Source organism: Pseudoalteromonas sp. 2CM28B, assembly GCF_023161935.1.
The window spans coordinates 67003-124673 of record NZ_JALNTH010000017.1 but is presented as its reverse complement, the minus strand read 5'-3'; the positions used below and the strand labels follow the sequence as shown (position 1 = coordinate 124673).

At 40.8% G+C, this 57671-nt stretch carries 52 protein-coding genes, 1 tRNA gene and 1 pseudogene; 37 read left to right on the top strand and 17 right to left on the bottom strand.

Going from position 1 to position 57671, the window contains the following annotated elements; genetic code table 11:
• Positions 1-154 precede the first annotated feature (154 nt).
• The 13 genes from aroQ to MTN96_RS20615 all read left to right on the top strand — a co-directional run bounded on the left by aroQ (position 155) and on the right by MTN96_RS20615 (position 13316).
• Positions 155-607 carry a type II 3-dehydroquinate dehydratase gene (gene aroQ, locus MTN96_RS20675; RefSeq protein ID WP_036980376.1) on the top strand — a complete coding sequence of 151 codons (453 nt, stop codon included), beginning with the start codon at positions 155-157 and terminating at the stop codon, positions 605-607.
• A 33-nt stretch (positions 608-640) separates the two neighbouring features.
• Positions 641-1108, top strand: a complete 468-nt coding sequence (gene accB, locus MTN96_RS20670) for an acetyl-CoA carboxylase biotin carboxyl carrier protein (protein WP_248532644.1) — start codon at positions 641-643, stop codon at positions 1106-1108.
• 26 nt (positions 1109-1134) lie between these two features.
• On the top strand, positions 1135-2475 hold the full coding sequence (gene accC, locus MTN96_RS20665) for an acetyl-CoA carboxylase biotin carboxylase subunit (RefSeq protein ID WP_069439778.1): 1341 nt from the start codon (positions 1135-1137) through the stop codon (positions 2473-2475).
• Positions 2476-2601: 126 nt separating this feature from the next.
• Positions 2602-3069, top strand: coding sequence for a tRNA (adenosine(37)-N6)-threonylcarbamoyltransferase complex ATPase subunit type 1 TsaE (gene tsaE, locus MTN96_RS20660; RefSeq protein WP_248474201.1), 468 nt, complete (start codon positions 2602-2604; stop codon positions 3067-3069).
• A gap of 28 nt (positions 3070-3097) precedes the next feature.
• Complete coding sequence (locus MTN96_RS20655; protein WP_248532643.1) at positions 3098-4441, top strand: N-acetylmuramoyl-L-alanine amidase; 1344 nt, start codon at positions 3098-3100, stop codon at positions 4439-4441.
• A gap of 29 nt (positions 4442-4470) precedes the next feature.
• Entirely contained in the window at positions 4471-6297 is a 1827-nt protein-coding gene (mutL, locus tag MTN96_RS20650) for a DNA mismatch repair endonuclease MutL (protein WP_248532642.1), read from the top strand.
• A 10-nt stretch (positions 6298-6307) separates the two neighbouring features.
• On the top strand, positions 6308-7225 hold the full coding sequence (gene miaA, locus MTN96_RS20645; RefSeq protein ID WP_248532654.1) for a tRNA (adenosine(37)-N6)-dimethylallyltransferase MiaA: 918 nt from the start codon (positions 6308-6310) through the stop codon (positions 7223-7225).
• Between the two features lie 81 nt (positions 7226-7306).
• Positions 7307-7570, top strand: coding sequence for an RNA chaperone Hfq (gene hfq / locus MTN96_RS20640; RefSeq protein WP_008113494.1), 264 nt, complete (start codon positions 7307-7309; stop codon positions 7568-7570).
• A gap of 16 nt (positions 7571-7586) precedes the next feature.
• Positions 7587-8876 carry a ribosome rescue GTPase HflX gene (gene hflX, locus MTN96_RS20635; RefSeq protein ID WP_036980358.1) on the top strand — a complete coding sequence of 430 codons (1290 nt, stop codon included), beginning with the start codon at positions 7587-7589 and terminating at the stop codon, positions 8874-8876.
• Positions 8877-8976: 100 nt separating this feature from the next.
• Positions 8977-10146, top strand: coding sequence for an FtsH protease activity modulator HflK (hflK, locus tag MTN96_RS20630; protein WP_010391686.1), 1170 nt, complete (start codon positions 8977-8979; stop codon positions 10144-10146).
• Between the two features lie 5 nt (positions 10147-10151).
• The gene (gene hflC / locus MTN96_RS20625) at positions 10152-11030 is read left to right on the top strand and encodes a protease modulator HflC (protein WP_008113491.1); all 879 of its coding nucleotides are present in this window, start codon (positions 10152-10154) and stop codon (positions 11028-11030) included.
• Positions 11031-11239: 209 nt separating this feature from the next.
• A complete protein-coding gene (locus tag MTN96_RS20620; RefSeq protein ID WP_010391689.1) occupies positions 11240-12553 on the top strand; it encodes an adenylosuccinate synthase in 1314 nt (437 codons plus the stop codon).
• A 124-nt stretch (positions 12554-12677) separates the two neighbouring features.
• Positions 12678-13316: a tetratricopeptide repeat protein gene (locus tag MTN96_RS20615; protein WP_013466021.1), complete on the top strand. Its 639-nt coding sequence runs from the start codon at positions 12678-12680 to the stop codon at positions 13314-13316.
• Between the two features lie 132 nt (positions 13317-13448).
• Here the strand turns inward: MTN96_RS20615 and MTN96_RS20610 are convergent, their stop codons facing one another.
• Positions 13449-15308 carry a sodium:proton antiporter gene (locus MTN96_RS20610; protein WP_138626681.1) on the bottom strand — a complete coding sequence of 620 codons (1860 nt, stop codon included), beginning with the start codon at positions 15306-15308 and terminating at the stop codon, positions 13449-13451.
• 861 nt (positions 15309-16169) lie between these two features.
• Here MTN96_RS20610 and proB point away from each other — a divergent pair.
• On the top strand, positions 16170-17276 hold the full coding sequence (proB, locus tag MTN96_RS20605; RefSeq protein WP_036980350.1) for a glutamate 5-kinase: 1107 nt from the start codon (positions 16170-16172) through the stop codon (positions 17274-17276).
• Positions 17273-18520: a glutamate-5-semialdehyde dehydrogenase gene (locus MTN96_RS20600; RefSeq protein ID WP_036980348.1), complete on the top strand. Its 1248-nt coding sequence runs from the start codon at positions 17273-17275 to the stop codon at positions 18518-18520. The genes proB and MTN96_RS20600 overlap by 4 nt, the downstream gene beginning before the upstream one ends.
• Positions 18521-18699: 179 nt before the next feature.
• Here MTN96_RS20600 and MTN96_RS20595 read toward each other — a convergent pair.
• A tRNA-Ala gene (locus tag MTN96_RS20595) sits at positions 18700-18775 on the bottom strand.
• A gap of 165 nt (positions 18776-18940) precedes the next feature.
• On the opposite strand from MTN96_RS20595, the gene MTN96_RS20590 reads away from it, so the two are divergent.
• Entirely contained in the window at positions 18941-19327 is a 387-nt protein-coding gene (locus tag MTN96_RS20590) for a hypothetical protein (protein WP_193049333.1), read from the top strand.
• 1 nt (position 19328) lies between these two features.
• Positions 19329-19829 (top strand): prolyl-tRNA synthetase associated domain-containing protein, encoded by a 501-nt coding sequence (locus tag MTN96_RS20585; RefSeq protein ID WP_138626684.1) that lies wholly within the window; start codon positions 19329-19331, stop codon positions 19827-19829.
• On the opposite strand, the gene MTN96_RS20580 is transcribed toward MTN96_RS20585, so the two are convergent.
• On the bottom strand, positions 19796-20944 hold the full coding sequence (locus MTN96_RS20580) for an MFS transporter (RefSeq protein ID WP_138626685.1): 1149 nt from the start codon (positions 20942-20944) through the stop codon (positions 19796-19798). The two genes, MTN96_RS20585 and MTN96_RS20580, sit on opposite strands and share 34 nt — an antisense overlap.
• Before the next feature lie 194 nt (positions 20945-21138).
• Between MTN96_RS20580 and MTN96_RS20575 the strand changes: the two genes are divergently transcribed.
• The 4 genes from MTN96_RS20575 to MTN96_RS20560 all read left to right on the top strand — a co-directional run bounded on the left by MTN96_RS20575 (position 21139) and on the right by MTN96_RS20560 (position 24278).
• Positions 21139-21678: a DUF2058 domain-containing protein gene (locus MTN96_RS20575; RefSeq protein ID WP_010391699.1), complete on the top strand. Its 540-nt coding sequence runs from the start codon at positions 21139-21141 to the stop codon at positions 21676-21678.
• 171 nt (positions 21679-21849) lie between these two features.
• Positions 21850-22173: a c-type cytochrome gene (locus MTN96_RS20570; RefSeq protein ID WP_010391700.1), complete on the top strand. Its 324-nt coding sequence runs from the start codon at positions 21850-21852 to the stop codon at positions 22171-22173.
• 134 nt (positions 22174-22307) lie between these two features.
• On the top strand, positions 22308-23075 hold the full coding sequence (locus tag MTN96_RS20565; protein ID WP_069439782.1) for a class II aldolase/adducin family protein: 768 nt from the start codon (positions 22308-22310) through the stop codon (positions 23073-23075).
• A 27-nt stretch (positions 23076-23102) separates the two neighbouring features.
• Positions 23103-24278 carry a mandelate racemase/muconate lactonizing enzyme family protein gene (locus MTN96_RS20560; RefSeq protein ID WP_010391702.1) on the top strand — a complete coding sequence of 392 codons (1176 nt, stop codon included), beginning with the start codon at positions 23103-23105 and terminating at the stop codon, positions 24276-24278.
• Between the two features lie 51 nt (positions 24279-24329).
• Here the strand turns inward: MTN96_RS20560 and MTN96_RS20555 are convergent, their stop codons facing one another.
• The 9 genes from MTN96_RS20555 to MTN96_RS20515 all read right to left on the bottom strand — a co-directional run bounded on the left by MTN96_RS20555 (position 24330) and on the right by MTN96_RS20515 (position 31581).
• Entirely contained in the window at positions 24330-24710 is a 381-nt protein-coding gene (locus MTN96_RS20555) for a hypothetical protein (protein ID WP_069439783.1), read from the bottom strand.
• 3 nt (positions 24711-24713) lie between these two features.
• Entirely contained in the window at positions 24714-26276 is a 1563-nt protein-coding gene (locus MTN96_RS20550) for a S41 family peptidase (RefSeq protein ID WP_248532641.1), read from the bottom strand.
• 48 nt (positions 26277-26324) lie between these two features.
• Positions 26325-27164: an amidohydrolase gene (locus tag MTN96_RS20545; protein ID WP_248532640.1), complete on the bottom strand. Its 840-nt coding sequence runs from the start codon at positions 27162-27164 to the stop codon at positions 26325-26327.
• Positions 27161-27889 (bottom strand): SDR family NAD(P)-dependent oxidoreductase, encoded by a 729-nt coding sequence (locus tag MTN96_RS20540; RefSeq protein WP_248532639.1) that lies wholly within the window; start codon positions 27887-27889, stop codon positions 27161-27163. Before MTN96_RS20540 ends, MTN96_RS20545 begins: the two co-directional genes overlap by 4 nt.
• 21 nt (positions 27890-27910) lie before the next feature.
• The gene (locus MTN96_RS20535; RefSeq protein ID WP_008466307.1) at positions 27911-28399 is read right to left on the bottom strand and encodes a peptidylprolyl isomerase; all 489 of its coding nucleotides are present in this window, start codon (positions 28397-28399) and stop codon (positions 27911-27913) included.
• A gap of 65 nt (positions 28400-28464) precedes the next feature.
• On the bottom strand, positions 28465-29913 hold the full coding sequence (locus MTN96_RS20530) for a transglycosylase SLT domain-containing protein (protein ID WP_024601946.1): 1449 nt from the start codon (positions 29911-29913) through the stop codon (positions 28465-28467).
• 56 nt (positions 29914-29969) lie between these two features.
• Positions 29970-30989, bottom strand: a complete 1020-nt coding sequence (locus tag MTN96_RS20525; RefSeq protein WP_248532638.1) for an MBL fold metallo-hydrolase — start codon at positions 30987-30989, stop codon at positions 29970-29972.
• A 56-nt stretch (positions 30990-31045) separates the two neighbouring features.
• The gene (locus MTN96_RS20520; protein ID WP_013466007.1) at positions 31046-31351 is read right to left on the bottom strand and encodes a cell division protein ZapA; all 306 of its coding nucleotides are present in this window, start codon (positions 31349-31351) and stop codon (positions 31046-31048) included.
• Complete coding sequence (locus tag MTN96_RS20515) at positions 31351-31581, bottom strand: hypothetical protein (protein WP_008113449.1); 231 nt, start codon at positions 31579-31581, stop codon at positions 31351-31353. The genes MTN96_RS20520 and MTN96_RS20515 overlap by 1 nt, the downstream gene beginning before the upstream one ends.
• A gap of 238 nt (positions 31582-31819) precedes the next feature.
• Between MTN96_RS20515 and MTN96_RS20510 the strand changes: the two genes are divergently transcribed.
• Positions 31820-32659, top strand: coding sequence for a 23S rRNA (adenine(2030)-N(6))-methyltransferase RlmJ (locus tag MTN96_RS20510; RefSeq protein ID WP_036980316.1), 840 nt, complete (start codon positions 31820-31822; stop codon positions 32657-32659).
• A 69-nt stretch (positions 32660-32728) separates the two neighbouring features.
• Here the strand turns inward: MTN96_RS20510 and MTN96_RS20505 are convergent, their stop codons facing one another.
• Together MTN96_RS20505 and MTN96_RS20500 are read right to left on the bottom strand one after the other, a co-directional pair.
• Positions 32729-33535, bottom strand: a complete 807-nt coding sequence (locus tag MTN96_RS20505) for an META domain-containing protein (protein WP_248532637.1) — start codon at positions 33533-33535, stop codon at positions 32729-32731.
• 135 nt (positions 33536-33670) lie between these two features.
• A complete protein-coding gene (locus MTN96_RS20500) occupies positions 33671-34237 on the bottom strand; it encodes an alkylphosphonate utilization protein (protein WP_138626693.1) in 567 nt (188 codons plus the stop codon).
• Between the two features lie 397 nt (positions 34238-34634).
• Here MTN96_RS20500 and MTN96_RS20495 point away from each other — a divergent pair.
• From MTN96_RS20495 to MTN96_RS20460, 8 genes and pseudogenes are all read left to right on the top strand, one after another.
• A pseudogene (locus MTN96_RS20495) lies at positions 34635-35387 on the top strand (IS66 family transposase); the annotation flags it as partial.
• A gap of 138 nt (positions 35388-35525) precedes the next feature.
• Positions 35526-36800, top strand: coding sequence for an EAL and HDOD domain-containing protein (locus tag MTN96_RS20490; protein ID WP_036980305.1), 1275 nt, complete (start codon positions 35526-35528; stop codon positions 36798-36800).
• Between the two features lie 53 nt (positions 36801-36853).
• Positions 36854-37462 carry a paraquat-inducible protein A gene (locus tag MTN96_RS20485; RefSeq protein WP_036980303.1) on the top strand — a complete coding sequence of 203 codons (609 nt, stop codon included), beginning with the start codon at positions 36854-36856 and terminating at the stop codon, positions 37460-37462.
• A gap of 63 nt (positions 37463-37525) precedes the next feature.
• A complete protein-coding gene (locus MTN96_RS20480; protein ID WP_069439789.1) occupies positions 37526-37900 on the top strand; it encodes a hypothetical protein in 375 nt (124 codons plus the stop codon).
• Between the two features lie 103 nt (positions 37901-38003).
• Positions 38004-39329: a TolC family protein gene (locus tag MTN96_RS20475; protein ID WP_036980301.1), complete on the top strand. Its 1326-nt coding sequence runs from the start codon at positions 38004-38006 to the stop codon at positions 39327-39329.
• The gene (locus MTN96_RS20470; RefSeq protein ID WP_069439790.1) at positions 39319-40818 is read left to right on the top strand and encodes an efflux RND transporter periplasmic adaptor subunit; all 1500 of its coding nucleotides are present in this window, start codon (positions 39319-39321) and stop codon (positions 40816-40818) included. The genes MTN96_RS20475 and MTN96_RS20470 overlap by 11 nt, the downstream gene beginning before the upstream one ends.
• An 8-nt stretch (positions 40819-40826) precedes the next feature.
• Positions 40827-43943, top strand: coding sequence for an efflux RND transporter permease subunit (locus MTN96_RS20465; protein ID WP_248532636.1), 3117 nt, complete (start codon positions 40827-40829; stop codon positions 43941-43943).
• A 143-nt stretch (positions 43944-44086) separates the two neighbouring features.
• Positions 44087-44542 (top strand): hypothetical protein, encoded by a 456-nt coding sequence (locus MTN96_RS20460; RefSeq protein ID WP_036980291.1) that lies wholly within the window; start codon positions 44087-44089, stop codon positions 44540-44542.
• Positions 44543-44657: 115 nt separating this feature from the next.
• Here MTN96_RS20460 and MTN96_RS20455 read toward each other — a convergent pair whose 3' ends face one another.
• Positions 44658-45164: a glycine cleavage system protein R gene (locus MTN96_RS20455; RefSeq protein ID WP_069439792.1), complete on the bottom strand. Its 507-nt coding sequence runs from the start codon at positions 45162-45164 to the stop codon at positions 44658-44660.
• 327 nt (positions 45165-45491) lie between these two features.
• On the opposite strand from MTN96_RS20455, the gene MTN96_RS20450 reads away from it, so the two are divergent.
• The 7 genes from MTN96_RS20450 (at position 45492) to MTN96_RS20420 (ending at position 54075) form a co-directional block, all read left to right on the top strand.
• Positions 45492-47726 carry an ABC transporter permease subunit gene (locus MTN96_RS20450; RefSeq protein WP_248532635.1) on the top strand — a complete coding sequence of 745 codons (2235 nt, stop codon included), beginning with the start codon at positions 45492-45494 and terminating at the stop codon, positions 47724-47726.
• A gap of 15 nt (positions 47727-47741) precedes the next feature.
• Positions 47742-49391: a phosphate ABC transporter permease PstA gene (gene pstA, locus MTN96_RS20445; protein WP_248532634.1), complete on the top strand. Its 1650-nt coding sequence runs from the start codon at positions 47742-47744 to the stop codon at positions 49389-49391.
• Positions 49392-49410: 19 nt separating this feature from the next.
• Positions 49411-50238 (top strand): phosphate ABC transporter ATP-binding protein PstB, encoded by an 828-nt coding sequence (gene pstB / locus MTN96_RS20440; RefSeq protein ID WP_248532633.1) that lies wholly within the window; start codon positions 49411-49413, stop codon positions 50236-50238.
• A 44-nt stretch (positions 50239-50282) separates the two neighbouring features.
• Entirely contained in the window at positions 50283-50984 is a 702-nt protein-coding gene (gene phoU, locus MTN96_RS20435; protein WP_036980285.1) for a phosphate signaling complex protein PhoU, read from the top strand.
• A gap of 108 nt (positions 50985-51092) precedes the next feature.
• Complete coding sequence (locus tag MTN96_RS20430) at positions 51093-51767, top strand: TIGR00153 family protein (RefSeq protein ID WP_036980283.1); 675 nt, start codon at positions 51093-51095, stop codon at positions 51765-51767.
• 39 nt (positions 51768-51806) lie between these two features.
• Entirely contained in the window at positions 51807-53075 is a 1269-nt protein-coding gene (locus tag MTN96_RS20425; protein WP_036980279.1) for an inorganic phosphate transporter, read from the top strand.
• Positions 53076-53157: 82 nt separating this feature from the next.
• Entirely contained in the window at positions 53158-54075 is a 918-nt protein-coding gene (locus MTN96_RS20420; RefSeq protein ID WP_036980277.1) for a hydrogen peroxide-inducible genes activator, read from the top strand.
• Positions 54076-54121: 46 nt separating this feature from the next.
• Here the strand turns inward: MTN96_RS20420 and MTN96_RS20415 are convergent, their stop codons facing one another.
• Positions 54122-54319: a hypothetical protein gene (locus tag MTN96_RS20415; protein WP_036980276.1), complete on the bottom strand. Its 198-nt coding sequence runs from the start codon at positions 54317-54319 to the stop codon at positions 54122-54124.
• Between the two features lie 187 nt (positions 54320-54506).
• Entirely contained in the window at positions 54507-57038 is a 2532-nt protein-coding gene (locus MTN96_RS20410; RefSeq protein ID WP_036980275.1) for an EAL domain-containing protein, read from the bottom strand.
• Positions 57039-57671: the final 633 nt, after the last annotated feature.

The following is a 57671-nucleotide window of genomic DNA, read 5'->3' as shown; positions in this document are numbered from 1 at the left end:
TTAGACCAGTATTTTGCTGCTATTTACTTCGAAATCACTATAATAGTTGGTTAACGTGAGAAATTGTTGCTATCTTACTTTTTTCAGCTTACTTTTTAGTGAAAACTTAGCTAGTAACCGCTTAACTCATTACTTATAGGATATATCGCGTATTATGGCTGCAAAATTAAAGATTTTAGTTATAAATGGCCCAAATTTAAACATGCTAGGAAAGCGTGAGCCCGATAAGTACGGTTCACACTCTTTAGAGCATATTATGAGCGATTTAAATAATGCTGCTAATAGTTTAGATGTGACGCTAACGCATTTTCAAAGTAATAGTGAGCAAGCGCTCATTGAACGCATTCATGATGCTTGGCAAGCGGTTGATTACATCATTATTAACCCTGCAGCATTTACGCACACAAGCGTCGCATTACGTGATGCATTGCTAAGCGTTGATATTCCGTTTTTTGAAGTGCACTTAAGTAATGTGCATGCACGTGAAACGTTTCGCCATCATTCTTATTTTTCTGATGTGGCGCAAGGCGTTATTTGTGGATTAGGTGCAATGGGCTATCACGCTGCTTTACATGCAGCGGTGAGCCGATTGCAAAACTCAAACTAAATTTAAACTAACAAACTAATAGGCGGGTCGTTTATGGATATTCGCAAGATCAAAAAACTAATTGAATTAGTAGAAGAATCAGGTATTGCAGAACTAGAAATCACTGAAGGTGAAGAATCAGTACGTATTAACCGTAACAACATGAGTGCCGGTCCTGCGTACGCGCAATTTGCTCCACAGCAATATGCTCCAACACCCGCTCCTGCGGCTGCAGCAGCACCAGCAGCACCTGTAGCAGAGTCTGAAGCACCAGCGGCAGGTCCTACAGGACACCAAGTTAAATCTCCTATGGTAGGTTCTTTTTACGCAGCAGCTTCTCCAGAAGCGCCAGCATATGTTGAAGTCGGTTCACAGGTTAAAGTTGGCGACACATTGTGTATCGTTGAAGCAATGAAAATGATGAACCAAATTGAGTCAGATAAAGCCGGTACAGTAAAAGCTATTTTAGTAGAAAACGGCGAGCCAGTAGAATTTGATCAACCTTTATTCATCATTGAATAATAGCGCAACGTAAAAGGCCAACTCTCATGTTAGATAAAGTAGTCATTGCAAACCGAGGTGAAATTGCACTTCGTATATTGCGCGCCTGCAAAGAGCTTGGGATCAAAACGGTTGCTGTGCATTCAACGGCGGATCGCGATCTTAAGCACGTATTACTAGCAGATGAAACCATCTGTATTGGTAAACCAGCAGCAACTGAAAGTTACTTAGACATTCCACGCATTATAGCCGCAGCTGAAATAACTGATGCGGTCGCTATTCACCCAGGTTATGGTTTTCTTGCTGAAAATGCAGACTTTGCAGACCAAGTTGAGCAAAGTGGCTTTGTTTTTATCGGTCCTCGTGGCGATACTATTCGTCTAATGGGCGATAAAGTATCGGCAATCGAAGCGATGCGTAAAGCGGGTGTTCCTTGTGTACCTGGCTCTGATGGTCCGGTATCGGATGATAAAGAACGCAACATGCAAATTGCTAAGCGTATTGGTTACCCAGTAATTATTAAAGCAGCTGGCGGCGGCGGTGGCCGCGGTATGCGTGTTGTTCGCAACGAAGCTGAGTTAATCAATTCAATTTCGCTTACGCAACAAGAAGCAAAGCAGTTCTTTGGCAACAGCATGGTTTACATGGAGAAATTCCTTGAAAACCCACGTCACATTGAAGTACAAGTATTGGCCGACGGTCAAGGCAATGCGGTTCACTTAGGTGAGCGTGATTGTTCAATGCAGCGTCGTCACCAAAAAGTAGTGGAAGAGGCGCCAGCACCAGGGATTACTGCAGAAGTACGTAAGTTCATTGGTGAGCGTTGTACACGCGCATGTATCGAAATTGGTTATCGTGGTGCGGGGACGTTTGAGTTCTTATACGAGAACGGTGAATTTTACTTCATTGAAATGAACACCCGTATTCAGGTTGAGCACCCAGTAACTGAAATGGTCACCGGTGTGGATTTAATCAAAGAGCAATTAAAAATTGCCGCTGGTCAGCCTTTATCATTCACTCAAGACGACGTTGTTATTCGTGGCCACGCTATTGAGTGTCGTATTAATGCTGAAGACCCAGAAACCTTTATTCCATCGCCAGGTAAAATCACTCGCTTTCATCCAGCAGGTGGTTTAGGTATTCGTTGGGACAGCCATATTTATGCTGATTATACGGTACCGCCACATTACGATTCTATGATTGGTAAGCTGATCACTTACGGTGAAAACCGTGATGTTGCTATTGCTCGCGCTCGTAATGCATTGAATGAGTTAGTAATCGACGGTATTAAAACGAATACGCCATTGCATAAACGCATTCTTGCAGATGAAAACTTCAAAAACGGTGGTACAAATATCCACTACCTTGAGAAGAAATTAGGGCTGTAAAGTCCATGCTAATTAAAAACCGGCTCAGGCCGGTTTTTTTATCTTTAAAAAAGAGGCAGTATCACCTTAAATAAATAATCTGGTATGATTAACAAATATGCGCTTTTCGTAAATTTTGAGGTAATCATGTCGTGTAGTTTTGATTTTCATTTAGTCGATGAAAATGCCACTGTTGCTATGGGTAATAAATTAGCTGCCATAATAGAACAGGGCGCAGTTATTTATTTGCATGGTGATTTAGGGGCCGGTAAAACGACATTTACTCGCGGTATAGTGCAAGGTTTTGGTCATACAGGTAAGGTTAAAAGTCCCACTTATACACTTGTTGAACCTTACGAGCTTGTGCGTGGCAATGTCTATCATTTTGATTTATACCGATTAGGTGACCCAGAAGAGCTTGAATTTATGGGAATTCGTGATTATTTTTCAGAAACGGCAACTTGTATTGTTGAGTGGCCAGAAAAAGGCGGAGAATTTATTCCTGTTCCCGATCTAAATGCTACGCTAAGTTATGTAGGTGATGAGCGTAAAATTGTTATTAACAGTGCCAGTGAGCGTGGTATAGCAATTGTCGAAAAACTAAATAATAGATAATAAAATAGTTAAGGCAGTGATTATCAAAATGAGTCGTGGTTTAGTTAAACTTTTTATTTACCTCATGGTTTTTACAGTGAGCTTGCCATTGTGGGCGCAAAACACTATTAATAGTGTGCGTGTCTGGCCATCCCCTGATAGCACTCGGGTGGTGTTTGATCTCGACGATAAACCTGACTTCAGCTACTTTATGCTAAAAAACCCAAGCCGTTTAGTGGTTGATTTAGAAAACACTGATGAGTTAAAAATATTGCCAGGTGTGCCACCAAAACACCAAATTGTTAGTAAGTTACGTTACTCAAAACCTAAAAATAAACACAGCGTGCGTTTAGTATTTGAATTAAATGGGCCAGTTAAACCAGTTATATTTGCACTAGCCCCCACAGGCCCTTATAAAAATAGATTGGTGGTCGACTTATACGATAAAAGCCAATCAAAAGGTGCAATTACCCCTGCGCAAACGGCGGCTAAAAAACGCCAATTAAGCCAAGAGCGCGATATTGTAATTGCTATTGATGCAGGGCATGGCGGTGAAGACCCAGGCTCCATTGGCCCATCAGGCACTTACGAAAAAGACATTACACTGCAAATTGCTAAGCGTTTAGAGCGGATGATTGATGCTGAGCGAGGCATGATTTCGCGTATGGTTCGCAGTGGCGATTACTTTGTAAAACTCAATACACGTACCAACCGCGCACGTCAGAAAAAAGCAGACTTTCTTGTTTCTATTCATGCAGATGCGTTTACTAGCCCTGGGCCAAATGGTGCTTCTGTATGGGTGTTGTCGCTGCGACGTGCCAATTCAGAAATTGGTAAATGGATTGAGGATAAAGAAAAACACTCTGAGTTACTTGGCGGTGCTGCTGATGTAATTAAAGATGCTGCAAATGAAAAGTACTTAGCGCAAGCCTTGCTTGATATGTCGATGGATCACTCCATGAAAACCGGCTTAAACGTGGCTGAGGAAGTAGTTAAAGAGTTACGAAAGGTGGCTAAACTTCATAAAAAAGAGCCGCAACATGCCAGCCTTGCAGTATTAAAGTCGCCAGATATTCCGTCTATTTTGGTTGAAACTGGGTTTATCTCTAATCCACGTGAAGAGCGACTGCTTAAAAGTGCCAATCATCAAGAGCGCTTAGCTAAAGCCATGTTTACCTCAATTAAAAATTACTATTTACGTAACCCGCCTGACGACTCACTGTTTGCGTCATTAAAGTCTCAATACCCAACAAAACATAAAGTACGTCCTGGTGAGTCACTGAGCATGTTGGCTGGTCGATATGGCGTAAGTATCAGTAAAATAAAACAAGTTAATAAGCTCAGTTCAAATACGTTATTTATTGGTCAGGAACTTGATATTCCTCAGAGTTAATTTTAAAAGCGCACACATTTAAGGTTGTTATGAGTATTGAAGTATTACCTGCGCGCTTAGCAAACCAAATTGCGGCGGGTGAAGTTGTTGAGCGTCCCGCATCGGTGGTTAAAGAGTTAGTAGAAAACAGCCTTGATGCAGGCGCGACACGTATTCAAATAGATATTGAACGCGGGGGCCACAAGTTAATTCGTATTCGCGACAATGGAGCGGGTATCGCAAAGGATGAGCTCACATTAGCGCTCTCTCGCCATGCAACCAGTAAACTCAAGTCCTTAGACGACCTAGAAAATATTTGTTCTCTTGGTTTTAGGGGCGAAGCCTTAGCATCTATTAGTTCGGTATCTCGCTTAACCTTAAGCTCTAAACCCGAAAATCAAGAAGCTGCGTGGCAAGCCTTTGCACAAGGCCGAGATATGGCCGTAGAGGTAAAGCCGGTTGCTCACCCTAGCGGTACCACAATTGAAGTTAAAGATTTATTTTTTAACACCCCAGCAAGACGTAAGTTTTTACGCACTGAAAAAACCGAATTTAGTCATATTGATGAGCTTATTAAGCGTATTGCGCTGAGCCGTTTTGATGTATCAATTACATTAACCCATAATGAAAAAGTGGTGCGCCAGTATCGCGCTAAAACTGATCCCGCTCAAGCGATTACGCGAGTCGCACAAGTGGCGGGTAAAGCGTTTGCTGAGCAAGGATTGCATATTCAGTCGGGTGAGGCTGGGTTGCAACTACACGGTTGGGTATTGCCAGTTGGATCGGCTAATACTACTCAGTATACCTATGTAAATAATCGTATGATGCGCGACAAACTTATTCTGCATGCTATTCGCCAAGCATTTGAAGAGGTCAGTGGCGAGCAAGAACTTCCCGGATTTGTGATTTACATTGATATAGACCCACGCCAAGTGGATGTTAATGTGCACCCGGCAAAGCATGAGGTGCGCTTTCATCAAGGGCGCTTAGTACACGACTTTATTTTGCAAGCGATAAAACAAGTTGTTGTGCCCCTGCAAGCTGAGTTTGTTAATTCGCCAGCCGCTCACGCTCATCATTCACCAGTTACATCGTTTAACCAAGAACACACTTCCAGTAGTGAACTTTTTGATTATCCTAAGTCGTCATTACAACCAAGTCATTCGCCATCTACAAGTAGTGCCTCTTATGGTGGCAGTCGTCAAGGTGGGGGTAGACAGGTGCGTACTGAAAGCCAAAATTACCATGATGTGAATGCGTTTTATCAGGGCGTGAATGAGCAACAAGCGCAGCACTTTGATACTGCGGCAGCATTTGTACAATCTAATGAGACGCAAGTATCAGATACAGCACTGCGCACTGTCGATATAATAAGCCTTGAAAAGGGCGTTTGCGTGTTCAATAATGAAAATCAACTTTATTGTTCACACTTTAAATACGCATTAGCGGATGATTGGCTTGCACAAATTAAAGAGCAAGGCAGCCTTGAGGGCAAAGCATTGTTATTACCCGTACGGGTCAATGTGTCAAAACAAGATACCGAACTGCTGGCTACGCAACAATCATGGTTTACTTTGCTTGGCTTTGAACTTTTAATTGAAAAACAATTTGTTATGGTTAAGAGGTTGCCTGTTTGCTTGTACTTACTTGACGTGAGTGCCGCAGTTGATGCCTTACTTGATGGGTGTAAAGCTCAGTTAGAAAGTATTGAACAGTGGCTAGCGTGGCAGGTAAATGTAATACCTGCACGCTTCTATGCCAGTAAAGCCTTTGCAGTACAGCAAACTCGCTTACAAAATAATGCGCAAACAATTGAACGTTTACGTGAAAAAGCAGTTAAAATAGATCTAAAGTCTTATCTAGCGCAATTTAATTAGGGTATTCGTGTTGAGTAATTTACCGGTCATATTTTTAATGGGCCCCACCGCTGCTGGTAAAACAGCATTGGCAATTTCACTGTGTGAGTATTTAAATACTGAAATTATCAGCGTTGATTCGGCACTGGTTTATAAAGGTATGGATATTGGTACCGCTAAACCGGATGCCGACGAACTAGCACGTGCACCCCATCACTTAATTGATTTACTCGACCCAAGCGAAACCTATTCAGTAGCTGATTTTAGACGCGATGCGATAGAAAAAATTGATAAATTTCATCAACAAGGTAAAGTGCCTGTACTGGTTGGAGGTACAATGATGTACTTTAAAGCCCTTATTGATGGGTTGTCGCCATTACCTGAGGCCGATGCAAACGTTAGAGCCGAATTAGAAACACAAGCTAAAGAGCATGGCTGGCCTTATTTATACAAAGAGTTGGTTAAAGTTGATCCGCAAGCCGCACAAAAGATGAGTGAAAATGATTCGCAGCGAATTAATCGTGCTTTGGAAGTTTACCGTATAACAGGTAAAACGATGACTGAATTGCAAAAGCAAAAGCAGCCAGCATTACCCTATACTTTTCATCAATTTGCAATTGCACCCGATGATCGCAGTGAATTACATCATCGAATTGAAGAAAGGTTTAAAATAATGATTGAACAGGGGTTTGAAAAAGAAGTTTCGACCCTATATCTACGTGAGGATTTACATCCCAATATGCCTTCTATTCGTTGTGTAGGTTATAGACAGATGTGGGATTACCTTGCGGGTGAAATTGATCATGATGAAATGATTTTTCGCGGCATTGCAGCCACACGCCAATTGGCTAAACGTCAATTAACGTGGTTAAGAAGCTGGCCTGATGTTACATGGTTAACAACCGGTGATGAAGAAAACTTGCATCATGTAGTAAGTTCGCTAAGCTAGTAGTAGCTGGACAAAATTTAGCTTTGTTAAATCAGTTCAGCCACTTAATTATAATAACACCTAGAACGAAGGAATAATAACATGGCAAAAGGCCAATCGTTACAAGACCCATTTTTAAATGCATTACGCCGCGAGCGCATTCCAGTATCAATCTTTTTGGTAAATGGCATAAAATTACAAGGTAAAATTCAGTCATTTGACCAATTTGTAATTTTACTGGAAAACACTGTTAATCAAATGGTGTATAAACATGCAATTTCAACAGTTGTACCTGCACGCGCAGTCAACTTTCAAGGTGTACAGGGAAATGAAGACACCGAAGAAACTGAACCAGGAAACTTTTAAATTAGGAGCGTAATGCTTGTTTGACCGCTATGAATCTGGCGAACAGGCAATTTTAGTCCATATCGACTTACCTAAAGATGGGGATCGCGAAGATCTTCATGAATTAGAAATGTTGGTATCTTCTGCTGGTGTTAGTAGTTTGGCGGTTGTGCAAGGCAGCCGTCAAGCACCACATCCCAAACTATTTGTCGGTACCGGCAAAGCGGAAGAAATAGCTGAAATTGTCAAAATCCACAATGCCGATGTTGTCATTTTTAACCATCAGTTGAGCCCGTCTCAAGAACGAAATTTAGAGCGTGTTTGTCAATGTCGGGTACTTGATAGAACCACACTTATCCTTGATATTTTTGCTCAGCGCGCACGTACTCACGAAGGTAAACTTCAAGTTGAGTTAGCGCAGCTTCGTCATATGTCGACTCGTTTAATCCGAGGTTGGACCCACCTTGAACGCCAAAAAGGCGGTATTGGTTTACGTGGTCCTGGTGAAACGCAGTTAGAAACCGATCGACGTTTATTACGTGCGCGTATTAAAAATATACGCGCCCGTTTGGCTAAAGTTGGCGTACAACGTGAGCAAGGTAGACGAGCACGTACTCGTAATGAGATCCCAACGGTTTCTTTAGTGGGTTATACTAATGCGGGTAAATCAACCTTATTTAACCGTATTACAAATTCTGATGTGTATGCTGCTGATCAGTTGTTTGCAACACTAGACCCAACCTTACGCAAGTTAGATATTGGCGATGTTGGTTCGGTTATTTTAGCGGATACTGTAGGGTTTATTCGCCACTTACCGCATGACTTAGTGGCTGCATTTAAAGCAACGCTGACAGAAACGCGAGAGGCTGATTTACAATTACACGTGATTGATGTAGCCGACCCTCGTCGAAAAGAAAATATTGAACAAGTACAAGAAGTACTCAAAGAAATTGAAGCTGATGATGTACCGCAATTACTTGTATACAACAAAATTGATGCGCTGGATGATGTAACCCCACGTATTGATCGCGATGACGAAGGCCAACCTATAAGGGTATGGTTATCAGCAAAAACAGGTGAAGGTTGCGAGCTGCTAAGTGAGGCTATTAGTGACCTACTAGCTAAAAAGATGTTGAGTGAAACTTTACTACTGGCTCCTCAGTATGGACGTTTAAGAGCATCTTTATTTAACTTAAGTGCAGTACATAACGAACGTTTTGATGAGCAAGGTAATTGGTTGCTAGATGTGCGATTACCTATGATTGAGTGGAATCGTTTGATTAAAGATTTTGGCCCAGAGATTGAAAGTTTTATTAGCTGCGACTAAAAACTGAAAGATTAATGTCGGTTTTAGTATAAGAAATGCATAAGATTTGTTAGATTTAACACAATTTCCGAATTTATTTAGATAACAATGGAGTATAGCTATGGCCTGGAATGAACCGGGTAATAATGGCAATGACAAAGATCCGTGGAATAACAAAGGCGGACGTGATCAAGGCCCACCTGATTTAGACGAGGTGTTCCGTAAATTCAGTAACAAGTTTAACGGCTTATTTGGCGGTAAAAAATCCGGCAATGGTAGCGGCGGTGGACTTGGCGGAGCCGGTATTTCATTTGTACTTATTATCGCTGCCATTGTGTGGGCGTTAAGTGGTATTTATACGGTGAAAGAAGCTGAACGCGGTGTCGTTCTTCAATTTGGTAAGTTTGACCGAATTGCAGATCCAGGCTTGCGTTGGAAAATGACCTTTGTTGAGACGGTTATTCCAGTCGATATCGAAGCTGTTCGTTCGTTATCAGCATCAGGCTTTATGCTAACTGAAGATGAAAACGTAGTAAGCGTTGAGTTTGAAGTACAGTATCGAGTAATCGACCCATACTTATACAAGTTTAGTGTCACTAACGCTGACAGCAGTCTTGAAGAAGCATTAGATAGTGCGCTGCGTTATGTTGTTGGCCATTCAAAAATGGACCAAGTACTGACTAACGGCCGTGAAGTTGTGCGTCAAAATACCTGGGATGAGCTAAATCAAATCATCGAACCTTATAACTTAGGTTTAATCGTAACTGACGTTAACTTCAAGGATTCACGTCCGCCAATGGAAGTTAAAGATGCGTTTGATGATGCAATTGCAGCCCAAGAGGATGAACAACGCTTTATTCGTGAAGCCGAAGCGTATGCCCGTGAAATTGAACCGCGTGCACGTGGTCAAGTAACGCGTATGACGCAAGAGGCTGAAGGTTACCAAGAGCGTATTACTTTAGAAGCGCAAGGTGAAGTGGCTCGTTTTGAGAAATTACTTCCAGAATACCAAGCAGCTAAAGAAGTAACACGTGAGCGTTTATACATAGACACGATGCAAGAAGTGCTAGGTAATAGCTCTAAAGTGTTGGTTGATGTTAAAGGCGGCAACAACATGATGTACTTACCACTTGATAAAATCATGGAAAAACAGGGTTCATCAACACGTATTGCTTTACCTAGCTCAAGCGATATTAACGATTTACGTAACAAGGTAAATACGTCACGCAACAGCACTGTTAATAGTGGTAACGATCGCTTTAACAATGATCGCTTTAACGACGGGAGATAAGAGCAATGAAAAACTTTAGTTTAGTAATCCTATTAGCCGCCATTGTGATGTCTTTCTCGTCAGTATTTGTGGTTTCTGAAGGCCAAAAGGCGATTGTACTTTTATTTAGTAAAGTACAAAAAGACAGCGATGATCAAGCGGTAGTTTATGGTCCAGGTCTACATTTAAAAGTGCCATTTTTTAGCCAAGTGCGCCGCATTGATGCGCGTATTCAAACGCTAGATGGCACACCGGATCGCTTTGTAACTAGCGAGAAAAAAGACTTAATTGTTGATTCGTTTGTAAAATGGCGTGTTAACGACTTTAGCTCTTTTTACCTGCGTGCACGTGGTGATAAGCAATACGCTGAAACACTGCTTAAGCAAAAAGTAAATAATGGCCTACGTACTAACTTTGGTACGCGTACTATTCGTGAAATTGTATCGGGTGAACGCAGCGAGCTGATGGAAGAAGCGTTAGTACAAGCCTCTGAAAGTGCTAGTGAGCTGGGTATTGAAGTACTTGATGTACGTGTTAAGCAAATTAACTTACCTCAGGAGGTGAGTAGCTCTATTTACCAACGTATGCGTGCTGAGCGTACTGCCGTTGCTAAAGAGCACCGTTCTGAAGGTCAGGAAAAAGCAGAGACGATTCGTGCAGGTGTTGACCGCCGAGTAACAGTAATGCTTGCCGATGCAGAACGTAATGCGCGTTCTGTTCGTGGTCAAGGCGATGCTGATGCTGCTGCGATTTACGCTAGTGCTTATAATAAAGACCCTGAGTTCTTTAGCTTTGTTCGCTCTTTAGAAGCTTACAAGCAAACTTTCAAAGGAAAGCAAGACGTGATGGTGTTATCACCGGATAGCGACTTCTTCCAATACATGAAAGGCGCGAAAGCTCAGTAATCACAGCTTTAGTTAAATTTAAAAAGCCCTGCAATTGCAGGGCTTTTTGTTATCTGAATTTTAATTTTATAAATTACTGTTATTTATGTGATTATTAGCTAAACACTGATGTTTACTAAGGGCTCGAGGAAAAAATAAGCTAAACGGGGTGAACTTTGCTTTAGTTTTCTGGTAAAATCTCGTCCTAATTTTCTCTAAGTGAATTTGCAATGGGTAAAAACGTTGTTGTACTAGGCACCCAATGGGGTGACGAAGGTAAGGGTAAGGTAGTTGACCTCCTTACAGATAAAGCATCTTTAGTAGTTCGTTATCAAGGTGGTCATAACGCTGGCCATACCTTAGTGATCGACGGTGAAAAGACAGTTCTACACCTTATTCCATCGGGTGTATTACGTGACAATGTTAAATGTGTGATTGGTAATGGTGTTGTTTTATCACCAGAAGCGCTAATGAAAGAAATTGGCATGCTTGAAGAGCGTGGCGTACCTGTACGTGAACGTCTTTTAATCAGTGAAGCATGTCCGCTAATATTGCCTTTCCATGTTGCATTAGATGTAGCTCGCGAAACTGCGCGTGGCGATAAACCAATCGGTACAACGGGTCGTGGTATCGGTCCAGCGTACGAAGATAAAGTAGCACGTCGTGGTTTACGTGTTGGTGATTTATTCAATCCTGAATTATTTGCTACTAAGTTAAAAGAAGTATTGGAATACCATAACTTCACATTAGTGAACTACTACAAAGTAGACGCTGTTGACTTCCAAAAAACGTTTGATGATGCAATGGCTGTTGCTGATATTTTAAAAGCAATGGTAGTTGATGTAACTGAGCTTTTAGATCAAACGCGTAACGCCGGTGACAACATCTTATTTGAAGGTGCTCAAGGTACACTACTTGATATCGATCATGGTACTTACCCTTATGTAACATCTTCAAACACCACCGCTGGTGGCGTTGCTACAGGTGCGGGTTTTGGCCCATTACACCTTGATTATGTGCTAGGTATCATTAAAGCGTACACAACACGTGTAGGTTCAGGTCCTTTCCCTACAGAGCTTTACGACGGCCTTGATAAGCAAGACCCAGTCGGTAAGCATTTAGGTGACAAAGGCCATGAGTTTGGTGCTACTACAGGTCGTTTACGTCGTACAGGTTGGTTAGATGCAGTGGCTATGCGCCGTGCAGTCCAAATCAACAGCATTTCAGGATTTTGTTTAACTAAACTTGACGTTTTAGATGGTTTAGAAACACTTAAAATCTGTACTGGTTATAAGCTTGAAGATGGTACTGTGACTAACGTGACACCATTAGCAGCTGAAGGTTACGATAAAGTAACGCCAGTATACGAAGAAATGCCTGGCTGGTCTGAAAATACCGTGGGTGTAACATCGCTTGAAGGCTTACCTAAAGCGGCAATTGATTACATCAAACGTATTGAAGAAATCACTGGCGTACCTGTTGATATTATCTCTACAGGTCCTGATCGTGTTGAAACGATGATACTTCGTAGCCCATTTGCATAATTGGGTTTAAGTTGAAAAAAAGCTGCCATGTGCAGCTTTTTTTATGTCTGCAGAAAAGTGACGCTATTAATAGTGGAACGATCTTTGTATATTATTTGGTAAGTTTATTTTTAAAGTGGTTAATATGCGTTTATCTTCTCGTTGCTCAGTGTGGTCATTATCACTACTTACACTTTCTTTATTTAATATAAGCAATAGCTTAGCTGAAGAAAGCCCTGCAGCTGTGCCGCTGTATACTGAATCTGAGTTAATAGCTTTAATTAATGAGAACACTCATCTAGCCCGCGTGAAGGCAGATAATTGCCAGTTAGTGCAAGATATAGAAGCGCGAGCCAATAAAATGGCATTGCCGTCGTATCAATTTTTATACGGTGATATGCTCGCCTACAAGGTGTGTGTTGAGCGTGATGTAGCTTTAGGTGTGTATTACATGAAAAAAGCGGCTGAGCAGGGCTTAGCGGCAGCATTAGAGCAGTTAGGTCGCTATTACGATGTTGGTCAGTTAGTCCAAAAAGACAAAGCCATGGCAATAACCTACCTCCGTGAGGCCTCAGCGCAAGGTAACTTAAAAGCGCAATTACGATTAGTGGGCTTGTTTAATCAAGGCTATGGAAGTCCAAGAGACTTTGAAGATGCTTATCGTTGGCTGTTTAACACCACGGTAGCAGACAAAGCGACACATAAAAAAATAGAGCGAGCATTAACTAAACTTGCTGAAAAAATGCCAGCTAGTGTCGTTACTCGCGCGCGCTTACCTATGTAACCTAAACTCTGGCTAGAGAAAATAAACCTAATTATGGCTATGATTTAATATGTTAGTAAATCTCTTAATCAGAGTTTAGGTTTGTAAATAAAAAAGCGAGAGTGCTTTTTTAGCACTCTCGCTTTTTAGTTATTACTCGTCTTTTTTATTGTCTTTGGCTTTGTTATTGGCCGGATCTTTTAATAGCGATATTTTAGGCGGTTGCAATGCAACTACTCGTTCACCCTCTTGTGGTGGCTTTTCCATATCACTGGTAAAAGGCCTCATTTTCACTGGTGCGTCTTCAGCACTGTCTTTATCCCCTTTGAGAATAAACAGTGGGATCGCTTCAGGATTCATTTCTAAATACTGCTGCCAGCTAAACTCTCCAGATATACGTGTTGCACTCACTTTACCGCCTTTGGCAATAACACTGCTTAAGCGTGCATATGCACCGTTCTCGCCAAACAGAATTTGTCGTGATAAAAACGTCGCACTGTCTTTATTTGCTTTGGCGTGCGAAGAAGAGGAACGTAGTGAAAATACATTTTTTTCATTTAATAAATGAGAGAAGTACTGCACCCCTAATGCGTTATGGTGGCGATTAGGTGAAAGCGCTAAAACACTGCGAATCGTGGTTAAAGGTAAATAACGTTCAGCATGCTCCGATTGCGGGTTACCATAATAGCAAGGCAGGCCATCCATACGCGCCATTCTACAGTTCTCCCAAGCAGGATCTGATAGATGAACAGGAATATTTTGCTCTTTTAAGCCACGTGCAATTGCACGCGATACATGGTTTGCACCTATGATTAAAATAGTATTAGGGGATGGTTGACGCACTCCAAGTAGTTTCGCAACAGGGATAGCCGTTAAGCTTTGCAATACCACAGTAACAATAATAACAGTAAATATGAGTGGCACCATTTTTTCGGCATCGGCCACTCCCGCTTCCATCATACTCAGCGCAAATACTGAACCAACGGCTGCTGCAACAATACCGCGAGGTGCAATCCAAGCAAGTACTAGGCGTGATTTCATCGGTAAGTCTGTACCAAAGGTTGAAATAGCAATACACAATGGGCGCGCAATAAATAGCACAATAGCTAAAAATATAAATACGTCGCTGTCGAGCATCATTAAATCAGAGAGTTGTAGTCTTGCAGCCAATAAAATAAATAAAGTTGAGATTAAAATCATCGACAAGTCTTCTTTAAACTCGAGTACCGAATCTATTTCCAAGTCATCTTGATTAGCTAACCAAATGCCAAACACCGTCACAGCCAGTAAGCCTGACTCATGGCTTATGTGGTTTGAAATAGAAAAGCTAATTAACACTAACGCTAAAATACCAAACTTATGTAGCTCAAATGGCAGCCATTCTCGGCGCATTAGTTGTGTCGTGATCCAACCCGAAACCACACCAATGCTTAAACCAACGCCAACGGTTTTAACCAGTGCAACGATAGTGTGGCTAAGTACTTCACCCTGACCAACCAGCATTACGGCTTCAAACACTAGTACTGCAAATAAAGCGCCAATGGGGTCTATTACTATGCCTTCCCAGCGTAAAATACGATCGATATCCTGGGTAGGTCGCATCGAGTTAAGTAATGGAGCAATAACGGTTGGCCCCGTAACAACAAGCACTGCGCCAAGTACTGCAGCAACGCGCCAATTTAACTCGAGTAACCAATAAGCGCTAAAACTAATAACAATACAAGTTGTAAGCATACCAATAGAGCAGAGGTTTCTGACGACTTTACTGATCCCTTTAAGTTCTCGAAAATGTAAGGTTAAGGACCCTTCAAATAAAATCACAGCGACACTCAAAGAGACCACAGGAAAAAGTAAATCACCTAATAATGCATCAGGGTCTAATACGCCACTAAATGGCCCTAATAAAAGCCCTGTAAGCAATAAAAACAGAATAGCGGGTACTCTAAACGCCCAAGCGACCCATTGGGCTAACACTGAACACAGTGCAATACCGGCTATATAAATTGCTGACATAGAGTAAAAATTCCTTAATTTTAATAATGTTTAAAAGTATAACGGTTACCAACCAGTAATACAGTGTGTATACACGTGTAAATTAAATTTAGCTAATAAATAATGTTTATTCATTTAGTGTTAACGTCTTTTTTGAGAGTGTTATCAAAGTTATAGTCTCTATAATTACTATTTATAGTAGTCTAACTTTATGATATCTATTGAAAAATGCGCATGCCTTGTCTGTTGTGACCTATTTAGCTTTAATTTTAGCCTTGATCTAAGCGGCTATTTTAACGTATTATACTTCGTGTTCGAATAATTAGTTATCTAATAAAGTTTGTTATTTAAGTAAGTAAACGTATTAGATATAAACATCTTAACTCTCTTAGTGATTGTTTCAGCGATGTTTTATAATTTTCGAACATAAAATATCATTTACCGAACTCTTTGGTATAGTTTTGCTCAAGGTGTTTATTTGCTTAACGCATATAAATTAAAGTTTGAGTTGAACTATTACCTTTCAATATTTAACCCCCATCGTGGCGGTTAAATCTCGGTCCTTAAGTCATCACCCTATCTGTTGGTGTACCAGACTTAAGAGGCTCTATGTATGTTGTTAATAAAAAAGCCGCACACAGCTTTTTACAGCGATACATAAACAACACTTTATATTTTTTTAGTTAGTACAATCCAATTTTATTGGGTTAATACTATTTATTTTTTGCATCTCAATTTAAAACAATGGTTTTAGAGACGGTGTACGCGTGTGTAAAAAAGTGTGGGCAATGATAAACAAATTCGACGTTATGTTTTAAACATAGCGACCTGGTTTCATTCATCAGTGTGATGAATACAAATAAAATGGAAAGTTGAGCATTTATGCAAAAGTTAAATTGGCGACGTATCGTACTTAAAGTGGGCAGTGCCTTAATTGCACCCGATCAAGATGGCTGTCGTTCACGCTACTTGTTAACCATCGCACAGTTTATCGTTCACTGTCGCGCACGTGGTATAGAGGTTATTTTAGTGTCATCAGGCTCTGTAGCGGCAGGCTCGCATTTATTTCCATCAGAGAAGCCGCGCTCAGTTGTTATGAAAAAAGCCATGGCAGCAGCAGGGCAAACAGAAATGATGGCCATGTGGGATCGCTTCTTTGATTTTCCTTCGGCGCAGCTACTATTAACTCATGGTGACCTACGTGACCGTGAGCGCTATCAAAGTATTCGTGAAACTGTATTTACCTTGTTAGAACACGGCGTGCTACCTATCATTAATGAAAATGATGCGGTGACAACAGATGATTTAAAAGTGGGTGATAACGATAACTTATCAGCGATGGTGGCAGCAGCCGCTGATGCCGACGCATTAATGATTTTTTCAGATGTAGATGGGCTGTATGACAAAAACCCAAATCTGCATGACGATGCCGTATTATTGCCTGAAATAAAATCAATTGATGATTCTATTTATGCTATGGCAGGATGTGCTACCAGTGCAGTAGGCACCGGTGGTATGAAAACCAAGATTGAAGCGGCAGAAAAAGCCACATCACATGGTATTGCAACGTATATTATTAATGGCTTTAAAGAAGAAACCTTTACTCGTTTATTAGCGGGCGAAAATCCAGGTAGTGTGTTCTTGCCTTATGAAAAACCAATGCAAGACTCTATTCACTGGATGACACATACCGCAAATGAACAAGGTGAAGTGGTTGTCGATGGGTCATTTGATGATTCGCTAGAAGGCGAAGACGGCTGTTTACGAGGCGATGAGATCAAGGAAGTACATGGCGAGTTTGCTGTGGGCGATACTATCTTAGTTCGCAGTGAAGATGGTACGCGTTTAGCTAAAGCCACAGCAAATTACAGTAGCTGCTTGTTAAACTTTATTGCAGACAACGAGCAGAGTGAATTCAGCGAAAAAATGCAGGATTCAATTGGACCAATTATTTCAGAAAAAGATATCGCATTATTGGAGAATTCATGAGTTTAATTACGGATATATCACGCCAAGCAGCAAAAGCTGCACATACACTTGCTTTACTCGATACCGAGACTAAAAACAACGTGTTAACCGATATGGCAGCGGCATTAAGAGATCAAAAAGAATTTATAATCAAAGAAAACGAAAGTGACCTAAGCGCTGCGCGTGACAATAATTTAGCAGCGTCAATGATAGACCGTTTAACATTGAATGATGAGCGCATTGAAGCGATGGCTGAAGGTATCGAAGTGATTGTTTCACTTGATGATCCGGTTGGCCAGTTACGTGATATCACTGAACGTCCAAATGGCATTAAAATCCGAAAAATGCGTGTACCACTGGGCGTGGTATGCATGATTTACGAAGCACGACCTAATGTAACGGCTGATGCTGGCGCATTGTGCTTTAAGTCGGGTAATGGTGTTATTTTGCGCGGTGGTAAAGAAGCGCTTAAAAGCTCACAAGCCATTGCTAGTGTAATGCACAGCGTGCTTACTAAACATGGTTTGCCAACGGCGCTAGTTTCAGTTATTCCAGATCCTGACCGTGCTTTACTAATGGAATTAATGCAGCAACGCGACAGTATTGATTTAATTATTCCACGTGGCGGTGAAGGGCTTATTAACTATGTAACAGAAAACAGTACAATTCCTGTTATTCAGCACTTTAAAGGCGTGTGTCATTTATACGTAGATAAAGATGCAGACTTAGAAGTGGCACTTAATCTACTACTTAACGGTAAAACTCAACGTACTGGCGTATGTAATGCCTTAGAAGGGTTAATAGTACACCAAGATGTTGCTGATGAGTTTTTAAACCTGTGCGCGGTAGTGCTTCGCCAAGAAGGCGTAAAAATAAATGCTGATGCCAAAGCGGCTGAGTATTTTGATAATGCCACTGTGCTTGCAGATAACGAATTTGGTGAAGAATATTTAGATTTAGAAATTGCTATTCGTATAGTGCCAAGCTTTGATGCAGCCGTTGAGCACATTGCTCAATTTGGCTCAAATCATACCGAAGTTATCTGTACTAAAAACGATGCTGCGGCAGAGTTATTCCAACGTAGTGTGGATGCATCGGTTGTTATGGTTAATGCGTCATCACGTTTCTCTGATGGCTCACAACTAGGTTTAGGCGCCGAGATTGGTATTGCAACGACTAAGCTGCATGCTTATGGTCCAATGGGGCTTGAGTCACTAACGACTGAGAAATATTTAGTTAATGGTGTTGGTCAAGTTCGCGAATAACTTACCCAACCTTATAAACGATATAAATGCCGGGCTTTTGCTCGGCATTTTTGATCTCGATTTAGCAAAATCAAATAACTAAGCAAACATAAAGATTAAAACAGGGCAAAAAATGATTAACAGAGAAATTTATTTAGAATATAAAACAAGGAAATTACTTAAAGGAGAGAGTAGGAAAGTGGTGGAGCTAAGCAGGATCGAACTGCTGACCTCCTGCGTGCAAGGCAGGCGCTCTCCCAGCTGAGCTATAGCCCCACATTCCTAATTTACATATAATGTAAATGCTTAAGTGCTGAGTCTCAAGCGGGGTGAACTTTAAATATTTTTACGATTTTGGTCAAGTATTTTTTCACAAATTTTTCCGTTTTAACTAATTTTTGTTAAACTCGAGCTCAATATTTACTAAAACGACAATACATAATGAAAAAATACGCGTTAGTTTTCATGATTTTCCTTTTTGGTTGTGCCAGTTCAGTAGATGAACCGCCCTACGAAATTAATAATAAACAATTTTATGACACCCTTGATGGGCAAGGTAACAAGCTTTTTGCTTATGTGGTTTCTGTAAAGGCTAAAAGTCGTGAGCAAATTAATATCAATAAAAAACTAACCCGTAGTGATGTTCAGCGTTTTGCTGAGCAAGAGCATTTTGAAGAGTCGAGTGTTTTAAAATTACAATTAGAAGATCAAGCGGTAGAGTTTCTTAATAAAGAACTAGCACAGCGTAACTATTGTGCAGGTAAGCATGAAATAAACGAAGTACTATGGCGTGATTTAAGTGTGCAATTAAGAGGGCGTTGTTTGTAGTATGTTAGCGGATAAACAAAAATTAGCGGCGGTGTTAGCCCAACTAAATATAGAATATGACGTAATAGAACATCCAGCGCTATATGGCAGCTTAGATGCCGACGAGCTGATGGTGAATCGCCCTGGAACACGCTTAAAAAATCTATTTTTGCGAGATAACGAAGGTAAGCGCCATTTTTTAGTGATCACCGCGCATGATAAACAACTCGATTTAAAATCGTTGTCTAAACAGCAAGGCCTATCGCGCTTAGGGTTTGCCTCTAATGAGCGCTTGGCTAAGTACTTAAAGGTTGCACCTGGTTGTGTGTCAATGCTCAGCTTAATGAACGATAAGCAACGAGATGTAACGCTTTGGCTTGACCAAGATATTTGGTTTGGCGATTTATTTCATTGCCACCCGTTTGAAAATACCCAAACATGGTTATTAACTAAGCCTGATTTACTGCGTTTTTTTGACTTTACTGAGCATCAGCCGCGGGTGATGTTTTTGCCATCGCGCTGAGCCCACAAAATAAGCCCCAGTCCACACAAACACACAGCGAGTAATGTTGTCATAAACGCCGTTTGTCCATGAGCTTGATAAACCACCCCAGGTAATAACGAGCCCAGTGCGCCGCCGCTGTAATAAAATGATACATAGCATCCGTTGGTAACGCTTGGCGGTGCGTGACTGATTTTATTAACCAGTGGTGCCGCTGTGGAATGAATTACAAACATAGCGCCACAAAAGAGTGTGAATGCAATTAAAAACAACAACAGTGAATGACTCATTAATAATACAATACTGAGGTTATAAAACACGAATACCGCGGCCAACAATCGCCAGGCTGAAGTCATTTTTTTTAATAGCCAAGGAGTGAAAATAGAAGCCAAAGCACCCACCAAATAGCCACTATAAACAAAGCCAATGTCGCGCGTGTTATTAATTAAAAAGGTATTTTTTAAAATAAAAGGCAAGTAGTTTAATAATGCTGCAAAGCAAAAAAACATACAAAAAATGGCACCATAGAGCTTAAGTGCAGAGCCCTCTTTAAGTTGTTTTATATAATCTAATGGCGATAAAACCTCGGTTGATTTAACAAGATTAAAACGTTTATGAGGAATACTTAACGCTAGAATAATCAGCATGGCTGCTATTAGGTAATAAAAACTCTGCCACGACCAAACATCGCTAAAGAGCGCAGCCAATACTCGGCCAAAATAACCACCGACAATAGTACTACCAATATATAGCGTCATATTTTTTTGTAATGTATCGGCTTGATAACTCATACCAATATAACTGGTCATAGCGGTTAAAGCGGCAGGTAAAGTTAGCCCTTGTAAAAACCGAACAAGTAACAGTAGCTCAAAACTAGGGGCATAAATAAATAATAAGCAGCCGACACCGAGGAATAACATTGCAGTGCGTAAAATTAATAATGGGTTTCGCTTAGCTAAAAACAACCCATACACCAAAGGGGCAATGGCTAAAGGCAGCATAGTTGCCGTCATTAAGCTGCCCGCAACAGCAGGAGCAACATTAAATTCAGTAGCAAATAAACTTAATAATGGCTGTGGTGCGTATAAAACAAAAAAAATGAAAACAGAACAAAAGAGTAAGTGAGGTAAGCGCATCGACTGCCGTTAACATTGCTTATTAGTTGAGCTGCATTATATACAAAACTGCTAGGGTTTTCATAAATTAACCTTTATTGCGCTAAATCATGCTTTGTTTTCAGTAGTTTGTTAGATTAATACCAATAGCGCTGTTATTTACGCTCGTTGGTGATTAAAATAGCATTAATATTCGTTTTTAGTGGGAACACGCCATGGGGTCACTACAAGAGCAATTGCTCCAAGCTGGTTTAACAACATCACATAAAGCTAAAGTTGCTAAATCAGAAAAGCGCAAGCAACAGAAAAAGCAAAAGAAGGGAGCGACGAGCAACCCGAACGATTTACAAAAGCATATTCAGCAAACTAAGTTGGAGCAGCAGCAAAAAGCTGAAGAGCTCAATAAAGCGCGCCAAGAAGAATTAAAGCAGCGCGAGCAAGTCGCCCGTGTTAAGCAAATTTTAGAGCATCATAATCAAGAGTCAATTCGCGGTGAGCGTACCTTTAACTTCACTTATGAAAATAAAGTGAAAGGGCTTGATGTGAATGAGCAAACGCAAAAGGCGCTCTCGGGCGGGCGTTTAGCTATTTGTGTGTTAGAAGGTCAGTTTTACGTATTAGAAGATGAGCCTGCGCGTAAAGTGGCTGAGGTGGATGAAAAGTATATTGTGTTTCATGTTGAGCCTGAAAATAAAGCCAAAGATGAAGACGATCCGTATGCTGATTTTGAAGTGCCAGACGATCTTATTTGGTAAGCCTATTAAGTATCTGCTCAGTTAAAGCAAGCTAGTATGTGTTTTATGAGGGATACACGTATTTGTTCTGATTGATCGTCAAACCTTACCAAGGACGTATGCTTTTTAAAGATTTATTGACTACAATAATCACAACCGTTTTTTTTAACCGTAAAAAGAAGAGTAAATACAATGAGCAAGATAAAAACACTTTTATTAGGCGCGGGTATTGGTTTAGCCGCAAGTTTTTCATTTTCAGCAGCCGCTGCAGATGGCGCTGCACTTTACACAGCTAAAAATTGTCAAACATGTCATGGTGCAGAAGGTAAAGCACCTATTATGGCGATGTACCCTAAACTAAATGGTCAAAACAAAGAATATTTAGTAGCGCAAATGAAAGACATCAAGTCAGGCGCTCGTAACAACGGTATGTCTATGGCGATGAAAGCGATGGTTGCGACTGTGACTGATGAAGAATTTGAAGCGATTGCCGATTACCTATCAAAAGTACAATAATCGTTAACGCTAATTAAAAAGAGCCACACCTATGTGTGGCTTTTTTATTTGGTGATTGCCATCATGCAAATACTCATTTAGACTTCTAAACATCTACAATCACTAGCGCTATGCTGTGTTTTAAAAGGCTTGTTATGTTTGATTTACCCCAGCTCAATTTAAAAAATAAAGTATCAGAACAAGAGTGGCAACTACGTGTTGATTTAGCCGCATGTTATCGATTAGTTGACCATTTTCGTTGGGGGGATTTAATTTATACGCACCTTTCTGCTCGCCTACCGGGCACTGATCATTATTTAGTGAATGCCTTTGGCTTAACGTTTGATGAGATCACTGCATCTAACTTAGTCAAAGTAGATTTAAATGGCCGCATTATTGACGATACACCCTTTAATATTAATCCTGCAGGGTTCACTATTCACAGTGCCATTCACGAAGTACGTGAGGATGCACATTGCGTTATACACCTGCACACCAAAGAAACCATTGCGGTTGCAACACAAAAAGAAGGGCTGTTACCGCTAAGTCAGTATTCGATGTTTTCATTGCCGTCTCTGTCTTACCATGGCTATGAAGGTTTAGCGGTGAATGACGATGAACGTAAACGCCTGCAAACAGATTTAGGCACCACCAATTATATGCTATTGGTCAACCACGGCGGTTTAACAGTAGGACCAACGGTAGGCGATGCGTTTATGCGCTTTTATGACCTTCAGCGTGCCTGTGAAATACAGTTAGCCATTCAATCAAGTGCGCAAGAAGCGACTGCTGTGCCTCAAGCTATTATTGATAACATTTATAACCAAGCGAACGTCGTTCACAGTGGCAGTACAGGGGGCCAGCTAGCATGGCCTGCCATGTTACGAAAAGCGTATCGTCTTGATCCTAGTTTTGCAAAATAACCCACTGAAGGTTAATAAGGAATTTTTATGAAAGTAAATCGCGTTGAAGTCTTTGATATTCATTGCCCTGATCGGCCTGCATGGACGCCGGTATTTGTTCGAATTCATACCGATGAAGGTATTAGCGGTGTGGGTGAAGCAGGTCTTGCGTACGATTTAGGCCACAGTGCCGCTGCTGCGATGATCAAAGAAATGGCCGATGCCTTTTTAATTGGCCATGACCCGTTTCAAACTGAAAAACTATGGTCGCGCATGTTACGTGAAAGTTTTTGGGGTTTAGGTGGTGGGCCGGTGGTTTACGCAGCAATGAGTGCGATTGATACGGCGCTTTGGGATATAAAAGGTAAAGCATTGGGTTTACCGGTTTATCAGTTGCTTGGCGGTAAAGTTAACGACAAGTTGCGTACTTATGCATCACAGCTGCAGTTTGACTGGGACAGTGAATTTAAAGCGCTGGTACAGCCACAAGAATATGCAGAAGCGGCACTAAAAGCGGTGGCGGAAGGTTACGATGCGGTAAAGGTCGATCCAATTCAATACGATAAAGACGGCAACACCTATTACGACCGCACAAATATTATTTCTCGTCCAGAAATGAAACTATACCGCGCTCGTATGCAGGCTATTCGTGAAGCCGTGGGTGACGAAGTAGATATTATTTTTGAATGTCATAGCTTACCAGGGGCGACATCGGCAATTCAAATTGGTGAAATTGCAGAAGAATTTGACTGTATGTATTTTGAAGAGCCGGTGAATTACCTAAACCATTCATTACATGCAAAAGTGGCTGATAAAGTGGCTGTGCCTATTGCAGGCGGCGAGCGCTTGTATAACCGCTGGGGTGTACGTCCTTATTTAGAAGATCAAAGTATTGATGTACTACAGCCAGATATCGGCTTATGTGGTGGCTTTACCGAAACTAAAAAAGTATGTGATTACGCTGATATTTTTGATGTGCGTATTCAGGCACACGTATGTGGTGGGCCGGTTGCAACGGCGGCATCATTGCACTTAGAAACAGCGATCCCTAACTTTTTAATTCACGAGCATCATACTTACGCAATTAAAAAGTGGAATAGAGAGCTATGCTTACAAGATCCACAACCTAAAAATGGCTTTTTTGAAGTATCTGAAGAACCAGGTCTTGGTATTGAGCTTAACGATGAAATTGTAATGCGCTCACAACGTGTAGAAATAAAATAGTTTACTCTGTTGAGGAATCGCCGGTAAGTGAGTTGTCACTTACCGGCTTTTTTATCGCTGTGGGTTTATTTTACAAAGTACTTGTTTTAGTTCAATGGTTGCCTTGCTATCAAGGTGGCGAACAAAACAGCGCTCTCCCTTAGTCACGAGCTCAAATTGATCTGGCATATTAAGTTGCTTGCCCATAATAGGGTTGCCCTGAGGATCTTTATGATTAAGTTGCTCAAGGGTAACTGTACTTGAGGTGACAAAAACATCGTCTGCTAATTGAACCTGCGAGCTATGCAGCAGCTGCGCAATTGCGTCGGCTACTTTAGCGCTATTAGGCTCAATTAGTAACGCATGTTGCAATTTAGGTGTGGGCTCTGAGCTTTGTGCTAAGCACCCACTTAAAAATAGCGAAATTGCAGTTATTGCTAATAAAATCTTCATTGCTTATCTCATGTTATCGCTAAGAATAATATTCTGTTTTAGTACAGTCTGAATTCGCGCGTCTTTTACTTCAGGCATATCGGTGGCGATAGTGGGCGCAAAACCGAGAACACTATTTATTGAGCTTGGGGCTGGGCAACTGCCGGTTGATCTATAACTAAGTGCGGTATTAAGTAAGCCTTCACTTGCATCACCTAAGCGTTTGCTAAAGTCATCGGCAACAGCACAGCCTGCAATAAGTACGGGCTGGCGCGCATTATCAATGGTATTTTGCGGTGCAAAGCCATCTGAATATTCACCAAAACCTTTATTATTTTCGCCAGTAAATTGAATGGTAAAATAAGTAGTGTCGCAGTTATCGGTTGGGTAAAAGCCATACGGTTTACCACAGGTGCCAGCCCCTATCTGAATGATTTCAACATCGGCTCCGCGCAGCCCGTTAATTATAGCCTCACTGGCTGAGCAGGTACTGCTGGTGGTGAGTACAAATACCCGATCTAAATTTAACGTTGGTAATGGGGTGCCTGCAGCTATTGCAGGGTTATTTTCAAACCCGACAAAACGATTTGTAAAGAGCATGGGGGTCAGTGTTTGCCCTGTGATAGGGTTGGTATTGGGGTATTTATCGTTAAAAATAGTGCGTTCAAATATTTTGCCTTGGGTATTGTCACCTGCCACCATATAGCCTACTTGGCTGGCCATTTGTAACAAACCACCGCCGTTATAGCGCACATCAATGACTAAATCTTTAATGCTGCTGGCAGCGAGTTGGTTAAAGGCGTTGTAAAGCTGCGTTTCGGCTATCGCGTTGTGGCTATTAAATTGAAAGTAACCCACATCGCCGTTTGCTAAATCAGTACGTACGTTCATTACTGGTTGCGACTCGATATTTTGAGATGTGAGCGTAACAATGCGATTTTCATTAGTGCTGATATCCCTAAATACAAATTCGGTAACTTTACCTGTTTGTTCTGGGAATAAACCTGCGTTAATAATAGCTACCTCGCTTGATGAGGTCGTGTTAATAAAATCAACACCATCAACTTCTAAAAGCTCAAAGCCCCTAATAATATTTTGATTACTAGCAGGGGTATTTGGCTCGGTATAGCTAACAATTGCTTGGCGCGGCGCACTACCAGCGATTATTTTTATATTAAAGCCATAACCAAAGCTTAGGCCTGATTGATTTTGTCTTTGCCACTCATCGGTTGGCAAACTAAAGTGAAAGTTATCTTTTTTCGCACCTGACTCAGTCAGCTGCTCCGTTTTTAAAGTATTAAAGTAATCAATGACGCCTGACGTTAATGCCGGATTAGTATCAATAATTTCGTCGTACCATAAGTAGGTTTCGTTACTCCAAGAGCGTAGCCAGTTTTTTTCATTAATTGCTTGGCATTGACCTTTAAATTGCCCTGAGCTAGCAAAAACACCAGAAGTCCAGCCACCGTTATTAGTTGTTGGGTTGGTCGCATTGTCGCTACCTCCACCGCCACAACCTGTTAATAAAGCGGCTAGCGATAAAGAGAGTAATGTGTATTTAAAAGAAGATGAGTTAAGAATGGCCATACGCATGCTCGTTTTTTAAACTGTTGAGCTAAATATAGCGGTTTTTATTTAGAGTTGATAGAGGCGCGCAGCATTTTTGTAACTCAAATATTGCCATGTAAGATCATCGCTACATAGGCTTCGATAATGTTGCCATAACTCATTGTAGTTAATGTTAATTTGGCACACGGGGAAGTTGCTGGCAAACATCACTCTTTGCATACCAAAATGCTTTAAAATATGTGTAAAACATTGGGTTTGCTGCTCGCTATTAAGCATGAGTAATTCAAAGCCTGAAAACTTCATCGCAACATTAGGCTGTTGTGCGAGTAATTCAATGGCGCGTTGCCAGTTAGCAAGGTTGTGTGCAAGGCCTGCGTGATTAATGATGATTTGTAAGTCACTAACTTGGTTGGCATAAGAAATAAGTTGCTCGGTGATGTTGAGGTTTTCTATTTCAAATTGCGCTTCAAAATGCAGTTTTAAGTGGCTCAAGTGGCGCAGGTTATCGAGACAATGAGGGTTCAATAAGCGCGTGGCATCATGACCTTCAGTGATATCTCTAATGCCGACAAGGGATGAATGTTTTAGATATTTAAGTGCTAGTTTAAATGCGTTATTTGGCTGGTTAATTGTTGCAAAGCTAATCGCTTTGTAAGGTAGCCTTTTTATATGCTTTGCTAACCAGTTTAATTCATTAATAGGTTGCTCATTATCAAAGCCAGCTTCTATATGCACTAAACCAACGAGTTCAAAGTCCGTACTTTTGATTAGTTCAGCAACGCTAATCGGTTGTTTTATTTTATCTAAGTTAGGCCAAGCGGGTGGGTTAGCACCTTGCAGCCAGGTGTATTGACCCTCCAGCAAATTAAAAAAATGCACATGCGGGTCAATAATTTTAGTACTCATTGCGCTGTGTAACCGCCATCAATGCGTTGCAAACTGCCGGTAATAAAGCTGGCTTCTGGACTTACTAAAAAGTTTACCAGTGCTGCAACTTCATCGGCTTGGCCTAAACGATTAAGTGGTTGTAAAGCAGCTTCTTCGGCAACAATATCTGCCTTATTTGCGCCACTTTTTTTGCAGTATGCATCAATCGCATTATGAAATAACGGTGTTTCTATGGTGCCAGGACACACGGCATTAGTGCGAATATTAAAGCTTGCGTAATCTAAGGCGGTGGTTTTAGCCATCGAAGCCAGTGCATGTTTAGTCAGGTTATAAGCAAATGAGTTTTGTTTGCCAATAATGGCCTGATCTGAGGCAATTAACACAATAGCGCCATCTTGCTGTGCTTTCATGGCTGGTAATACGCTTTGTATAGCCGCGTACGCACCTTTAACATTCAGTGCCATTAACGCATCGAATGTCGCTTCATCGGTTTGCTCAATTGTGGCACTTAGGTGCTTGCCAGCATTTGAAACAAGTACATCAATGCGTTGTATTTTTTCAATAATAGCCTGTATACACTGACGTACGGCGGTTACATTACTAACATCACATTGATGAAAAACACCACTCTCACTGGGTTCAATATCTAAGTTATGAACCTGATAGCCGCTCGTTAATAATCGCTGAACCACAGCAAAGCCAATGCCTTTAGAGCCACCGGTTACTATTGCAACTTTTGACATACTTGTTCCTTTAATTAGCAATTAATGTGCGTGGCCGCAACCACCTTCAGCATGAACATGGCCGTGAGAAATCTCTTCGTTTGTTGCTTCTCGAACTGAGACAACCTCAACATCAAAAGTCAGCGTTTTACCAGCAAATGGGTGGTTTAAATCACAATCAGCATTAAAGCGGCCTACTTTTACAATGGTTACTTGGTGGCGACCTTGGTTTGATTGCACCATAGCAGTCATGCCTGGTTTCCATACTTTTACATCACCTTGAAGGTGCTTAAGCGGAATGCGCTGAATTAAGTCATCAACACGCTCACCGTATGATTCACTTGGAGATAACGTAACGCTAAATTTATCACCAGCGGCTTTACCTTCAAGTGCGGTTTCTAAACCTGGAAGCATGCCTTCGCTGCCGTGAATATAACTTAATGGCGCGTCGTTTAGGCTGCTTTCGATTTGTTCCCCCGCTTCGCTTAGGGTGTAATGAAATTCAACGGCCGAATTTTTACTGATTTGCATGCTTGTCTCTTTGAGTTTTAAATTAATTAAAGGCAATTTTACGCGAAATACTGCGCTTTAGAAACTTAACGTGGATGATTTAATGTATTTTGTAAGTCGAGTAACAGGTCTTTTTTCGCCGGTGTAGTTTTAGGTGTCGCGGCTTGAGGTATAAATAAAACCAACTGAGTCCCAGGTTTTAATACGCTTGAGGCAGATAATTTATTCCAACGCGCTAAATCGCTATGAGCAACGCCGTATAACTGACTTATATTCCAAAGGTTATCACCGGGTTTTACGTGGTAATCTACCTCGATGGTTGGAATGATTTGCTCTTTTTGTTCTAGATAAGGGCTTATTTTATAGTTAATAGTGAGCGACTCAGGCAAAGTTTGCGGCTCCCCTAAAATAAGCTTTTCGCCAACGCCAATAAAGTTATTTTGCTTATTATTGAGCTGTTTTAATACTTCTAAAGGCAAGCCAAAATGCCTAGCAATACCGTACAGCGTGTCATTTTTCTTAACGATGTATTCGCCTGCAAAATTGGCTTTAAAAAAGCGGTTTTTTAATAAAGCTTGTTGCTCTATAGGTAATAACAGAGTGTGCGGTCCATGGGGAGAGCTTTGATTTTTTAAATAACCCCGATTAAGGGCATGCAGTTGTTTGGCGCCCATGCCAGAGAGCTTGGCCATAACTGAAAAATCAAACTGTTTTGCCACATTTAGTGAGGTAGTCAGTGCTTTATAAGGAAGCTTTGGCCGTTTAAAATTTGCCTTAGGGTGTTTCACTAAATAGCTCAGTGCTAATAGTTTTGGTACATAGTCAGCGGTTTCTTTTGGCAGTGTTAGTGCCCAAAAGTCAGTTGATTTACCTCGTTTTTGATTGCGTTTTATAGCGCGCTTAACTCGGCCTTCACCGGTATTATAGGCCGCAAGTGCATGTAGCCAATTACCATCAAAACGTTTATGTAAATAGCTTAAATAATCAAGTGCCGCATCGGTTGAGGCTAATACATCCTGGCGTCCGTCATACCATTGATCTGATTTAACCCCAAAATGATGCGCGGTTGCTGCAACGAGTTGCCACACTCCCACAGCGTGCTCGCTTGAGCGTGCGGTAGGTCTAAAGCCACTTTCTACAAATGGTAACAAGGCGAGCTCCATCGGCAAGCGCTTTTGCTCAACTTTTTTTACAATATGGTATAAAAAAGGCGCTGCACGTCGAGACACTATTTTTAAATAATTAGGCTGTTTTAAATACCAGTTAATGCGTTTTTTTAACGCCTGATTTTGCTCAACCGGTAAATGTAAGTTATCAGCAATATGTGCCCATAACTCTGTGGGTTGAGCTATTTCAGGGGCTTTGGCTGTGGCTTTTTTATTAATGACTTTGTGAGTGTTTTTAGAGGTCGGCGTATTTGATAATGCCGGTTTTGACTCTACAGGTGTGGGAACTGCAGGCGCAATGATCTCTGGCTGAGTGGTTTTACAGCTGCATAGCAATACAATGGCAAAGCATAAGATCAAGTGACGCATTTTGTTCCTTTTTAAAAAATATATTTCCATATTTTAACACAATCCATTGTGTTCAGTTATTGACTGTTTTTAGTGCGAAGTAATCCCGATTGCAAAAATAAGTGACTTGATTTTATATCAAGTGGTTCTTGTTGATAAGGTTTTAGTGCCTCACTAGGGAAGTTTTTTTGTAATTGCTCAATACTGGCTTCAGGGTTGTTTTTAACATGCTCCGTAATTGCTTCTAAAAACGTGAGTGACTGTTTTAGTTTAACTTTATCGACTAAATCGCCATGTCCAGGAATAAAAAGTGACAGCGTATTATTATTTATATATTTTTTTAATAAGCGTTGCCATTGCTTAAGCTCGCCATGCCCAGGGTAAGGTAACCAATCGATGATATCACCACCAATTAAGGTTTTACCTTTGTCGGCAAGTAGTGTTAGATCGCCATTGGTATGTGCCTGATGCGGGTTTATAGTGAGTGTATAGCCACCTAAATCTAACGTTTTAGATTCACTAATACTCATTTTTGGTGGTGTTAATTGATAGTCTTGCCAGCGAAATAAGCGCTTTTTAGCGCGGGTAAGCTTTTCTCGCCATTGAACTTGCTCAGCATCGGGTAAGGTGGCTAATCGTTGATAGCTCAGCTCAATGCTTTTCTCGAATCCCTCTAGCTTGTCTGTTAAGGCTTGCTGGTAAAGCGAAAAGTCGTTAGCGACTTGTTGATGAGTAATAAGTTTTGCGTCTGGGAAGTAATGCTGCATAACCGCCATCCCCAGTAAGTGATCGTCATGAAAGTGGGTTGCAACTAAATAACACAAAGGCGTCTTTAGGCGTTGTTTTAGCTCGGTTACCAGTTGTTCTACCACCGCAAAGTTACCACTGGCATCAATGAGTAATGCACATTCACTGCCTTCAATTAATACTTGGTTAGAATCGTAAAAACGAAGTCTTTCAGGTTGCTTAAGAAATTGAATATTAGCTGACAACGGTTGCCACTCAATTGCTGCCTCGCTTTTTGTTTGCATAAGCAAGCAAATTAAAGGCAGTAAGCACTTACCTATTTTTTGAGTTTTACTTAAAAATGGTTGCATCTTTATTTCTAGCTGTATTTTTGACGGTAAAAACAATAAAAGCGCAAGATGCGCTTTTATTTAGTGTGCTCAGAGTTCGAGCTTAAGTACTGACTCAATTTATCAATCAGTTGATCTTGATATTCAAGCTCAACTGATTTTTGAGTTTTCGCTTCAAGCAATTCGTGGCTTAAATTTAAGGCAGCCATAAGTAATGCTTTTTGATCGTTTCTGACTGTTGAACGTTGTTTCATTTGTTCAACTAAATCATTCAGATTTTTGGCGGCCGCTTTTAGTGCCTCTTCTTGCCCCGCAGGACAAGCAAATTGCTGCTCTTTACCAAGCAATTCAACAGTGACTCGCTGGTTTTGCAGCTCAGACATTAGCTTGCCTGTTGCGCGCTTTGTAATTTATCTAACAATGATGACAAGGTGGTACTTGCATCTTTTTGTTTTTCTTCATTTTCAAGGGCTTCTAACTGCAATAACTCATTTTCATCAAGTAGCTTGCTGTTTTGCTCTTTAAGCTCTGTAATATCAGTTTGTAACTGATTATTACGGGTAATTAGTTGGTCGATCAGTTGTTCGAGTTGTTGAAGAGTGTTGTTGTTCATAAATGCGCTCATATAACTGTAATTAATGTCATGCAAATGTAAAGCAAAGTGTGTTTATTTGCCAGCATTTACGCTGGTTTTAGGTGATTTTTATTCTATGTTAAGGGATAATTCACGCTATTGGCTTTTTCATTCAGAAGCGGTTCACGTAAACCCCCGCTTTTGCTGGTATCGACTGTCAAAGTAGTGTGCTTATGGTTCACTGATTTTATTAAATAGCGTATGGTGAAAATAAATAATGCTTAGTTACAGACACTCCTTTCATGCGGGTAACCCTGCTGATGTACTTAAACATTTAGTGTTAGCGCAAGTACTGGGTTATCAAACAATTAAAGATAAGCCGCTTGACTATATTGATACGCATTCGGGGGCTGGTTTTTTTGAGCTTGCTGCACCTGACGCGCAAAAAACCCAAGAGTACCAAGATGGCATTGAAAAACTGTGGCAACATACTAGCCAACACAGTGCCTTAAATGACTACATTGAGCTAATAAAATCATTTAATGAGAGTGCATCGCTGGCGTTTTACCCAGGCTCACCAAAAATAGCCGAGCACTTTTTACGCCGTCAAGATAAGGGCTGGTTTTTTGAGCTGCATCCGCGAGATTTAGTCTTACTTGAAGAAAACATGCAAGGTAAGCGCTCTATTCGTGTACGCGGCGAAAATGGATTTGCAGGCTTAATTGGTTTGTTACCGCCAGCTTCGCGCAGAGCCTGTGTGTTAATAGACCCACCTTATGAAATAAAAGACGATTACAATACGGTAGTGCAAACCATTGTTAAAGCGCATCAACGCTTTGCAACAGGGACTTACATGATCTGGTATCCGGTTGTGGACAGAGAACGTATTGATAATATGGAGCAGGGTTTAATTGACGCGGGAATTAGAAATATTCAATTATTTGAATTAGGTACCGAAGCCGATACTGATGTACATGGTATGACTGCCTCTGGAATGATAGTGATAAATCCACCATGGAAATTAAAACAAGCAATGGATGACGTGCTACCTGAACTAGTAAGCTTGTTGAGTAAGCCAAGTGGCTTTTATCGCAGCGAGCAGTTAGTTGCCGAATAAAAATAAATAAGCCCAGTTTAACTGGGCTTTATACTGTTCTGCTTAGATGCGGAGTATTGTTACGCTTAGTTAAAAGTAAACAGCGTTAAAGGTTGCAAGTTGCTTGCCTGCCTCATTTTGTAATACTAATTTTTCACCGTTAATTTGCCATTGCGTTGCTGCTTGCAGCACACCCGCCATGGCGCTTTCTTGTTCCATATTTTCATGACACATTTTTTGCGTGGTAGCTAACTGCGTAAAAGTAACCGTTTGCTTCGATACTTCATAACCGCCATTAAAGTTATTGCACCCTAAAAAACCGTGCACAGTGTTGTCACTATTAAATTGAATAAATGGCTCTTTAGTATTCACTTCAACGGGATTGCCATCGATTGAAACGGCTTTGAAGTAGGTATTTACTAAGTCAACGTCTGGCTTTGGCGCTACTTTTGAAACAATAATTTCTAAAGGCTCTGCTGAGGCCGTATTAGCAAAAGGCGAGTTACTTGTTGTGCTGGTGTATAGTAAGTTTCCTTGATTATTAATGGTTGCGCGCACGCTGTAGCGATGGGCTGGATCAATTTTTTCAAGGTTGTATTCAAGCTCTACTTTATACGGAGGTGCGCCTACTAAATCAATTACCTGCTCAGAAATAACGGTTGCTGCTACATCCATTTTTGACACATCAACCAAGGTAACGGTTAGCTGTGAATTAGGCGCTAATAGGCTGCGATCTAGGTAGCTAACTTGTACTGGTAGAAAGGCTGTTGTTTGTTTCACAGCACTATTTTGCTGTGTGGTGTCATCGTTACATGCGCTAAGCATAAGAGTGCCACTTGCTAAAAAACATAGGCCTGCAACCGACTTTAAGATTGCGTTTGGCTTTGGTGAGAACATAACAGTTCCTAGATATAATTACGGATATAAACAATAGCATACGGCTAAGTTACTTAATCATCGCTTAACTTGTAAATACAGCCAATACAGAAAGTTGAGATATAAAAAAAGACGCTAGGCGCCTTGATTCGTTACTTATTTTTTAACGTATTTAGTTAAAATTACAATACGTTGTCCATCAACACGCCCTTCAATATGTTCTGGGTTGCTGGTTAAGCCAATATTGCGCACAGCAGTACCGCGCTTTGCCGTTAAGCTGCTACCTTTCACATCTAAGTCTTTTATTAAGGTGACGGTATCGCCAGCTTGTAGCACTACGCCATTACTATCAATGTGTTTAATATCATCATCTTCAGCAAGCGCTTGCTGAGCCCATGTTAATGTGTCTTCTTCAAGGTAAATCATATCAAGTGCGTCTTGTGCCCAGCCATTATCGGCTGCTAGTCGTATCAGCATGCGATAAGCAACAACTTGTACCGCCGGTGTTTGGCTCCACATGCTGTCATTTAAACAATGCCAATGAGTAGGAGTTAAATCGCGGGTGCCCTCAATTTGATCTTTACATGTTTGACAGGTGTAAATGCATTTATCTGAATGAGCTTCGGTAACTGGAGGTACTTCGTATACAGTTAAGTTATCTGTTGCTGCGCAGAGTTCACATTTATTGTTGCTACGCTCTATTAAGGCTTGTTCAATGCTCATATTAGGGGCTCTTGAGAGTTTATAAAAAATTTATAAACACATTATACCTTATAACCATAACCTTTGGGTATGCTCAGAGCGGCTGATAGCAGCAAAACCTTATAAAAAATAAGGTTAATAAAGGTTTTTATTTTATGAATATAAATTGTAACTCTTCACCAAGACAAACTATTTTCTAAGGATCTTTTTTAGTTATTGGCTGATCCTGCCAGTATGCCAAGCTAGAGCGATTACCCTATTTCTCTAGCTTTAATGAATTTAAACAGCATAAATATCACTGAAATAGTTGAGCAAACTAAAACTCAGTTACAAGAAAATAAAACAAGCAGCGGCACTGGTAAAGTCATCGGGCGCAGAAGGTATCATCAAAGCGGCATTACAAAACCCGCATCAAACTTTGCATGTTGATGAGACTGGCATTAATATTGGCGGTAAACGGCGATGGCTTCATGGTGCATCAACGACTTGGTGGACTTATTTTTATCCTCATGAAAAAAGAGGAAAAATAGCGATGGATGAGGGCGGTATTTTACCGCACTTTACCGGTGTGCTATGCCATGACCATTGGAAGCCATATTATCAATATACCCAATGCCAACATGCATTATGTAATGCTCACCACATCCGAGAATTAGAAAGGGCTTGGGAGCAAGACGGCATGCAATGGGCGAAGGATATGCAAACCTTACTTAAAGAAATGAATAAAGCTCAAATAGATAATCCCGACCTAGATAAAGGGGCTAAACAGAAATATCGTGATCAATATCAAAAAATATTGCTTCAAGGTGACGTTAAATGTCCACCACCAGATAATAGTAGCCGAGTGAAAGGTCAGCGAGGCCGATTAAAGCGAACCCAATCTCGCGCATTATTGGAACGACTAAGAGATTATCAAGATGATGTTTTACGTTTCATGATGAGCACTGGCGTGCCATTTACCAACAACCAAGGCGAGAATGATATTAGGATGACCAAGGTTCATCAAAAAATACCGGGGTGTTTTAGAAGTAGGCAAGGAGCTGAAATGTTCTGCTTGCTGAGAAACTATTTATTGACTTGCAGAAAACAATATGTATCTGCAAGCCTAGCCCTTGAGTTATTATTCAAAAATCAGCTGCCTGATATATTCATTTCAGATGAGGCTGAATAGTTACAAAAGCTTTTTATTTTAGGCTTAGTTGCTTGTTTTATATTCGAATTAAAATTGCAGCAAGTCTTTAAAGTTTCACTATACTGGTTAGGTATAACAATAAAATAACGTTTACATCACTGCAAAACAGGAAGGGTAATGCCAAATAATCCAGACGTAAAAAATTCATCTATTTTGGTCACTCAATATATTGCTAGGCAACCCATTTTTCATGCAGATAGAAGCATTTTTGCCTTTGAGTTACTTTATCGCGATTCAGTTAATAATGCCTTTCCTGCGGGAACAACCGACGGGCAGGCCACTGGGCGACTTTTTTTTAATGCGTTAATGCTGGTTGGGGTGGAAAAGCTGGCGCTTAATCAGACCGTGTTTATAAACCTATCTAGCGAAGGGCTTTTAGAGGATTTACCTACATTATTGCAGCCTGAAAATACTGTAATTGAAATTGTTGAGCGTACTGAAAATATCGAGCTTGTTACTCAACGAGTAACTGAGCTAAAAAAAGCAGGGTATGTATTTGCGTTAGATGATTATGACGCGCATAAAAAATGGCAACCTTTGCTCAATTTGGTTGATTATATAAAGCTTGAAGTAGAAGAGCCTATAATAAAAACCACCATGCTACTTAAAAAGCTCAAACGCAATCACCCAGAGGTTAAAATAGTGGTAGAGCGAATTGAAACCTATGACGAATTTAGGCAGCTTAAAGAGGCAGGGTGCGATTACTTTCAAGGATTCTTTTTTGCACAGCCAGAAATGCTCAGTTACGGTAATGTTGAGCCGTTAAAAATGGCGGTTTTTGATTTATTGCGCTGCACATCTCGTCCTGACTTGGATTTTAACGAAATTAATCAACGTATTTCTAAAGATGTGGGTTTAACCGCACGTGTTCTCAAACTAGTTAATGCTCGCTCTGCTAATAAAAATTTAGTGATTACGTCAATTCCACAAGCGGTTGTGTATTTAGGGGAAGATTCTATTAGAAAGTTTGTACGAGTACTGGTGCTGAGCGAACTTGGCTCAGACAAGCCTAGTGAACTTACTCGTTTAGGCTTATGTCGAGCGCAGTTTATGCAAATAATTTTAGAGCCTGGCGGAAAAGTCATTGCAGAACAAGGTTATTTAGTCGGCTTAATGTCGGTGCTTGATGCTATTTTAGATATGGAACTGGAAGCTATTGCCAAAGAGTTTAGTTTAGGGGCTGAATTATCTGGTGCACTTTTAAGTTTTGAAGGCATGATGGGTAATTCATTGCATTTAGTCAAAGCGGTAGAAGAAGATAACTGGCAAATGGCTAAAAAGTTGTTAGAAACTATTCGCCCAGCCTCGAATATTGAGACCGTATTTAGCGCCATGTTGGATGCACGCCAGTATGCGGATGAGTTATTAGCCACCATTATTGAACAAGACTAACGCAAAGCGTTTGGGTATGATTGGCACATATTGATTTTACTTAGTACAACAGCATGCGTTTATTTTTACCTATCACGACTATTTTAATAGCCTTAGCTTTATTAATCCCCGGGGTGACTCAGCCAGTGCTGAGTATGGAAGGCAAAATTGATAAATCTAAACTTGCTCAAGCCGGTATTGAAATGCTGGCAGATGAAGGAAATCAAAACACCCGCAATATGCTAATGATGATCTCGAGTATGTTGGGATTAGACAAACTTGAAGGCGAGATCAGCGCTTATCAAAAAACGCGCAGTATTTGGGGCACCGTCAACGAACTGGCCGATAACAAAAACTACTTAGTGGCGATATTAGTGGCGTTTTTTTCAATAGTGATCCCAACAATTAAGCTGCTGCTTCAATTGTTTTATTGTGCACTGAAGGAGACTTCATTTAAGTACAAGCTTGGTAAAGTGATAATTGGCTTAAGTAAATGGAGTATGGTGGATGTGTTTGTTATTGCATTAATCGTGGCTTACATGGCTGGTAATGCAAACGCGAACTCAGAAGACTTACTAAATGTGCATGCTGAGTTTGGTACTGGTTTTTGGTATTTTACCGGCTATTGCCTGTTCGCTATTGCGGCTAGTAGCTTGATAAAGCCAGTGGTAAAAACCAGTTAATTATTGAGTTTTAAACGCAGTTACCATAAACTTCAGATGTCTATTTATTATTAGGTTAATTCATTGCAACGTATTTACTGTATTTTACTCACGCTAACTTTGCTACTCACTTTTGTGGGTCAAGCCGTTGCGTCTGTATCTATGGTATGTGATGTGCCGCATATGAACATGGCAACCCATGCATCGATGCAGCATAGTGAAATGGCGATGAGTGACGACACTGATACAACAACCATGTCTATGGATTGCTGTAGTGAGCAAAGCACGTTAAGTCAAGATTGCAGTTGCCCGATGAGTGCTTGTAATTCGCATTCGGCCTTGCATGTAAACTCGCTATTTATAGCTTCCAAATTACCCCCTGAAAAAGTGCACCTTGCTGTCATGCAGCGCAAACCTAATTTTGCACGATCTCTTTATCGTCCTCCTATGCCTGCATAACCGCAGGATAGGTGTGTTTAAAATCTAGTCATTTAGCTTTTTGTCATCTATCTGCTTAAAAAATTAATCGTTTTTTATTTTTGAATTTTAAGTGGAGCAAGTGATGAATCACTTCGCAGTATTAAAAGCTGTTTTTGTGAGCAGCTTATTGAGCATTAGTCTCTCTGTACACAGTGCTGAACTGAGTTTAAATGAGGCAATTAACTATGCCTTAAACCATGAGCCTTGGCTTAAAGCCAGCAAACAAAAACAAACATCAATTGAAGCAAAAAGTATTGCCGCAGGTACCTTACCTGATCCGGTACTCACGCTAGGGTTAATGAACTTACCCACTAATGGTTTTGCTTTTGATCAAGAGAATATGACCCAATTTAAAGTAGGAATTAGCCAATCGTTAAGCCGAGGCGATAGTTTAGCATTGCAGCAAAAAGCACTGTCTCAGTCGGCTGCGGCAGAGCCTTGGATTCGTAAAGATAGGCTCGCGCAGGTAAAAACCACAGTGACCGAGTCATGGCTCAATGCGTTCAGAGCGCAGCGAACTATTGCACTTATTGAGCAGGACAAAGCCTTGTTTACTCAGCTAATCGATATTACCGAATCAAGTTATGTAAGCTCGGTGGGTAAAACACGCCAACAAGATATTATTCGTGCGCAGTTAGAGCTAACCCGCCTTGAAGATAAACTAATGCAACTTGATCAACAGCTTCAAGGTGCTAAAAAGCGGTTAACACAATGGTTGCCCATCGACATGCTAAGCCAGCCTGTTGGTGAGGACTTTTCACAGGTTTCAGCGTTAAAAAACTACACGGAGTTAGAGTTTCAGCAATTAATGGCATTGCTATTAAAGCACCCCGCTATTATGGCGATTGATAATGCAATAGAGGCAAAGCAAACTCAAATCAGTGTGGCTGAGCAAGGCTATAAACCGCAAATTGGTGTGAATATGGGATATGGTTATCGTGATGATATGCCAATGGGGGGCTCGCGAGCAGACCTTTTCTCTGTGGGAGTGAGTATCGATTTACCGCTATTTACCGACAATCGCCAAGATCAACTCGTTAATGCCGCGATTGCTGATAGCGAAGAGGCAAAAACTCAAAAATTAATTGCCCTTAAAAAGCTACAAGGAATGTATTTTAAGGAAGTCAGCCAACTAACACGATTAAGTCAGCGAGCAGCGCTCTATAAAACTAAATTATTGCCGCAAATGGCCGAGCAATCCCAAGCGACCCTTAATGCTTTTACCCGCGATGATGGTAATTTTTCGGATGTGATGCAAGCGCGGATCAGCGAATTAAATGCCAAAATAGACGCACTTAATATTCACGTTGATCAAAAAATTATTATTGCACGGTTAAATTATTACGCCAGTGCTGATGACGCCAGCTTAAAGAACTTAACACAGCAGGAGCTAACCTATGAATACTAATTTAAAATTGTCATTGGTGGCTATATGCAGTGCAGCGCTGACGGCCGGGGTGTTATTGAGCTTGCCAGCTGAGCACACTATGCCAAGCGATAACAAAACCAGTAGTAAAAAAGAGCCGCTTTATTGGGTGGCACCAATGGACAGTAATTATCGTCGTGATGAACCGGGTTTATCACCTATGGGTATGGATTTAGTGCCTGTTTATGAAGAGTCAGACAGTGGTGAAAATGAAGGCCCCGGCAGTGTTAAAATTTCACCTACCGTGATTAATAACTTAGGTGTACGCACGGCACCGGTGGAGTTTGCAGTGCTGGAAAATGAAGTCAACACGGTAGGCTATGTACAATATAACCAAGATCAGCTCATTCATATTCACCCGCGGGTAGAGGGCTGGGTAGAGACATTGTATGTGAAGGCTGCGGGCGATCAGGTTAAACAAGATGAGCCACTTTATACCTTGTATTCACCGCAATTAGTCAATGCCCAAGAAGAGTTTGTTTTAGCGTTAAAGCGCAATAATCCGGTGTTAATTCGTGCGGCTAAAGCACGTTTAAAATCGCTTAATGTGTCTGAGGGTTTTATTTCACGCTTACAAAAAAGTCAGCAAGTGCTACAAAATATTACTTTTTATTCTCGCCAAGGTGGCGTTGTTGATGAGCTTAATATTCGTGAAGGGTTTTACGTTAAACCAGATACATCAATGATGAGTATTGCTCAGCTTGACGAAGTGTGGGTTGAGGCTGAGGTATTTGAACGCCAAGCTGAGCTGATCCGTGTTGGCTTACCGGTAACCATGACACTCGATTATTTAAGTGGTCAACGTTGGCAAGGGCAAGTGGATTATATTTACCCTACTTTAGATGCTAAAAATCGTACTTTACGAGTGCGTTTGCGCTTTAATAACCAAGGTCATCAGTTAAAACCAAATATGTTTGCGCAAGTGAGTATTCATAGCCAAAAAGCTGAAAAGCAGTTAATTGTGCCTAAAGAGGCGGTTATTCGCACTGGTAGCCAAAACCGCATTGTAATTGCGCTTGGTGAGGGGCGTTTTAAATCGGTTGAAGTAACCTTAGGGCGAAGCGATGCGACTCATACTGAGATTTTATCGGGTGTTATGGCAGAAGATGAAGTGGTTACTTCTGCGCAGTTTTTAATTGATTCAGAGTCGAGTAAAAGCTCTGACTTTAAGCGTATGCAAGCACCTTCGCACAGCACAATGACAATGAGTGATAGTGCCCCAAGTATGGCTACTGTGAATGGAGTGATTAATAGCATAGACCCTAGCACGCGAGTTATGAATATTAGCCGTGAGGCGATTGAAAAGTGGGGGCGCGGACCTGCAACTATGGACTTTGTGTTAGCAAAAAATGTAACCATTGAGGCGTTTAAGCTAAATGATGAAGTTACATTTACCTTTAGTATTGAGCAAGGTGAGTTTGTGATCCATACAATGACTTCTGTGCATGCTATGCACAGTCAGCACGAGTAGGAGTGGTTATGATTACTACAATTATTCGCTGGTCTGTTGTTAATCGTTTTTTTGTACTGTTACTGACCGCTATATTGATTGGTGGCGGCTTGTATGCTGTAAAAAACACCCCAGTAGATGCCTTACCCGATTTATCTGATGTACAGGTTATTGTTAAAACATCTTACCCTGGGCAAGCGCCGCAAGTAGTGCAAGATCAGGTTACATTTCCTATAACCACGGCGATGTTATCGGTACCAGGGGCGCAAACAGTACGCGGTTTTTCGTTTTTTGGTGACTCCTATGTGTACGTTATTTTTGACGAAGACACCGATTTATACTGGGCACGAAGTCGTGTTCAAGAATATTTAAGTCAAGTATCTGCGCGTTTACCTAATACGGCAATTGCAGAGCTAGGCCCCGATGCCACAGGAGTTGGTTGGGTGTATTTATATGCACTCACTGATACCACAGGTAAGCACGATATTAGTCAGCTACGCAGTTTACAAGATTGGTTTTTAAAGTTTGAACTGCAAACTGTGCCCGGTGTATCCGAAGTAGCATCGGTAGGTGGCATGGTGAAACAATACCAAGTTAACGTACAGCCCGATAAGTTACGTGCCTATGGTATTCCGCTAAGCCTTATTCAAACTGCCATTAAGCAAGGCAACCAAGAAATGGGGGCATCAGTTGTTGAAATGGCAGAGGCCGAATACATGGTTACCAGCACTGGCTATGTAAAAAGTGTGGCTGATTTAGAAGCTATTCCTTTAGGTATAAACGCTAACGGTACTGCACTACAGTTACGTGATGTTGCTAATGTGCGTTTAGGTCCTCAAATGCGCCGTGGTGTTGCCGAGCTTAACGGCGAAGGCGAGGTGGCTGGTGGCGTAGTAGTTATGCGCTTTGGTGAAAACGCGCAAAAAACCATAGAGCTCGTCAAAGCTAAATTGGAGTCACTTAAAAAAGGCCTGCCTGAGGGGGTTGAAATTGTACCTGTGTACGATCGCTCTCATTTAATAAAAGACGCAGTTGATAACCTCACCTCTAAATTGATGGAAGAGCTGATTGTAGTGGCATTAGTGTGTGTGGTGTTTTTATTCCATGTACGCTCATCGCTGGTGGCTATTATTACCTTGCCCTTAGGCATACTCACCGCCTTTATTATTATGTATTGGCAAGGGATTAATGCCAATATCATGTCATTAGGCGGGATTGCTATAGCGATAGGTGCCATGACAGATGGTGCGATTGTGATGATTGAAAACATGCACAAACACATGGAGAAAAAACCGCTGACCGATGAAAATCGTTGGCAAGTGGTGATTGATTCTGCCAGTGAAGTAGGGCCTGCATTATTTTTTAGCTTATTAATCATTACAGTTAGCTTTATGCCGGTATTTATTTTAGAAGCTCAAGAAGGGCGAATGTTTGCGCCATTGGCTTACACAAAAACCTATGCAATGGCGGCTTCTGCCGGCTTAGCAATTACCTTAGTACCCGTACTGATGGGGTACTTTATTCGCGGTAAAGTGATATCTGAAAATAAAAATCCGGTAAACCGTTTACTGGTAAATAGTTATAAGCCACTGTTAAACACAGTCTTAAAATTCCCCAAAAGCACCTTGTTGGTGGCACTGATTATTACTTTAGTGGGCCTTTATCCGGTAAATAAAATAGGCAGTGAGTTTATTCCACCTCTTGATGAGGGGGATTTAATGTATATGCCAACCACTTACCCTGGGATTTCTATTGGTAAAGCGCGCGAGCTATTACAGCAATCCGATAAGCTGATTGCCACTGTGCCCGAGGTAAAAACCGTATTTGGTAAAATTGGACGAGCGGAAACGGCAACCGATCCGGCACCACTGACCATGATTGAAACCTTTATACAGTTTAAGCCTAAAGATCAGTGGCGCGAGGGCATGACCACCGAAAAGCTCAAACAAGAGCTGGATGCTTTAGTAAAGTTCCCAGGACTCACAAACGCTTGGGTAATGCCTATTAAAACGCGAATAGATATGCTGGCTACAGGGATTAAAACCCCAGTGGGTATAAAAGTCGCGGGGCCTAATTTGAATGAAATTCAAAAAATAGGTCAACAAATAGAGGCACTGCTTAAAGACTTTCCCGGTACGGCGTCGGTTTACTCAGAGCGAGTAGCGGGTGGGCGTTATATTAAGGTCGATATTAACCGCGAAAAAGCAGCGCGTTATAGTTTAAATATTGCAGATGTGCAGCAAGTGGTCGCAACCGCCATTGGGGGAATGAACGTGACTGAAACGGTTGAGGGTCAAGAGCGATACCCAGTTAATATTCGTTATCCGCAAGCATATCGTGATTCACCAGAGGAGTTAATGCTACTGCCTATTGTAACCCCTGCTGGGCAACGTATTGCACTTGCCGACGTGGCTGATGTATACATTAGCGATGGCCCTCCTGGCATAAAAAGTGAAAATGCCCGTTTAAATGGCTGGAGCTTTATTGATATTAAAGATACTGACATTGGCAGCTATGTAGAAAGTGCTCAGCAGTTACTAAACGAGCAGCTAATTTTACCCGCAGGGTATTCTATAACTTGGGCAGGGCAATACGAATATATGGAGCGCGCTAAGGCGAAACTGAGTTATGTGTTGCCGTTAACATTAGCCATTATTGTGGTACTGCTTTACCTGAATTTTAGAAGCTTCACTGAAGTATTTATTATTATGGCGACATTACCCCTGGCGATGATAGGTGGCATCTGGCTCATGTATTTAGAAGGCTTTAACTTCTCTGTTGCTGTGGGGGTCGGCTTTATTGCCCTTGCTGGGGTGGCCGTAGAAATAGGCGTTATTATGTTGGTGTATTTAAACCAAGCGTATAAAGCGCAGGTAGAGGCCGCCTCTCAATTAGGAAAAAGCATGAGTATTGAGCAGCTTAAGCACGCCATATTAGAAGGCGCCGGTTTGCGCGTTCGCCCTGTAATGATGACAGTAGCAACCATAGTGATTGGTCTGTTACCGGTGTTATATGGCACAGGCACGGGCAGTGAAGTAATGAGTCGAATAGCCGCCCCTATGGTTGGCGGTATGTTTAGCGCCATTGTTTTAACATTGCTGGTATTGCCTGCTGTGTATTTATTATGGCGAAAGCGAAACCTATAATTTTTACACTGGTTGTGTAACTTGTACTGTAAAAATCAGTGCAAGTTACCCAAACTTAGTCTAGCCACTGATTTTATTATATTTTTTATTGGCATGATTCACGCATCTATTTAATCATTAGGGTTAAATAGTAAGGAACGCACATGCAAGTTAAAACAATCCAAGAAGTGTTCGATTGGACCGTCCAGTTTCACACACAAATGGCCGCTAATTTTTTTAGTGTAAGGGATTTACTCGGGGAACATAACAAACAGCTAATTGATTATTGTGTAGAGTATGAAAAAAAGCTCGCTGAGGATTTAATTGGCTTTAAAGCCATCACGCAAATAAACACTTTAGATACGTATTGTTATGAATATTTTTCAGGGCACTCAGAAATCATTAACTTTACTGATTTAGATCGCAGTAACCAGTTAGATGAGCAAGTAATTCAAGAATATTTATCAAAGCAGCATCAAAAAGTATTGAACGCATATAGTTATTTGGCTGATAAAGCACAATCACCTGAGGCTCAAGAAAAACTAAGTGAGCTGTTGCAACTTGAAGAGCAAGGATTAAAGCAAATGATACAAAGTATTAACCGCCACGCCGACATGTAGCACTATGTGTTATTTGTCGCTGATTAATACCGCGATTGTATAATTGATATAAAAAGCAAATATAAAAAAGGCGCTGTAATTAGCGCCTTTTTGTATTGAAAATAATAGAGCACATTTAACTTTGTTCAACATCAACCATTAAGTCACTCGTAATTGACTCAAGAGCGTTAATTACTTCGTCTTTGTTAAGCCCATTAGGCAGGCTAACGGTGGCAACGGCACTAAAAATTGGCACCCCCCAGTTTGGCGCACTTTGCTGCCTAGAGTTTAAGTTCGTAATATTAGCGCCTTTATGACGAATAACATTTGCCAACTCTTGGACAATACCGGGACGATCGTTCCCGGTGATCACAAAATTAAGCTGCTCGAGTTCAACAGGCTCAATTTCGGTGTTGCCTTTTTCAATACGGACATCTAATTTAGGAAGTCCATTAAGCGCATCTTGAAATGCCTGTAAATGCTCTTCAGCCACCTCAACTTGTATAATGCCAGCAAAGTGGCCAAGCAAATGACTTAAATTACTGCTTAACCAATTACCGTGGTTTTCCAATATAACCGATGAAATACTTTCTACTAAACCGGGGCGATCTTCCCCTATAATGCTTATTACCAACTGCTTCATAATAGTTCTCTTTTTAAGCCCAAATGAAAAAATAAATGCATAGGCATTAAGTGATGCGATCTAATGTATGTGATTCTTAATGTATGTAAAAGCTAACCACAAAAGGATTGTTATATTAGATGCCCATTGAGTATTGTCTTGGATAAATAGTTTGTCCAATTAATAATTGATTTAGTTTATTAATAACACATAAATAAATACAATTATTTAATAAAACAATACGTTAATATTATTTCGTGGTTCCAGTAAAGAATTATTACGACTGTAACATTACTGTCACTTTGATGAAATATAATGCGCCCAACGTTAAGATATAAGGGTGTTTTGATGACTTCAAATCCGAATAAACCGACTTTTAATACGGATCGAAGCCGTCTATTTAAAGACCGGTTTGCTAAGTTTGGCATAACCGCAGGCGGTATAATGGTATTGATAGCACTGCTATTGATCTTTTTTTACCTTCTTTATGTAGTGCAGCCTATTTTTGAGTCAGCTAAAGTTGAAAAGCGCGCTAGCTTTAATGTTGCTAATGCTGAGCAAATAGTTGGGCTTGGTGTTGAAGAACAAACTGAGGTTGCTTACTTACTTGATAATCAAGGTCAAGTTAACTTCTATAGTGTTGATAAAGCAAACTTTGGTAAAAAACTAAAAACACTTAATGCCATTTTACCTGCGAAGGTAACCAGCTTTGCAAATAGTGCCCCTTTTCAAGGTCATTATGCGTATGGCTTAGAAAATGGCACAGTGATAATTGTAGCGCCTAAGTTTTTAGTCACCTTTCCTAATAATGAACGTAAGCTAACTCCGCGTTTAGGTTATCCACCGGGTGAGATGGCACTCGAAGTTGATGAGCAAGGTGCTGCTATTAAGCGTTTTGCCTTTAGTCATTATGAGGACAAAACAGCCGTTGTGGCACTTACCGCCGATAAACGTGTGGTATTTAGCAGCTTTGTAGCCGAAGAAAATATGTTTACCGGTGAAGTCGAATGGCAAGTTGAACGTACCGAATTGAACGTTGATGGTCGCGTAGATGAGTTATTAATGTCGCCGGATACCACCCGCACATTTGTTCGCTCTGCTAATCAAATTTACGTATTCGATACTCGCTACCCAAGTGAAGTAGAGCAAATCCAATTATTATCTGCTAACGAAGAAAACGCTAATATCGTGTCATCACAATTATTAGCTGGCGCAAACTCACTCATGCTGGCCAATGATAATGGTGAAATATCGCAGTGGTTTGAAGTAAACACTGACTCAGGTCGCGAGTTTCAAAAAATTCGTTCGTTTGAAACCACTAAGCAAAGTAAGTTAAATATTTTTACTGAGTTTTACCGTCGCACCTTTTTCACAACCGGTCAAAATGGTGAGCTAGGTGTTTATTACACAACCAGTGAAGCAAAGTTGTGGCAAGGTAAAGTCAGTGAAGGTGCAATTGAACAGTTTGCTATTGCTCCGCGTTCAAATGTCGCGCTGATTTTGGCTGATAACAAGCTAACGGTATTAGAAATTCATAACGAACACCCAGAAGTAACGTGGTCAGCGCTTTGGCAAGAAGTATGGTACGAGGGTTACCCTGAGCCGGGTTATATTTGGCAATCAACGTCTGCAAGTGATGATTTTGAATCTAAGTTCTCACTGGTACCAATTTCATTTGGTACTTTAAAGGCTGCTATGTATGCAATGTTATTTGCTGTGCCTATTGCTATTTCAGCCGCTATTTACACCGCTTACTTTATGTCGAGCGAATTACGTCGCGTAGTTAAGCCGACCGTTGAAATAATGGAAGCTCTGCCAACGGTAATACTCGGCTTTTTAGCTGGCTTGTGGTTAGCGCCTTTAATTGAAGAGCACCTGCCGGCTATTGTTGGCTTACTCGTATTACTACCATTAGGTATTTTAGCAACCGCTTTAGGTTGGACTAAATTACCTGCAGCTATTCGCCATAAAATTCCTGAAGGCTCACATTCAATTTTATTAATTCCTGTGGTGTTATTTATTGGTTGGTTGTCATTTGCGATGAGCGAAAGTATTGAACTGTGGATGTTTGATGGCAATGTGCGTCAATACCTAACAAATGAATTAGGCATGACCTTCGATCAGCGTAATTCATTAGTAGTGGGTATTGCGATGGGCTTTGCGGTTATTCCTACTATCTTCTCAATTGCGGAAGATGCGGTATTCAGCGTTCCTAAGCATTTATCGAATGGCTCGTTAGCATTAGGTGCAACGCAGTGGCAAACGCTAATTCGCGTGGTGTTACTAACGGCTAGCCCAGGTATTTTCTCTGCGGTCATGATGGGGTTAGGTCGCGCCGTAGGCGAAACCATGATTGTACTGATGGCAACCGGTAATACGCCGATTATGGATTGGAGTATTTTCCAAGGTATGCGTACCTTAGCCGCTAATATTGCCGTCGAAATGCCGGAGTCGGAAGTGGGGAGCTCGCATTATCGAATTCTATTCTTAGCCGCCTTTGTATTATTCATATTTACCTTTATTTTCAACACCGTTGCTGAATTTGTTCGTCAGCAGCTGCGTGAAAAATATAGCTCAATGTAAGTGGAGAAACACGACATGGTAAAGCAGTGGTTTAGGTCTGGTTCTCCTTGGATTTGGATGACCGGTGGTGCCGTCAGCATCAGTTTAATTTCAGTAATTGGTTTACTCGCCATGATTGCATGGAAGGGATTAAGCTTTTTTTGGCCATCTCAAGTTATGCAATATGAGCTTGAAGGCTCGATTACTAAACAAACCGTTATTGGTGAAATTTACGACCGTGAATTAGTACCTAAGTCGCGTTTAGCGGCAACCGGTATTGATGTTTCTAAATTTGAAAAAGACGAGGTTGAGCGTTTACTAATTAAAACCGGTAACCGTGAGTATGTAGATTTAGACTTTCGCTGGATACTTGAAACTGATATTACACAAAGCTCAGCACCAAAAGCACTCGCGGTATTTGAGCGTAGCAAAAACGGTAACTTTTACGGTTATGTAGAATCAGTAATTAAAGACGGTGAAACAATAACTACAGATAAAGTTGAAACATTACATGATCTTGTAGAGCGTGCGGTTGACTTGAATGACGAAGCACTGAATTTACAAAATGGTGATATTGGTCATATAAACTACGAGTTAGAGCGTTTACGTTTACAGGAAAAAGCCTATTTGCTTGATAACGAGCTAACTGATGAGCGCGTAGCTGAACTTGCTCAAGCCCGTGCTGATTTACGTGCGCAATATGGTGAGCTTGAAAAAGAGTTATTTGCACTGCGTAACCAAGCTAAGCGTGACCAAGTAACTGTGAAAGATATGCGTGGTGAGATTGTTACTATCCCGCTTTATCAAGTGTTGGATGTATGGTTTCCAAACGACATGGGCTTTTTTGCTAAACTAGGCCATTACTTTGTGCAGTTAGGCAAGTTTGTTTCAGATGACCCACGTGAAGCCAATACCGAAGGCGGTGTATTTCCTGCTATCTTTGGTACGGTATTCATGGTGATGTTAATGGCTGTGATTGTGACGCCATTTGGTGTGGTTGCCGCCATTTATTTGCATGAATATGCAGCTAAAAACGTAATTACTAAAATGATCCGTATTGCGGTTATTAACCTAGCGGGTGTTCCGTCAATTGTATATGGTGTATTCGGTCTAGGATTCTTTGTGTATATGGTAGGTGGCAGTGTTGACCAACTATTTTACCCAGAGTCATCGCCTACGCCTGTATTTGGTACACCCGGAGTGATGTGGTCGGCACTCACCTTGGCTATATTAACTCTGCCTGTGGTAATTGTGTCAACCGAGGAAGGTTTATCTCGTATTCCAAGCACAGTACGTGATGGTTCATTAGCACTGGGCGCGACTAAGGTAGAAACGTTATGGCGAATCATTATTCCTATGGCCAGTCCTGCTATTATGACGGGGTTAATTTTAGCGGTTGCTCGTGCTGCGGGTGAAGTTGCACCGCTTATGCTGGTGGGTGTAGTAAAAATGGCACCAACGTTGCCGCTTGATGGTAACTTCCCTTACATACACTTAGATAGAAAGTTCATGCACTTAGGTTTTCATATTTACGATGTTGGCTTTCAAAGCCCTAACGTTGAAGCGGCGCGTCCGCTGGTATATGCAACGGCCTTTTTGTTAGTGTCGGTTATTATTACCCTTAACATCACCGCCATTGGTATACGCAACCATTTACGTGAAAAATTCAGATCGCTTGAGCATTAATTTAGTATAGGTAACAAACATGATTACAGTCGCTCCAAAAGTAAACCAAGCAAAGCCAAGCTTGAAGTTAGATTTAAATAATTTAACAGACGAACAAAAAGCGCTAGAAATTAAAGATCTCGACCTTTACTACGGTGATAAACAAGCACTGAGTAAAGTAAATATGAACATTCTGAAAGGCCAAGTAACGGCATTTATCGGTCCGTCGGGTTGTGGTAAGTCAACTTTGCTGCGTTGTATTAACCGTATGAATGACTTGGTTGATATTTGTCGCATAGAAGGCGAAATAATGCTGCACGGGCAAAATATTTACGACAAAAGCGTAGATGTTGCTGCGCTTCGTCGTAATGTTGGCATGGTGTTTCAGCGTCCAAACCCGTTTCCTAAATCAATCTACGAGAATGTGGTTTACGGTCTTCGCCTGCAAGGGATCAAAGAAAAGCGTAAGCTTGATGAAGTGGTCGAACAATCATTGCGTGGTGCGGCTCTTTGGGATGAAGTAAAAGACAGACTTCACGATAGTGCATTTGGTTTATCGGGCGGTCAGCAGCAGCGTTTAGTTATTGCTCGCTCAATTGCGATAGAGCCAGAAGTATTATTGCTTGATGAACCAACATCAGCACTCGACCCAATTTCAACTTTAGTGATTGAAGAACTAATTAATGATTTAAAGAATAAATTTACTGTGGTTATTGTTACTCATAACATGCAGCAAGCAGCGCGGGTATCTGATCAAACCGCGTTTATGTATATGGGTGAGCTCATTGAGTATTCAGATACCAATACCTTATTTACCACACCAACGAAGAAAAAAACTGAAGATTATATTACCGGACGCTACGGCTAGTCGGGTTAAAACGCTAAAACAATGAATTATTAAAGAAGGTCATTATGGAACACAACATTAATAAACATATTTCTGGTCGTTTTAACCAAGAGTTAGAAGATGTGCGAAACCATGTACTAAGTATGGGTGGGTTGGTTGAGCAACAACTTAATAGCGCACTTGATGCAGTTAGCAAAAACGATGCGGTATTGGCACAAAAAGTACGTGAAAACGACTACAAAGTTAATGCAATGGAAGTCAGTATTGATGAAGATTGCACACGTATTATTGCTAAGCGCCAACCGGCAGCCAGTGATTTACGTTTAGTAATTGCAATAGCAAAAACCATTGCTGATTTAGAAAGAATTGGTGATGAAGCTAAGCGAATTGCTAAAGTTGCACTAGACTCATTTACTAAGGATCAACAAGATTTATTAGTAAATATTGAAAATATGGGTCGCCAAGTATCTAAAATGCTGCATGACGTTTTAGATGCATTTGCACGTATGGATGTGCAACGTGCGTTTGAAGTGCATAAAGAGGATGCTAAAGTAGATAGAGAGTATGAAGCTATCACCCGTCAAATAATGACGTACATGATGGAAGATCCGCGCTCAATTCCAAAAATTATGGATTTAGTATGGTCTGTTCGCTCATTAGAGCGTATTGGTGATCGTTGTCAAAACATCGCTGAATACGTCATTTATTTTGTAAACGGTAAAGATATTCGTCATACATCTCAAGACGATATTGAAAAATCACTGTAGTGATACGAATAACTAGAAAATAATTGAATGAGAAAAAGCGTTCACAATCTAGCTTAATGCTGTAAAATTCACGCTGAACAGCATATTGAATTGATTAAAGGGTCAGTTATGCCAACAAATTTTTTAGGTGTTTTTGCAAAATCACCTATAAAACCAATAGAAGAACACATCAGAAAAGCGCATCAAGCAAGCGAAAGTTTGGTACCTTTTTTTAATCATGTTTTTAAAGAAGAATGGCAACAAGCTGAAGAGCTACGTTTAACTATTCGTAATTTAGAGCGTGAAGCCGATGAAATGAAAAGAACTATACGCTTACAACTACCTGGCGGATTATTCATGCCGGTAGAGCGTACAGACCTTCTCGAATTAGTAACCCAACAAGACAAAATTGCTAATAAGGCAAAAGACATTGCTGGGCGTGTAATTGGTCGTGAGATGATCATACCACAAGAGATTCAAGAAGACTTTTTGGCGTATGTAACTCGTTGTGTTGATGCAACAAAACAAGCATCTAAAGCGATTAATGAATTAGAAGAATTGTTAGAAACGGGCTTTAAAGGCAGAGAAGTTACTCTGGTTGAAAAAATGCTCGTAGAATTGGATGCCATAGAACAAGACACGGATGAAATGCAAATTAGAATACGCCGCCAACTACGTAAAGTAGAAAGTGAGCTAAATCCAGTAGATGTAATGTTTTTATACAAAATCATTGAATGGGTTGGCGAACTTGCAGATATTGCAGAGCGCGTAGGGTCACGTCTTGAGCTGATGTTAGCTCGTTAATTTAAAATCAGTTCAAACACGAAAGATTAAGGTTACACAATGGATATCATTGCATCTTACGGCACGGTATTAATTTTAATTGCCGCAGCAGTCGGCTTTTTTATGGCTTATGGTATTGGCGCAAATGACGTTGCCAACGCGATGGGTACATCAGTAGGTTCAAAAGCACTTACCATTAAACAAGCGATTTTTATCGCGATGATTTTTGAGTTTGCAGGTGCTTATTTAGCCGGTGGTGAAGTAACATCAACAATTCGTAAAGGGATTATTGATGCGGCCCCATTTGCCGACATTCCTGAATTGATGATTTTAGGTATGATCGCCTCATTATTTGCCGCGGGCAGTTGGTTATTAATTGCCTCGTTTTTAGGCTGGCCGGTATCGACGACTCATTCAATCATTGGCGCTATTATTGGCTTTGCTCTGGTTGCAGTAGGCACAGAGGCTATTCAATGGGGTAAGGTTGCCGGTATCGTAGGTAGCTGGATTGTAACGCCGGCGATATCAGGTTTTATAGCGTACTTAATATTTATGAGTGCGCAAAAGCTGATATTTGATACAGACGCTCCACTTAAAAATGCAAAGCGTTTTGTACCAATATACATGGGTTTAGCTGGCTTTATTATGGCACTTGTGACCATTAAAAAAGGCTTAAAGCACATAGGTATTAATTTAGGTACCTTTGAAGGTTTTGCTATTTCTATAGGTATAGCGGTACTAGTTGCTGTTATTGGTAAAATTGCGATTTCTCGTTTAAATATCGATCCTAAAGCGGATAGAGAAATGCAGTTTAACAATGTAGAAAAAGTGTTTGCAGTACTTATGGTGCTAACAGCCTGTTGTATGGCATTTGCTCATGGTTCTAATGATGTTGCTAACGCAATTGGACCACTAGCTGCTGTTGTAAACATTGTTGAAAATAATGGTGAAATCGCGAAGAAAGCGGCTATTGCTTGGTGGATATTACCACTGGGTGGTTTAGGTATTGTTGCCGGTCTTGCTATTTTAGGCAAAAAAGTAATTAAAACCATTGGTGAAGGAATTACACATTTAACACCAAGCCGTGGTTTTGCTGCTGAATTAGCCGCTGCATCTACCGTTGTTATTGCATCGGGCACAGGCTTACCTATCTCAACCACACAAACCCTAGTGGGTGCCGTGTTGGGTGTAGGTATGGCACGTGGTATTGCCGCACTTAATATGGGTGTAATAAGAAATATTGTAGTTTCTTGGGTAATTACATTGCCAGTTGGTGCTGCCCTTGCTATTGTTATTTTCTACGTACTAAGAACCGCTTTTGGGGTTTAATAAAAAGTACTTAAAAGACTTTTAGCTTGAAAAGATCTCAACGCCCCTTGGTGTTGGGGTCTTTTTATTTGTGGAAAGAAAAATGACCAATCTCCCTAGTATAAAGCAGCTACAGTATTTATTAGCTGTGCATCAGCATCAACATTTTGGCCGCGCAGCAAGTGCCTGCTTTATTGGCCAGTCAACGCTGAGTACCGCAATTCAAAATTTAGAAGAGACCTTAGGGTGTCAGCTTATAGAACGAGAAAATCGCAGCCTTATGTTTACCACCATTGGTGAAGAGGTTGTTGAGCGTTCAAGAAAAATCATTAACGACACTATTAGCTTAAAAGAGCTTACCAAAAGCTTTTTAACGCCGCTTAGCGGCACATTAACGGTAGGTGTTATTCCTACGATTGCGAGCTTTATTGCAGCGCCTCTTTATCACTTTTGTCAGCAAACGTTTGCTGACTTAGAGTTAGTTTTAGTGGAGGATACCAGCGACAAGCTACTTGATAAGTTAGAGCATGGGCAAATTGACTTGGCACTATTAGCGCTGCCCTACGAAACCGATAAATTTCATACTCAAGTACTTGCACAAGATCATTTTAGCTTAGTGCACCATAAAGACTACACACCAGCTAAAGGCATTGAAGACTTTAATTTACTACCAGAAGCGAGTGTATTTTTACTTGAGCGAGAGCACTGTATGACTGGGCATGCGCTCAGTGCGTGCCATTTAAACCGCTCTAGCTGTATAAATCCCTTTGAGGCAGCTAGCTTACATACTTTATTGAGTATGGTTGAATACAAACTTGGCGTGACTTTTTTACCGCAAATGGCGATTAACGCGGGTATTTTAGAAAACAAAAACATGCTTGCTACGCCATCACAAGGTAATGCCTATCGTGATATTGGTGTACTGTGGCGCAAAACAACGGGGCGGATTCGTGACTTTAAATTGTTTAGCCAACAGTTAGAGGTCTTTTTGAAAAAGCAGTGCAGTGTTGATTTTAAGTAACGTAAAAAAAGCGTATTAGAGATAATACGCTCAATAACACAGGGAATTAAAGTGGCTGCTTGTGCTGGTAGCTCTCTAGCGGCGGTAAAAACAATAAGTAAACCCACACAACAACATTGAAGTAAGGCACCAGTCCAAGCACTGTAAAGGTTTTTACAGGGTAGCCTTTAATCTGGGCATACTTGTAACATTGAAGCGCAATAGCAAAGTGTATAAACAATAATAACGTGATTAGTTGCATCATAAACATCCTCCTTATGACTAAATGTCCATCTTTAAGAGTATAGACATCTAGATGATAAGAAATAAAGATGTCATGTAAAATCAAGGTGATCACTTAATTTTCATGACATTTTGCTGCCGATAAGCAAAGTATAGGTTAGATGAGCAATTTGGGTAGTAATAAATTGCTTAAATTTGTTTATTAATGTTTATAGTGATGTGAGGGTATCTTGATAAAAAATAGGGTTGTTCTTTATTTTTTCTAATTCAATCAGTACCTTGTCGATAGGGACAGGGCGAGCAATAAAATAGCCTTGCCCGTAGTCTACGCCTATTTCTTTGAGTGCAAAAAATACTTCAGCGGTTTCCACATATTCAGCCACAGAGCGCTTATCTAGTGACCTACTGATGTCGTTTATAGCTTTTACTAGCGCTAAATCAATGGAGTCGTTAAGCATATCGCGGACAAATGAGCCGTCAATTTTCACATGTTGGGCTGGTAATTGTTTAAGATAATTAAAGGTACTAAATCCGGTACCAAAGTCATCAATCGAAAAGTGGCAGCCTAAATTATTTAACCGTTCAATCATTTTACGAGTGGCAGCCAAATTATTAATGCTAGCCGATTCGGTTATTTCAAAAATAATTTTTGATGGAGACACTTGGTATTTTTCGAGGCTCGACTCTATTAACGGCAGTAAACGCTCATCTAAAAATGACTGTGCCGATAAATTTATTGCAACCTGAAGAAGCTCTGGGTGCGCAGCAACACTTGCAATACTGTTACGAATAACACATTGATCCATTAAAAAGGTGTCGTTAAGCATTTCCAATGAGGGAATAAATTGATTTGGGTAAATAAGTTCGTCGTCGAGCTTTAATCTCAGTAGTACTTCAAAGTAAGCAACCTGATTAGTTTTAAAATCCCAAATGGGTTGATAATGAAGTTCTATACTGTCTTGTTGTAGAGCTTGGCGTACGCCATGGCCCCATTCTAAGCCCGTTTGCAGCGCATTGTTTTCACCATCTTGTTTTGAATAACAATGTACTAAGTTACGGCCTAAATTTTTAGCAATATATAACGCAATATCTGATTGCTTTAAACATTCATTTGGGTCGCAGTTATCAGCAGTAATTTGTGTTAAGCCAATAGAGCAGCTAATTGAATACACTTGATCTTCTGACTTAAATTGGTTGCCCTCAATGGCACTACAAATCCTCTGTGCAATTAAATGTGCGTCTAATAAATTGGTGTTTTTAAGGATCACCGCAAACTCATCGCCACCCACACGGCAGATCAGGTGCTCATTACTAATATTGGCAATAAACAGTTGTGCCACTTCTTTTAAAACAATATCGCCTTGTTGATGGCCTTTACTGTCGTTGATTATTTTAAAGTGATCAAGATCGATATAAATCAGCGCATGCTCAATATTTGCATAGGTATTTTCGTTTTGACAAATATAGTTAAGTTGTTGGTCAAAATAATAACGATTGTGTAGCCCTGTTAAGGTGTCATGCAGGGCTAAATGGCGTAATTGCAACTCTGCTTGTTTGCGCTCATGAATGTTATCGAGTGTGGCAGTGATAGTGGCGTTGTTGCTGCTATTTTTTATTAACTGAAGCCGACATTCGACCCATACTGAGTTACCGTTTTTTTGGCTCAGTTTAACTTCTATTTTTTGTTTGTTCGCGCCACCTTGTAAAATATCATCAATGGTTGATTGTAATGACTGTTTATATTCTGTGGTGCAAAACGCAGTGAGTGGTTGTTGTAAGGTCGACTTAACTCCAAAACCACTTAGAGATTCCCACGCCGGGTTTATAAAGCGAATATTTCCTTGCTGATCTAGTTCAAGTACAACCGTGTTTAAGTGCAATAAAATACGCTGATGCGCTGAAAATAGGTCGCGATATTTTACTTCACTAACACTTAACTGCTGCACTTTGTTAGCAAACTCAGCATAGCTCACCATGAAGTCTTCACGACGCGCTGCATGATCACAGACTTTATTCAAAAATGAAGGATCGTAAGGGGCGCGAATAAAGTCGGTAACACCAGAAAGTAATAACTGCTCAGCGTAATCAGCATCGTTTTTATCAATAATAGTAACAATGGCTTGCTGAGGGTTATGCTGCAAAATCTTTTCTACTAATTGATTTGAGCTCTCAGCTTGTGCTGCAGTGGCATCAAGTAGCACAATAGCAAACGACTGTTGATTATAGGCACTGAGCGCGGCTTTTTCGTTAGTAACATGAGTAATTGCAAAGTTAAGCTTTAATTGTTCACTCATCTCGTTTGCCCTGCTGCTAAAGGGTTCTAATAACAACAGGTTTAAGCGACTGCTTTTTTCTAAATGACTCGACAACACATTTGCGAGTATTTGCGGCAATATATCTTGGCGTTCAAAAGGCAGTACTGCATCTATGCCATAGCTACGTGCGGTAGTTTCGGCGATACGCTCACAATAAATGGGCGGAATAAGTAAAATAGGCGTATTTTTCGGCGTGTTAAGTAAACCAGAGCGGATCATACGTGAAAACCGCCAGCCATCAATTTTACCTACATCTAAGCCGGTTATGATTATATTTACGCTTTGGTTCTTTAAGATTTTTAACGCATCTTGGCTGTCTGAGGCTTCAATAAACTCAAACACACCAAGCCTCTCCAGCGTGGCACGTATAGTCTGGCGCTCATCATTACTTGTATTTAATATTAGCAATTTAAGCTGTTTTGCCACTTAGGTACCACTCCGAGAAATGCAGATTATAAAACAGTAAGAGTAATGATATTTAGCCATAAGAACAAGCGTATTTAACCGCTATTTTAAATGTAGTTCATTGATAGCTAATTAGGGAGAATACAAGGGTTATCTTGAGCTTTATTACTAATAGTTAAATACCCAAACCACCTCAAAATGCAGAATTCAGCGCTTCACAGGGGCTTAATATCAAGGCGATACTTTGCAGTCATGGTAGTCCCTTTCAAGAAGTAGCAACGATGAGAGTATGCCCCTGTGAAACGCCCACGGGTTGGCTTAAAAGCGATTTATACTGCGTTATTGATATTAATAATAGAACCACTATTATTTGCAATCAATGCCTTGCCTAAATCGCTTTTAATTCCGACGACACTCGCATTTTGAGGTGGTTTAAATATACCCAAACCACCTCATAATGCAGAATTCAGCGCTTCACAGGGGCTTAATATCAAGGCGATACTTTGCCGTAATGGTTATCCCTTTCAAGAAGTAGCAACGATGAGAGTATGCCCCTGTGAAACGCCCACGGGTTGGTTTAAAAGCGATTTATACTGCGTTATTGATATTAATAATAGAACCACTATTATTTGCAATCAATGCCTTGCCTAAATC

What these genes read in the sequence shown, in the direction of transcription:
- pstB (WP_248532633.1), top strand. Translation starts at nt 49,411, where the DNA reads ATGATTACAGTCGCTCCAAAAGTAAACCAAGCAAAGCCAAGCTTGAAG.
- mutL (WP_248532642.1), top strand. Translation starts at nt 4,471, where the DNA reads ATGAGTATTGAAGTATTACCTGCGCGCTTAGCAAACCAAATTGCGGCG.
- MTN96_RS20475 (WP_036980301.1), top strand. Translation starts at nt 38,004, where the DNA reads ATGAATCACTTCGCAGTATTAAAAGCTGTTTTTGTGAGCAGCTTATTG.
- MTN96_RS20570 (WP_010391700.1), top strand. Translation starts at nt 21,850, where the DNA reads ATGAGCAAGATAAAAACACTTTTATTAGGCGCGGGTATTGGTTTAGCC.
- MTN96_RS20535 (WP_008466307.1), bottom strand. Translation starts at nt 28,399, where the DNA reads ATGCAAATCAGTAAAAATTCGGCCGTTGAATTTCATTACACCCTAAGC.
- MTN96_RS20580 (WP_138626685.1), bottom strand. Translation starts at nt 20,944, where the DNA reads ATGCGCTTACCTCACTTACTCTTTTGTTCTGTTTTCATTTTTTTTGTT.
- proB (WP_036980350.1), top strand. Translation starts at nt 16,170, where the DNA reads ATGCAAAAGTTAAATTGGCGACGTATCGTACTTAAAGTGGGCAGTGCC.
- MTN96_RS20470 (WP_069439790.1), top strand. Translation starts at nt 39,319, where the DNA reads ATGAATACTAATTTAAAATTGTCATTGGTGGCTATATGCAGTGCAGCG.
- MTN96_RS20450 (WP_248532635.1), top strand. Translation starts at nt 45,492, where the DNA reads ATGACTTCAAATCCGAATAAACCGACTTTTAATACGGATCGAAGCCGT.
- MTN96_RS20455 (WP_069439792.1), bottom strand. Translation starts at nt 45,164, where the DNA reads ATGAAGCAGTTGGTAATAAGCATTATAGGGGAAGATCGCCCCGGTTTA.
- MTN96_RS20620 (WP_010391689.1), top strand. Translation starts at nt 11,240, where the DNA reads ATGGGTAAAAACGTTGTTGTACTAGGCACCCAATGGGGTGACGAAGGT.
- MTN96_RS20610 (WP_138626681.1), bottom strand. Translation starts at nt 15,308, where the DNA reads ATGTCAGCAATTTATATAGCCGGTATTGCACTGTGTTCAGTGTTAGCC.
- MTN96_RS20600 (WP_036980348.1), top strand. Translation starts at nt 17,273, where the DNA reads ATGAGTTTAATTACGGATATATCACGCCAAGCAGCAAAAGCTGCACAT.
- MTN96_RS20655 (WP_248532643.1), top strand. Translation starts at nt 3,098, where the DNA reads ATGAGTCGTGGTTTAGTTAAACTTTTTATTTACCTCATGGTTTTTACA.
- MTN96_RS20565 (WP_069439782.1), top strand. Translation starts at nt 22,308, where the DNA reads ATGTTTGATTTACCCCAGCTCAATTTAAAAAATAAAGTATCAGAACAA.
- MTN96_RS20510 (WP_036980316.1), top strand. Translation starts at nt 31,820, where the DNA reads ATGCTTAGTTACAGACACTCCTTTCATGCGGGTAACCCTGCTGATGTA.
- MTN96_RS20540 (WP_248532639.1), bottom strand. Translation starts at nt 27,889, where the DNA reads ATGTCAAAAGTTGCAATAGTAACCGGTGGCTCTAAAGGCATTGGCTTT.
- phoU (WP_036980285.1), top strand. Translation starts at nt 50,283, where the DNA reads ATGGAACACAACATTAATAAACATATTTCTGGTCGTTTTAACCAAGAG.
- MTN96_RS20485 (WP_036980303.1), top strand. Translation starts at nt 36,854, where the DNA reads ATGCGTTTATTTTTACCTATCACGACTATTTTAATAGCCTTAGCTTTA.
- tsaE (WP_248474201.1), top strand. Translation starts at nt 2,602, where the DNA reads ATGTCGTGTAGTTTTGATTTTCATTTAGTCGATGAAAATGCCACTGTT.
- MTN96_RS20550 (WP_248532641.1), bottom strand. Translation starts at nt 26,276, where the DNA reads ATGGCCATTCTTAACTCATCTTCTTTTAAATACACATTACTCTCTTTA.
- MTN96_RS20425 (WP_036980279.1), top strand. Translation starts at nt 51,807, where the DNA reads ATGGATATCATTGCATCTTACGGCACGGTATTAATTTTAATTGCCGCA.
- MTN96_RS20555 (WP_069439783.1), bottom strand. Translation starts at nt 24,710, where the DNA reads ATGAAGATTTTATTAGCAATAACTGCAATTTCGCTATTTTTAAGTGGG.
- MTN96_RS20615 (WP_013466021.1), top strand. Translation starts at nt 12,678, where the DNA reads ATGCGTTTATCTTCTCGTTGCTCAGTGTGGTCATTATCACTACTTACA.
- MTN96_RS20460 (WP_036980291.1), top strand. Translation starts at nt 44,087, where the DNA reads ATGCAAGTTAAAACAATCCAAGAAGTGTTCGATTGGACCGTCCAGTTT.
- MTN96_RS20530 (WP_024601946.1), bottom strand. Translation starts at nt 29,913, where the DNA reads ATGCGTCACTTGATCTTATGCTTTGCCATTGTATTGCTATGCAGCTGT.
- MTN96_RS20590 (WP_193049333.1), top strand. Translation starts at nt 18,941, where the DNA reads ATGAAAAAATACGCGTTAGTTTTCATGATTTTCCTTTTTGGTTGTGCC.
- accC (WP_069439778.1), top strand. Translation starts at nt 1,135, where the DNA reads ATGTTAGATAAAGTAGTCATTGCAAACCGAGGTGAAATTGCACTTCGT.
- hflC (WP_008113491.1), top strand. Translation starts at nt 10,152, where the DNA reads ATGAAAAACTTTAGTTTAGTAATCCTATTAGCCGCCATTGTGATGTCT.
- MTN96_RS20465 (WP_248532636.1), top strand. Translation starts at nt 40,827, where the DNA reads ATGATTACTACAATTATTCGCTGGTCTGTTGTTAATCGTTTTTTTGTA.
- MTN96_RS20505 (WP_248532637.1), bottom strand. Translation starts at nt 33,535, where the DNA reads ATGTTCTCACCAAAGCCAAACGCAATCTTAAAGTCGGTTGCAGGCCTA.
- MTN96_RS20560 (WP_010391702.1), top strand. Translation starts at nt 23,103, where the DNA reads ATGAAAGTAAATCGCGTTGAAGTCTTTGATATTCATTGCCCTGATCGG.
- MTN96_RS20545 (WP_248532640.1), bottom strand. Translation starts at nt 27,164, where the DNA reads ATGAGTACTAAAATTATTGACCCGCATGTGCATTTTTTTAATTTGCTG.
- MTN96_RS20415 (WP_036980276.1), bottom strand. Translation starts at nt 54,319, where the DNA reads ATGATGCAACTAATCACGTTATTATTGTTTATACACTTTGCTATTGCG.
- hflK (WP_010391686.1), top strand. Translation starts at nt 8,977, where the DNA reads ATGGCCTGGAATGAACCGGGTAATAATGGCAATGACAAAGATCCGTGG.
- aroQ (WP_036980376.1), top strand. Translation starts at nt 155, where the DNA reads ATGGCTGCAAAATTAAAGATTTTAGTTATAAATGGCCCAAATTTAAAC.
- MTN96_RS20430 (WP_036980283.1), top strand. Translation starts at nt 51,093, where the DNA reads ATGCCAACAAATTTTTTAGGTGTTTTTGCAAAATCACCTATAAAACCA.
- MTN96_RS20585 (WP_138626684.1), top strand. Translation starts at nt 19,329, where the DNA reads ATGTTAGCGGATAAACAAAAATTAGCGGCGGTGTTAGCCCAACTAAAT.
- MTN96_RS20525 (WP_248532638.1), bottom strand. Translation starts at nt 30,989, where the DNA reads ATGCAACCATTTTTAAGTAAAACTCAAAAAATAGGTAAGTGCTTACTG.
- MTN96_RS20420 (WP_036980277.1), top strand. Translation starts at nt 53,158, where the DNA reads ATGACCAATCTCCCTAGTATAAAGCAGCTACAGTATTTATTAGCTGTG.
- MTN96_RS20515 (WP_008113449.1), bottom strand. Translation starts at nt 31,581, where the DNA reads ATGAACAACAACACTCTTCAACAACTCGAACAACTGATCGACCAACTA.
- pstA (WP_248532634.1), top strand. Translation starts at nt 47,742, where the DNA reads ATGGTAAAGCAGTGGTTTAGGTCTGGTTCTCCTTGGATTTGGATGACC.
- MTN96_RS20500 (WP_138626693.1), bottom strand. Translation starts at nt 34,237, where the DNA reads ATGAGCATTGAACAAGCCTTAATAGAGCGTAGCAACAATAAATGTGAA.
- accB (WP_248532644.1), top strand. Translation starts at nt 641, where the DNA reads ATGGATATTCGCAAGATCAAAAAACTAATTGAATTAGTAGAAGAATCA.
- MTN96_RS20520 (WP_013466007.1), bottom strand. Translation starts at nt 31,351, where the DNA reads ATGTCTGAGCTGCAAAACCAGCGAGTCACTGTTGAATTGCTTGGTAAA.
- MTN96_RS20575 (WP_010391699.1), top strand. Translation starts at nt 21,139, where the DNA reads ATGGGGTCACTACAAGAGCAATTGCTCCAAGCTGGTTTAACAACATCA.
- hfq (WP_008113494.1), top strand. Translation starts at nt 7,307, where the DNA reads ATGGCAAAAGGCCAATCGTTACAAGACCCATTTTTAAATGCATTACGC.
- MTN96_RS20490 (WP_036980305.1), top strand. Translation starts at nt 35,526, where the DNA reads ATGCCAAATAATCCAGACGTAAAAAATTCATCTATTTTGGTCACTCAA.